Genomic DNA, 55,864 nt, shown 5'->3' with positions numbered 1-55,864 from the left:
GACCCTGCCCATGCTGCCCAGCAACAGGCGGCCATCGGCATCGCGACGGATGCTGCTGAGCACCGTGCGAGTGTCCCACGAGCCCTGGCCGTGAGGCAGCACCGCATCAGCCGCTGCGCCCACCAGCGGCTTCGATGCCACCTGGTAATAATAGCCACGGAAGTAGCGGCGCTTGAGGTCGGTCCAGTCGCCCTCGGTGTAGGCGCCCGTGGAGATCACCACCTTGGCGGCGCTGACCTCCCCCTTGGCAGTCTTCACCAGCCAGCCATCGCCCTGGCGTTGCAGCTGCTCCACCGGCGAATGTTCGTGAATGGCGCCACCCAGGCGCTTCACCGCGGCCGCCAGGCCTTGGGTGTAAGCCATGGGGTTGATGGTGCCCGCGCGGCGGTCCAGCAGCGCAGCGGCGATTTTCGTGGTGCCGCAGTATGCTTCGCAGCGCGCGCCGGTCAGCAATTCCACGTCGGCACCGCGGCGGCGCCACTGCTCGTTGCGGCTTTCCAGGTCAGCCACGCCGGTGGCGTTGTGGGCCATGTGCAGGGTGCCGGCGTTGCGCGCCTGGCAGTCGATGCCCAGGCGCTCGATCATGGCGAACACCGCAGCCGGCGCTTCACCCAGCACCTTGTTCAAGCGGCTGCCCTGCTCGCGGCCCAGGGTGGCTTCGACGTCGTCGGGGCGTATCCAGGTGCCGGCGTTGACCAGCCCCACGTTGCGGCCCGAGCCGCCATGGCCGACCTGATGCGCCTCAAGCAGCACCACCCGCTGGCCTTGCTCCAGCAAGGCGATGGCGGCGTTGAGCCCGGTAATGCCGCCGCCAATCACACAGACATCGGCCTTGGCCGAGCCCGCCAGGGCCGCGGTGGCGGCTGCTGGCGGAGTAAGGTGTTCCCAAAGACATTCCTGACGCAATTGAGTCATGACGCGAACCCGGTCAAATCAAAGGAAAGGGGCCACGGGGGCCGGACTCAATCGAACACGATGCCCTGGGCCAGCGGCAGTTCGCGCGAGTAGTTCACCGTGTTGGTCTGGCGGCGCATGTAGGCTTTCCAGGCATCGGAGCCCGATTCGCGACCACCGCCGGTTTCCTTCTCGCCGCCAAACGCCCCGCCAATTTCCGCGCCGCTGGTGCCGATGTTGACGTTGGCGATGCCGCAGTCGCTGCCCGAGGCGCTCTGGAAGCGCTCGGCTTCGCGCAGGTCGGTGGTGAAGATGCACGACGACAGGCCTTGCGGCACTTCGTTGTTGAGGCGCAGCGCCTCTTCGAAATCGTCATACGCCAGCACGTACAGGATCGGCGCGAAGGTCTCGTGGCGCACCACCTCGCTCTGGCCTGGCATTTCGGCAATGGCCGGGCTTACGTAGTAGGCGTTAGGGTATTGCTGCGCCAGTTGGCGCTCGCCGCCGAACACCTGGCCGCCTTCGTCGCGGGCCTTGGCCAGCGCGCCCTGCATAGCGTCGAACGAGGCCTTGTCGATCAGCGGGCCGACCAGGTTGTCCTTGCGCGGGTCGCCGATGCGCACCTTGGCGTAGGCGGCTTTCACCCGCGCCACCACTTCATCCTTGATGGAGGAGTGCACGATCACCCGGCGCAGGGTGGTGCAGCGCTGGCCTGCGGTGCCCACGGCAGAGAAGAGGATGCCACGCACGGCCAGGTCGAGGTCGGCGCTGGGGGCCAGGATCATGGCGTTGTTGCCGCCCAGTTCGAGAATGCTGCGGCCAAAGCGGGCGGCCACGCGCGGGCCCACTTCCCGGCCCATGCGGGTGCTGCCGGTGGCGCTGACCAGCGGCACGCGCGGGTCGTCCACCAGGGCCTCGCCGGCGTCGCGGTCGCCGATCACCAGTTGGCACAGGCCCGCAGGCGCTTCGCCGAACTGCTTCAGGGCTTTTTCGAACAGGGCCTGGCAGGCCAGCGCGGTAAGCGGGGTTTTTTCCGACGGTTTCCAGATCACCGAGTTGCCAGCCACCAGCGCCAGCGCGGTGTTCCACGACCACACCGCCACCGGGAAGTTGAAGGCGCTGATCACGCCGACCACGCCCAGCGGGTGCCAGGTTTCACGCATGTGGTGGCCAGGGCGCTCGGAAGCGATGGTCAGGCCGTACAGCTGGCGCGACAGGCCCACGGCGAAGTCGCAGATGTCGATCATCTCCTGCACTTCGCCCAGGCCTTCCTGGGTGATCTTGCCGGCTTCGATGGACACCAGCTCACCAAGCTGGGCCTTGTGCTGGCGCAGCACTTCGCCGAACAGGCGCACCAACTCACCGCGGCGCGGCGCCGGCACGTTGCGCCAGGCCAGGAAAGCCTGTTGCGCGACGTCGATCTTGGCCAGCACCTGGGTTTTGTCTTCCAGGGTCACCGAGGCGATCTGGCTGCCATCGATGGGGGTGTGAACGGGATGGTTGCCGTGGGTGTAGGCACTGGCCGCGACGCCGAGGCTCTGAAGCAGTCCATCAACCATTTTCTTCTCCTGCATGCGATGAGTTGTTGAAATCAAGCGATGGGATCAGTATTAATCCGAATAGTGATACGCAACAAACGACCTTTATTCAGCACATCATTCCTCCAGGGCATGATGTTTCTCCTGTTTGCCCGCCGAGATCGACATGTCCAAACGCCTGGTGCCCTCGATGGCCGCCCTGCAGTGCTTCGAAGCCGCCGCCCGCCACCTGAGTTTTACTCGCGCCGCCGAGGAATTGCACCTCACCCAGAGCGCGGTGAGCAAACAGGTGGCCCAGCTGGAAGAGATGCTGCGCCACCACCTGTTCCTGCGCATCCGCCGGCGCCTGCAACTGACCCCGGCCGGCAGCCTGTACCTGGCTGAGGTGAACAAGATCCTGGTGCAGGTGGACATGTCCAGCCGCTACATCCTCTCCTACGGCCAGGAAACCGAAGTGTTGACCGTGGCCACCCAGCCCAGCTTCGGCGTGGGCTGGCTGATCCCGCACCTGAAGGGCTTCGGCAAGCGCCACCCCAACATCCACCTGGACATCCGCAACGAACTGGAGCCCTTCAACCTGCTGCAGGCCAAGGCCGACGTGGTATTTTTCTTCGGCCAGGGCACCTGGCCGGGCGCCACCTGCATGGAGCTGTTCACCGAAGAAGTGGTACCGGTGTGCGCCCCGGACCTGCTGGGCGGTCGCGAGTTGGCCAGCGCCGAGGAGCTGTCGCAACAGGTGCTGCTGCAAAGCACCTCGCGGCCCGAGACCTGGCACGAATGGTTCCTGGAACAGGGCCTGCACTCGGCCAACAGCTACCACGGCCCGCGCTTCGACACCTTCTACATGTGCATCAGCGCGGCGTTGTCGGGCTGCGGCGTGGCGCTGGTGCCGCGCTACCTGGTGGAACGCGACCTGGCCGAAGGCAAACTGGTGGTGCCGTGGCAACACGCGATGCGCAGCAACGGTGCGTATTTCCTGGCGTACCAGGAACATGCGGCGGAAGTGCCGAAGGTGCGGGCGTTGGTGGATTGGGTCACTGACCAGTTGGCCTAGCCCTACGACGCAGCCTACGGCAGCTGCTACGGGGGCGCGCAGCCCACCGATAGCGATGCAGGCAAAGCGGTTCCTGTAGCAGCGGCCCCAGGCCGCGTCCGGCCTTGCACGAATTCGAGGAATGAAACACCGACTTTTTTTCGCTTGCAGCCCCTGGTCATTCCCCGCTTTCATAGGCCCAGCTCATTCACTCGGAGTTTCGCCATGCCCAGCTTCGTCAGCCCCGACCAGATCCGCGCCCGGTTCTCGCGGGCCATGTCCGCCATGTACAAGCAGGAGGTGCCGCTCTACGGGGCGCTGCTGGACCTGGTAGGCGAGGTCAACCAGGCCGTCATGGCCCAGCAGCCGGAGGTCGCCGAGGCGTTGCAATGGACCGGCGAAATCCAGCGCCTGGACATGGAGCGCCACGGCGCCATCCGCGTGGGCACCGCTGCGGAGCTGGCCACCATCGGCCGCCTGTTCGCGGTCATGGGCATGCAGCCCGTGGGCTATTACGACCTGACGCCCGCCGGTGTGCCGGTGCATTCCACCGCCTTCCGCGCAGTGCACGAGCAGGCCCTGCAGGTCAGCCCGTTCCGCGTGTTCACCTCGCTGCTGCGCCTTGAGCTGATCGACAACCTGCCCCTGCGCGAACTGGCCCAGGGCCTGCTGGCGCAACGGCAGATCTTCACCCCGCGCGCGCTGCAACTGATTGACCAATGCGAACGCGACGGCGGCCTCGATGAAACGGACGCCGAGGCCTTCGTCACTCAGGCTCTGGAAACCTTCCGCTGGCACCATAGCGCCACCGTCAGCAGCGCGCAGTACCAGCAACTACACGACCAGCACCGGCTGATCGCCGACGTGGTGGCCTTCAAGGGCCCGCACATCAACCACCTGACCCCGCGCACCCTGGACATCGACGCCGTGCAGGCGGCGATGCCTGGCAAGGGCATCACCCCCAAGGCCGTGATCGAAGGCCCGCCCACCCGCCGTCACCCTATCCTGCTGCGCCAGACCAGCTTCAAGGCCCTGCAGGAAAGCATCACCTTCACCGACCAGCACGGCACCCGTGGCAGCCACACCGCGCGCTTCGGCGAGATCGAACAGCGCGGCGCAGCGCTGACGCCCAAGGGGCGAGCGCTGTACGACCGTTTATTGAACAATTCCCGCGAGGCGCTGGCAGGCTTCCCCAGCGAAGGCAACGCCGAAGAGTACATGCGCCAGCTGGGCGAACATTTCGCCGAGTTTCCGGATGATATGCGGCAGATGCGCGAGCAGGACCTGGCCTACTTCCGCTACTTCGCCACCGAGCAAGGCCTGGCGGCACGCGACCAGGCTGGCCGCCCCACCAGCCTGCAAGGGCTGATCGACGCCGGCCACGTGCACTTCGAGCCGTTGGTGTACGAGGACTTCCTGCCCGTCAGCGCCGCCGGGATCTTCCAATCCAACCTCGGCGACGCGGCCCAGAGCAATTATGCCGGCGGCTCGACCCAGGACAGCTTCCACCAGGCCTTGGGCCGGCCAGTGCTCGACGAGCTGGAGCTGTACGCCCAGAGCCAACGCCGCTCACTACAACAGTGTGCGGCGCAGCTGGGGTTGGCGAGCCTGGCCTGAAGCTTAGCGGCCGACGCGGAAGCGGTTCACTTCCTGGCGCAAGTCGGCGGCCAGGGTTTCCAGCTCGCGGGCAGTGATGGCCAGGTTGGAGACCACTTCGCGCTGTTCGCTGTTGGCGAGGGCGATGCTCTGCAGGTTGCTGCTGAGCAAGGTGGCGGTGCTGCTCTGTTCCTGGGTGGCCGTGGTGATGGCGGCGAACTGCTCGCCCGCCGAGCGGCTCTGCTCATCAATGTGCGACAGCGCCGCGGCGACCTTGGCGTTGCGCGACAAGCCTTCTTCCATCAGTTCCTTGCCCTGCTCCATGGTGCTGATGGCATTGCCGGTCTCGTGCTGGATGCTACCGATCATGGCCGAGATTTCATCGGTGGCCTGGCGTGTGCGCGAGGCCAGGCTGCGCACCTCGTCGGCGACCACGGCAAAGCCGCGGCCCTGCTCGCCAGCGCGCGCCGCTTCAATGGCGGCGTTCAGCGCCAGCAGGTTGGTCTGCTCGGCGATCGAGGTAATCACCCCGACAATGCCGCCGATTTCCTGGGAACGCTGGCCCAGGGTGTTGATGACGGTGGCGGTGCTGTTCAGCGCGCCGGCGATCTGCTCCAGCGACGACGACGCCTCGGTCATCGAGCTGCGGCCGATGCGCGTCTGCTCGGCGTTCTGCTGGGCCATGCGCTGGGTGTTGCCCATGTTGTCGGCGATGTTCAGCGACGTGGCGCTGAACTCTTCCACCGCGCCGGCCATGCTGCTGATCTCGCCGGACTGCTGCTCCATGCCCTCGTAGGCGCCAGTGGACATGCCCGACAGCGCCTGGGCGCGGCCACTGACCTCGTGGGCGGCGTTGCGGATGTGCGTCACCATGGTGGCCAGGGCTTCGCCCATGTGGTTGAAGCTGCGCGCCAGCTGGCCGATTTCATCGTTGCTGGCCACGTTCAGGCGCGCGTCCAGGTCGCCAGCGCCCAGCGCTTCGGCCTGGCGCACCAGGTCACCCAGCGGCTTGAGCTTGCTGCGCAGCAGCCACATGGACACGCCCACCGCCAGCAGCATGGCCAACAGGCTGCCGATGGCCAGGCGAATGCCCACGCTCCAGGTCACCGCGCGGATCTCGGCCTTGGGCATGGTCGCCAGCACGCTCCAGGGGCCGCCATCAAAGCGCACGGCCACGCTGTAGAAGTCTTCGTTGGTGTCGCTCCAGAAGTCACCCTGGCCCGGGTGCTTGATGAAGTCGTCGAGAATGTCGGTGGCCTTGGCCAGGCCCTGCACGCCGGCGGGCGCCACCAGCCACTTGCTGTTTTCGTCCAGCAGCGCCAGGGAACCGGTGTGGCCGATGCGGAAGCGGCGCAGGTTGTCGAACTGGGCGTTCTGCGCGTCGGTGTAGTCGAAGCCGACGAACAGCACGGCGATGACCCGGCCGTTGCGGTCGCTGACCGGGGTGTACTGGGTCATGTAGTAGCGGTCGAACAGCAACGCGCGGCCCACGTAGTTCTGGCCGGCCAGCAGGCGTGTGTACGCCGGGTGCTGGTGGTCGAGCAGGGTGCCGATGGCGCGGCTGCCGTCCTGCTTGGTCAGCGAAGTGCTGACGCGCACGAAGTCGTCGCCCTTGCGCACGAACACGGTGGCCACGCCGGCGGTCATCTGGCGGAAGTCGTCCACTTCGCGGAAGTCGTTGTTCAGCGCCTTGCCGTTGAGTAGCAGCGCCGGGGTGGCGACGCCGGCCACGGTGATGGGCGCGTCGCTGTCCAGGGTCAGGCCGCTGGCGAAGCGCTTCTCGAACAGCCCGCTGAGGCGCTGGGTGCTGTCGCGCAGGGTGCCGTGGAACGTGCTGAGCTGGTCGGCCAGCAGGCGCGCCTCGCTGGCCAGGTGCTGCTCGCGGGTGGCGAGGTTGGCGCTGTCCAGTGAGCGCAGGGCAAAGACAGTACTGCCGGTAATGACGACAGCGAGAATGGCCGCAAGGGCGATACCGAGTTGCGAGGCAATCCGGGCACGGGGTTGAGACATGATGGCTCCTGACCGCAGGGCACACCCGAGATGCTCGGGGCCAGGCGGCGTAGTGTTCGATTCGGTTTTAAACGGACCTTTCTGGATGAGGTCCTGCACCCTGTAGATTCGGCTGCGACGGCCAATACTTGAGTGCTTGGGCAGGTTATTCGCAAACGTTAAACTGATGGCATTTTAAAGGCTTTTCGCCACCTAGCGCAGAATTTCGACCACCGGCAGTTCCATGGCCTGCACCTCGGCCTGCAGGAAATCACTCAGGCGTTTGAGACGCTCGCCACCCGGGCGGGTCTTGGGCCACACCAGGTAATAATTCAGCCCGCTGCCCACGGCGGTCGGCCACGGCAGGCTCAAGCGGCCCTGGGCGACGTCCTCCGCCACCATCAGCAGGTCGCCGATGGACACGCCGTAGCCGCGCGCCGCGGCAATCATTCCCAGCTCCAGGGTATCGAAGGCCTGGCCGCCCTTGAGCGAGATGCGCTCGGCCAGGCCCATGCGCTCCAGCCAGTCGCGCCAGTCGCGGCGGTCCGGCGTGGGGTGCAACAGCTCCACCGCCGCCAGTTGCTCCACGGTCCACGGCTGGTCGCTGATCAAGGCCGGCGAACCCACCGGGATCAGCAGTTCGGGGAACAGGTAGGTCGCCTGCCAGTCGGGCGGGAAGTTGCCGTCGCCCAGCAGCACCGCGCAGTCGAACGGCTCGTGGTTGAAGTCCACGTGGTCCACGTCCATCCAGGCGCTGGTGAGCTGCACCTCGTTGCCGGCCTGCAGGTGGCGGAAGCGGCTGAGCCGCGCCAGCAGCCAGCGCATGGTCAGGGTGGAAGGCGCCTTCATGCGCAGCACGTCGTCTTCGCTCTGCAGCGTGGCGCAGGCGCGCTCCAGGGCGGCGAAGCCCTCGCGCACGCCGGGCAGCAGCAGGCGCGCCGACTCGCTGAGCTGCAGGTTGCGGCCGTTGCGCTGGAACAGCCGGCAGGAAAAGTGCTCTTCAAGGGTACGAATGTGCCGGCTGACCGCGCTCTGGGTAATCGATAACTCATCCGCCGCACGCGTGAACGAGCTATGGCGGGCGGCGGCCTCGAAGGCACGCAGGGCATACAGAGGCGGCAGGCGACGGGACATGAGGGCAATTCCTGGAAAAATCACGGGCGCTGGCAAACGACGTTGCTCGAATGAGTAAAACTCATGCCAGGCATCGTTTTTATCCTTTTGTGCCAAAGTCGACAAGCGCCCAGAATTGCCGCTCTCCTGCTACCTGTGAAACGAGCCTGCCCATGCCTTCCGCCATCCGTATCGAACTCGGTGCCCTGCTACGCCTGGCGGGGCCGCTGATTGCCTCGCAACTGGCGCACATGCTGATGGTGCTCACCGACACCCTGATGATGGCCCGCCTCGGCCCGCAAGCCTTGGCCGGCGGTAGCCTGGGCGCGGTGAGCTACACCTTCGTGTCGATTTTCTGCATTGGCGTGATCGCCGCCGTGGGCACCCTGGCGTCCATCCGCCAGGGTGCTGGCGACGTGCCCGGGGTGACGCGCCTGGCCCAGGCCGGGCTATGGCTGGCATGGGCCATGGCCCTGGCGGGGGCGTTGGTGATGTGGAACCTGGGCCCGGTGCTGCTGATGCTGGGCCAGACCCCGGAAAACGTCGACGGCGCGCGCCAGTTCCTGTTGCTGCTGCCCTTCGCCCTGCCCGGCTACCTGAGCTTCATGGCCCTGCGCGGCTTCACCAGCGCCCTGGGCCGCGCCGGCCCGGTGATGATGATCAGCCTGGTGGCCGTGGTGGCCAACTTCGGCCTCAACTACGCACTGATAGAAGGCCTGTTCGGCCTGCCGAAGCTGGGCCTGACCGGTATCGGCCTGGTCACGGCAATCGTCGCCACCGGCATGGCTGCGGCACTGGCGCTGTACATCCGCCTGCATTCGGCCTACCAGCCCTACCCGCTGCGCCAGGGCCTGGCGCGCCCGCACCTGGCGGCGTTGCGGGAACTATGGCGGCTGGGCCTGCCAATTGGCGGCACCTATTCGGTGGAAGTCGGGCTGTTCGCCTTCGCGGCGTTGTGCATGGGCACCATGGGCAGCACGCAACTGGCGGCCCACCAGATTGCCCTGCAGATCGTCTCGGTGGCGTTCATGGTGCCGGCCGGCCTGTCCTATGCGGTGACCATGCGCGTGGGCCAGCACTATGGCGCCGGCAACCTGCACGCCGTGCGCCTGGCCGGGCGCGTAGGCATCGGTTTCGGCGCCCTGGCCATGCTCGGCTTCGCCCTGCTGTTCTGGGTGGCGCCACAGCCGCTGGTTGAGCTGTTCCTGGACCGCGACAACCCGGGCTTCACCGGGGTGATCCAGCTGGCCGTGGTGCTGTTGGGCATCGCCGCCTGGTTCGAACTGTTCGACGGCGTGCAGACCATCGCCATGGGTGCCATTCGCGGCCTGAAGGACGCCAAGGTGACCTTCCTGGTCGGCCTGGGCTGTTACTGGCTGATTGGCGCGCCCGCGGCGTGGTTGCTGGCGTTCCCGCTGGGCTGGGGGCCGCAGGGGGTATGGTGGGGTCTGGCGCTGGGGCTGGCCTGCTCGGCCACCAGCCTGACGCTGGCGTTCGAGTGGCGCGTGCGGCGGCTCAAGGCCGCCGCCGCGCTCAGCCCTGCACCGCGCGCTGGGACAGCCCAAACATCAGGTACTCCTGAAGCTCGGGCAGGGGCAGAGGCTTGCTGATCAGGTAACCCTGCACCTGGTCGCAGCCAAAGCTGCGCAGCAGGGCCAGTTGCTCGGGCGTCTCGACGCCCTCGGCCACCACTTCCAGGCTCAGGTTGTGCGCCAGGTTGATCATGGCGTGCACCAGCTTGCGGTTCTCCTCGCGCTGCTCCATGCCGCCGACGAAGCTCTTGTCCACCTTCAGCAGGGCGATGGGTAGGCTGTTGAGGTGCACGAACGACGAAAAGCCGGTGCCGAAGTCGTCCAGCGAGAAACGCACGCCCAGGCGGCCCAGCGCGTCCATGGTCTGCTTGACCAGGTCGTTGCGGCGCATCACCGCGGTTTCGGTCAGTTCGAACTCCAGCCAGCGCGCATCGATGCCACGGTCGGCGATCAGCCGGCCCAGGGTGGCCAGCAGCTGGCTGTCCTGGAACTGCCGGAACGACAGGTTCACCGCCATGTGCAGCTCCGGCAGGCCGGCTTCGCGCAGCGCCTGCATGTCGCGCAGCGCGCGGGAAATCACCCAGTAGCCCAACGGCACGATCAGCCCGCTCTGCTCGGCCAGCGGCACGAACTCGCTGGGCGGCAACAGCCCGCGCTCGGCGTGGCGCCAGCGCACCAGCGCCTCCAGGCCGACGATGGCGCCGCTTTGCAGGTCCAGGCGCGGCTGGTAGTGCAGTTCCAGTTCGTCACGGCGCAGGGCGCGGCGCAACTCGCTTTCCAGGTCGGCGAGGCTGCGGGCGTTGCGGTTGATGCGCTCGTTGAAGACATGGAAGGTGCAGCCCTGGGTGCTCTTGGCCTGCTGCATGGCGATGTGCGCGTGCCACATCAGCGGGTCGGCGCCGGCCTGGGCGCGGGCGTGGGCGATGCCCAGGCTGCAGCCAATCAGCAGGCTTTCGCCATCTACCCAATAGGGCTCGGCCAGGGCCTCGACGATGTTCTCGGCCAGCCGCTCGGCGCGCTCGGCGTCGCGGCGGGTGTCGATCAACAAGGCGAACTCATCGCTGCCCAGGCGTGCCAGCTGGTCGCCGGCGTCCAGTTGGCTGCGCAGGCGTGCCACCACCTGCAGGATCAGGCGGTCGCCGGCCTGGTGGCCAAGGGCGTCGTTGGCGTGGCGGAAGTTGTCCAGGTCCAGGTGCCCCAGGGCCAGGCCGCGGCCCTCGAATTCAGCCAGGCGCGCGTTGAGCAGGGTCTGGAAGCCCTGGCGGTTGGCGATGCCGGTCAGTGGGTCCTGCTCGGCCAGGCGCTGCAGCGTGCCTTCCAGCACCCCGCGCTCGCGCACGTGGCGCAGGCAGCGGCGTAGCGCATCGACGCTCAGTGTGTCGCGTACCAACCAGTCGCTGGCGCCCAGGGGCGGCTGCGCCGGCTCCTGTTCCAGCAGCAACACCACCGGCAGGCTGCAACGCCCCGGCACCGGTTGCAGCTGCGGGGTCGCCAGCACCACGGCGGTGCGGTCGGTCTGGAACACCTCGCCCAGCGCCTCGAACGACTGCGCCACCACCAGCATGGCGGCGGCGCCAAGCGGTGCCAGGCACTCGCGCAACGACGCCGCCCAGGCTGGGTCGTTGGCCAGAAGCAACAGGCGCACAGGTTCGACGGGCGTAGACAAGCGGGCTCCTCAGGAAAATCCACTGGCAAATACGGCAGGAAAAAGGACTGCATCGCAGGACGCGACAACCCCGGGATGGCGACGGCAGCCATCCCTGACCGCTATTTTCGACTATCTGCGGTAAAATTGTTACGTATCCTGCGGCAAAGTATCAAAAGCGGCAAATTTAGATAGAGGGATGCGTCACAGTGTCGGATGGTCGCGGCATTATTCCTCGACCCTGTTAAAATGCCCGGCCATTTTCGCTAGCGACCCTAATTTCGCATGTCCCGACTCAACCCCCGGCAGCAAGAAGCCGTGAACTACGTCGGCGGCCCTCTTCTGGTGCTCGCCGGTGCCGGCTCCGGCAAGACCAGCGTGATCACCCGCAAGATCGCCCATTTGGTGCAGAACTGCGGCATCCGCGCCCAATACATCGTCGCCATGACCTTCACCAACAAGGCCGCGCGCGAGATGAAGGAGCGCGTGGGCACCCTGCTGCGCGGCGGCGAAGGCCGCGGCCTGACCGTGTCCACCTTCCACAACCTGGGCCTGAACATCATCCGCAAGGAGCATGCGCGCCTGGGCTACAAGCCTGGTTTCTCGATCTTTGACGAAACAGACGTCAAGGCATTGATGACCGACATCATGCAAAAGGAATACTCGGGCGACGACGGCGTGGACGAGATCAAGAACATGATCGGCGCCTGGAAGAACGACTTGATCCTGCCGCCCGAGGCGCTGGAAAACGCCCGCAACCCCAAGGAACAGACCGCAGCCATCGTCTACACCCACTACCAGCGCACGCTCAAGGCGTTCAACGCGGTGGACTTCGACGACCTGATCCTGCTGCCGGTCAAGCTGTTCCAGGAACACGCCGACATCCTGGAAAAGTGGCAGAACCGCGTGCGCTACCTGCTGGTGGACGAATACCAGGACACCAACGCCAGCCAGTACCTGCTGGTGAAACTGCTGATCGGCACCCGCTGCCAGTTCACCGTGGTGGGCGATGACGACCAGTCGATCTACGCCTGGCGCGGCGCGCGCCCGGAAAACCTGATGCTGCTCAAGGACGACTACCCGTCGTTGAAAGTGGTGATGCTGGAGCAGAACTACCGCTCCACCAGCCGCATCCTGCGCTGCGCCAACGTGCTGATCGCCAACAACCCGCACGCCTTCGAGAAGCAACTGTGGAGCGAAATGGGCCACGGCGACGAGATTCGCGTGCTGCGCTGCAAGAACGAGGACGCCGAGGCCGAGCGCGTGGCCATGGAAATTCTCACCCTGCACCTGCGCACCGACCGCCCCTACAGTGACTTCGCCATCCTGTACCGCGGCAACTACCAGGCCAAGCTGATCGAGCTGAAGCTGCAGCACCACCAGGTGCCCTACCGCCTCAACGGCGGCAACAGTTTCTTCGGGCGCCAGGAAGTGAAGGACCTGATGGCCTACTTCCGCCTGATCGTGAACCCGGACGACGACAACGCCTTCCTGCGGGTAATCAACGTGCCGCGCCGCGAGATCGGCTCCACCACCCTGGAGAAGCTCGGCAACTACGCCACCGAGCGCAAGATTTCCATGTACCAGGCCACCGACGAGCTGGGCCTGACCGAGCACCTTGACGCGCGCTTCACCGACCGCCTGTCGCGCTTCAAGCGCTACATGGACAAGGTGCGCGAGAACTGCGCCGGCGAGGACCCGATCGCCGCCCTGCGCAGCATGATCATGGACATCGACTACGAAACCTGGATTCGCACCAACAGTTCCAGCGACAAGGCCGCCGACTACCGCATGAGCAACGTGTGGTTCCTGGTGGAGGCCCTGAAGAACACCCTGGAAAAAGACGAAGAAGGCGGCATGACCATCGAGGAAGCCATCGGTAAACTGGTGCTTCGCGATATGCTTGAACGTCAGCAGGAAGAGGAAGACGGTGCCGAGGGCGTGCAGATGATGACCCTGCATGCCTCCAAGGGCCTGGAATTCCCCTACGTGTTCATCATGGGCATGGAAGAGGAAATCCTTCCGCACCGCTCCAGCATCGAGGCCGACACCATCGAGGAAGAGCGCCGCCTGGCCTACGTGGGTATCACCCGCGCACGCCAGACCCTGGCGTTCACCTTCGCGGCCAAGCGCAAGCAGTACGGCGAAATCATCGATTGTGCGCCCAGCCGTTTTCTCGATGAATTGCCGCCGGATGATCTCGCCTGGGAAGGCAATGATGACACCCCCACGGAAGTCAAAGCCGTAAGAGGCAACAATGCATTGGCCGATATTCGCGCCATGCTCAAACGCTGATTCAACACCGCCTCGGCCCCGTAGCCGGGGCCAATACGTATATTGAGGAACTGCCGTGGAAGCACTGCACAAGAAAATTCGCGAAGAAGGCATCGTGCTTTCCGATCAGGTACTGAAGGTCGACGCCTTCCTGAACCACCAGATCGACCCGGTCCTGATGCAGCAGATCGGCGACGAGTTCGCCCGCCTGTTCGCGGACTCCGGCGTGACCAAGATCGTCACCATCGAAGCCTCGGGCATTGCCCCGGCGGTGATGACCGGCCTGAAACTGGGCGTGCCGGTGATTTTCGCGCGCAAGCACCAGTCGCTGACCCTGACCGAGAACCTGTTGTCGGCCACCGTCTACTCGTTCACCAAGCAGACCGAGAGCACCGTGGCCATCTCGCCGCGCCACCTCAACAGCAGCGACCGCGTGCTGGTGATCGATGACTTCCTGGCCAACGGCAAGGCGTCCCAGGCGCTGATTTCGATCATCAAGCAGGCCGGCGCCAGCGTTGCCGGCCTGGGTATCGTCATCGAGAAGTCGTTCCAGGGCGGCCGCGCCGAACTGGACGCCCAGGGTTACCACGTGGAATCCCTGGCGCGCGTCAAATCGTTGAAAGATGGCGTGGTTACGTTCATCGAGTAACGGCTGACGCAGCCTTCGGCAGCTGCTACGGGTCTTCGTAGCAGCGGCCAAAGGCCGCGTCCCGCTACCCCCGCAGGTAGCTCAGGGGCTCCGGCTGCACCGTGGCCTGCAACCCCGCCAGCAGCAAGCGCTGCAACAAGTCCTCCCGCAAGCCCTCTGGCTGCGCCAGCTGCATGCGCATCAGGTGCACGGGGAAGCTCGACGCCGGTGGCGCGTCCAGCGCCGCCTTGCCCAGGTCCAGCAGCTCGGTGAGTTTGAACTTGCTCTTGAGCCAGTTCAGCGCCCGCAGCAGGTCCCGTTCCTCAACCGTGAAATCACATCCCAATGGATATTCGGGGAACAGCTTCGCGTGCTTGTCTGCCAGGCTTTTCAGCCGTTCGGGTGTGTTGTCGGTAAAGCGTGGGTGCAGGCGGAAATCCTTGGGCAGCTTGCCGGCCACCTGCGCCTGCTCGATCAGCGAGGTCTGGAAGCGTGAGTCGGTGATGGTCAGCATGGCCTCGATCACCTGGGCATCGGTGCGGCCGCGCAGGTCGGCGATGCCGTACTCGGTCACCACGATATCGCGCAGGTGCCGGGGGATGGTGCAGTGGCCGTACTCCCAGAGAATGTTGGAGCCGACCTCGCCCCCGGCCTCGCGCCAGCTGCGCAGCACCAGGATCGAACGCGCGTCGTGCAGCGCATGGCCCTGCACCACGAAGTTGTATTGCCCGCCCACGCCGCTGAGCACGCGGCCGTCTTCCAACTGGTCGGAGACCGCCGCGCCCAGCAGGGTCGCGGTAAACGCGGTGTTGATGAAACGTGCGTCGCGCCGTTGCAGGCGCTTGAGCGCTTCCTGGCCATACAGCTCGTTGATGTAGCTGATGGCGGTCATGTTGAAACCGTTCAGGGTTTCCAGGGGCAGTTCGCGCAGGCGCTGGTAGAAACTGCGCGGGCCCAGGAAGAAACCGCCGTGGATGCTGACACCCGGCGGCTCGGCACCGTTCAGGCTGCCATTATTGGCCAACGCCTGGGTAGCGACGTCGGCGTACACCTTGCGCCGCACGATGCCGGCCTCCGCCAGCACCAGCAGGCCATTGACGAACATTTCGCTGCAGCCGTACAGGCCCTCGGCAAACGGCGCCAGCCCGCCTTCGCGCTCGATCAGCGGCTGCCAGGGGGCCAGGTCCATATCTTCCAGCAAGGCCCGATAGCCGGCGTTGTCGGCCTGGCGCGCCAGCAACGCGGCGGTCAGCGCATCGCCCATGGAGCCGATGCCGATCTGCAACGTGCCGCCGTCGCGCACCAGGGTGCTGGCGTGCAGGCCAATGAAGTGGTCCTGCAACCCTACCGGCATGTTCGGCGTGGAAAACAGCGTGGTGGCGTCGGCTTCGTCGATCATCAGGTCGAACAGGCTGCGGTCCACCTCGGCGTCGCCGGCCATGAACGGCAGCTCGGCATGCACCTGGCCGAGCATCAGGATCGTCTCGCCGGCCTCGCGCCGCTTGGCCAGCATCGGTAGCAGGTCCAGGGTGATATCCGGGTTGCAGCTCAGGCTCAGCTTCGCCGGCTGGTAAGGGGCCTGGGCCACCAGTTGCGCCACCAGGTTCAGGCCCTGGGCGTTGATGTCACGGGCGGCGTGGCTGTAGTTGCTGCTGACGTAGGATTGCTGCGCCACATGGCTGTGCAGCAGGTTGCCCGGCTGCATGAAGAACTGCTCGACACGAATGTTGGGGGGCAGCTTGTCGGCGTGCAGGTCGGCGAGATAGTCCAGCTCGGGGTAATCGCCGTAGACCCGCTCCACGAAGGGCTCGAGGAAGCGCTTCTGCAGGCCATCGCCCAGCTTGGGGCGGCCCAGGCTCAGGGCGGTGTAGATGGTCAGGCGCCGCTCGGGCAACTGGCGAATGCGCGCGTACAGCGCGTTGACGAACTTGTTGGGCTTGCCCAGCCCCAGCGGCAGGCCCATGTGAATATGCGCCGGCAGCCTTGCCAGCACCTCATCCACGGCACGATCGATCGAACAGACTTGCGTCATCGGCACCTCCGCTTGCGCTCAATTGCACCCTGATGCTCCAGAGGGCCATTCAGATGGTCAGCGGAACAGCTCCGCATGGCTACCCAGATCGACAGACAAAACGAGGTCGGGTTCGGGCAACGAATAAATCAAAAGAAAGTCGCCCCCAATATGGCATTCCCTGAACCCTTTCCACTCCCCCACAAGATCATGATCCCTATAAATCGGCGGTAACGGCTCGCCCATGAAAAGCAGTGTCATGACCCGACATACTTCGTTCATGCCACGGCGACCCGCACGGTTATAGCGCTCCCAGGACTTCCTGAACTCCGGCGTTTGCGAACACCGTTTAGGCCTTTTTGCCCGTTTTTCCTTTTTTTGGAACATCGCCATCCGTATCACCGAGCATTTCGTCTATCGAGTTGAAATGCCGATGGATCTCCCGTGCCTGCTGCATGGCGCGCGCGGTTTTTTCCGACGGCACTCTTACCTCAAAAGGCAGACCTTGACTCGCCACAACCTGACGGAGGAACAGGCGCATTGCATCACTCAAGCTTAGCCCGCAGGACTTCAGCACCTCGGTGGCGCTGATTTTCAAATCCTCTTCAATGCGGCACCGCACATCAGTGGTCTTCAGTATCGCGGCCATGTTGATCACCTCTCCGCCAAAATGTAGCTACATTGTTCCCACGCGGGACATTATCGGTTCTGCCTCACGGTGGCACAACACAAGAGATGTTTCCAAACAAAACGCACCCGTTGCCGCTGCGGCTCCGGTGTGGTGGTGGGCATGGGAAAGGCGCGTCAGAGCCCGGACATTTTCTTGATGGCGCCTTTCAGCTCGTCGTCGGTGCAGTCGGAGCACGTGCCCTTGGGCGGCATGGAGTTGATGCCGGTGATGGCCTTGGCCAGCAGGCCGTCGACGCCGCCCTGTTCCTTGGCGCGCTTGCCCCAGTCGGCGCCGTCGCCGATTTTTGGCGAACCGAGCAGGCCGGTGCCGTGGCAGGCGTTGCAGTGCTTGGCGATGACGTCGTCGGGGGATTTCGCGGCGCCGCCGGCGGCCACGGCGGTCACGGCCATGCCGGGGCACTCCTTGCCCTGCACGCAGACCTGGCCAACGGGCTCCAGGCGCTTGGCGATGTCGTCGGTGGTGGTTGCCTGGGCAGTCAGGGCCCAGAGGGCCAGTGCGGTTGCTGGTGCGGCCAGCATCTTGTTGATTTTGAAGTTCACGCCTACACCCTCATGGTGGCTAATCGCGCCCGCGGCCACGGTTTCGCAGGCAGCGTCCAGTATAGCGACAAAGCCTGCCGCCCCGGAACAACCTTATTGTTCTCATGGGTATTGCCGTGGCGCGCAGGCCACGGCTCCCTGAACATTGAGTGTAGCGCTGTAATCGACGGTCAGAAGTTCGCCGGGGTGGCGGCGCTGATCAGCCGGGCGGGCTCGTCGTAGGGGTTGCGGAAACGGTGCGGCTTGGTGCTTTCGAAGTAGTAGCTGTCGCCCGCCTCGAGAATGAAGGTCTCCGCGCCCACCACCAGCTCCAGCTTGCCCTCGAGCAGGATGCCGGTCTCTTCGCCTTCGTGGGTGAGCATCTCTTCGCCGGTGTCGGCGCCCGGCGGGTAGATCTCGTTAAGGAAGGCGATGGCCCGGCTCGGGTGCGCCTTGCCCACCAGCTTCATCGTCACGGCACCGTCGGAGATGTCGATCAGCTCATTGGCCTTGTAGACGATCTGGGTCGGGTTTTCGGGCTGCAGCTCTTCGGAGAAGAATTCCACCATGGACATGGGAATGCCCCCCAGCACTTTGCGCAGGGAGCTGATCGAGGGGCTGACGCTGTTCTTCTCGATCATCGAAATGGTGCTGTTGGTGACGCCCGCACGCTTGGCGAGTTCACGCTGGGACAGACCTTTGAGTTTGCGAATGGCTTGCAGTCGTTCACCGACGTCCAATGCTGGTGCCTCCAGGGGGTATTCACGGTCAGGGGTGTTGTTATGAACGTTATCATGGCAACAGCGTTCAGTATTTACAACACTTGTACCCCACCCGGCCTACGCCCTGGCGACTTGCGGCCCTGCGCAACCAGGCGTCAGCCCCCGGAATAGACCAGTGGCACCCGGCGCAGGTTGCAGAAGATCTGGTACGGGATGGTCTCGGCGCAGGCGGCCACTTCACTGGCCAGGATGTGCTTACCCCACAGCTCCACGGGGCTGCCCAGCTCGGCTTCGGGCACGTCGGTGAGGTCGATGCACAGCATGTCCATGGACACCCGGCCCAGCAGGCGGCTGCGTTTGCCGGCCACCAGCACCGGCGTGCCGGTGCCCGCGTGGCGTGGGTAACCGTCGGCATAACCGAGGGCGACGACGCCGATGCGCATGGGTTTGTCGGTGATGAACCTGGCGCCGTAGCCAATTGGCTCGCCGGCGGGCAGTTCGCGCACGCAGATGACCTTGGACTCCAGGGTCATCACCGGCTGCAGGCGCGCGGCTTCGGCCTGGGGCGCTTCGAACGGCGTGGCACCGTACAGCATGATGCCTGGGCGCACCCAGTCGCCGGGCACCTGGGGCAGGCCCAGCAGGGCCGGCGAGTTGCGCAGGCTGGTTTCCGCCGCCAGGCCCTGGCGCGCGGCTTCGAACACTGCCACCTGGTCAGCGCTGCTGGGGCAGTCCAGCTCATCGGCGCGGGCGAAGTGGCTCATCAGCACGATTTTCGCCACTTTGCCGCTGGCCAGCAGGCGCTGGTAGGCGCCCGCATAATCCTTGGGATGCAGGCCGACCCGGTGCATGCCCGAGTCCAGCTTCAGCCACACCACGATGGGCTTGCTCAACTGCGCCTGCTCGATGGCTTCCAGCTGCCACAGCGAATGCACCACGCACCAGAAGTTGTGCTCCACCACCAGCTGCAGCTCATCCGCCTCGAAGATGCCTTCCAGCAGCAACACCGGCGCCTGGATGCCGCCGGCGCGCAGTTCCAGGGCCTCCTCGATGCAGGCCACGGCAAAGCCGTCGGCCTCGCGCTCCAGGGCCTGGGCGCAGCGCACGGCGCCATGGCCATAGGCATCGGCCTTGATCACGGCCAGGGCCTTGGCCCCGTTGGCGAGTTCACGGGCCAGGCGGTAGTTGTGACGCAGGGCGTCGAGGTCGATCAGGGCACGGGCAGGACGCATGACGGCTGTCTTCTTCTGGGCAGGCTGTGGGCGTAAAAAACCCGGCGATGGTGGCAGCCACTACCGGGCACAAGGTGTTTCTCAGGGCAGCGCGGCGACCACCGACAGCTCGACGAGGATTTCCGGCTCGCACAGCTTGGCCTCGACCGTAGCGCGGGCCGGTGCCACGCCCTTGGGCAGCCACTGGTCCCAGACACTGTTCATGCCGGCGAAGTGGGCGTCGATGTCCTTCAGGTAGATGGTCACCGACAGCAGGCGCGACTTGTCGGTGCCGGCCAGGTCCAGCAGGCGCTCGATGTTGTTGAGGGTTTCACGGGTCTGCTGCTCAATCCCGGCCTCCATGCTATCGCCCACCTGCCCGGCAAGGTAAACGGTGCCGTTGTGGGTGACGATCTGACTCATGCGCTCATTGGTGAGCTGGCGCTGGATTGACATGCTTTGCAGTCTCCTGGTGTTTGCCGTAACGGGAAATATCGAGGCCTTCGGAGCTGATTTGCGGCTTCTTGCGCGCCATCAGGTCAGCCAGGAAGCGACCGGAGCCGCAGGCCATGGTCCAACCGAGCGTGCCGTGGCCGGTGTTGAGGAACAGGTTGCGCAACGGCGTGGCACCGACGATGGGCGTGCCATCGGGGGTGGTGGGGCGCAGGCCGGTCCAGAAGCTTGCCTGGTTCAGGTCACCGCCGTGAGGATAAAGATCGTTGACGATCATCTCCAGCGTTTCACGCCGACGCGGGTTCAGCGACAGGTCGAAACCGGCGATCTCGGCCATGCCGCCCACGCGGATGCGGTTGTCGAAACGGGTGATGGCAACCTTGAAGCTCTCGTCCAGGATGGTCGAGGTGGGTGCCATGGCCGGGTTGGTGATGGGCACGGTCAGCGAGTAGCCCTTGAGCGGGTACACCGGCGCGCGAATGCCCAGCGGCTTGAGCAGCTGTGGCGAGTAGCTGCCCAGCGCCAGCACGTAGCGGTCGGCGGTTTCCAGCTTGCCGTCGATGACCACGCCGTTGACCCGGTCGCCGGCGAAGTCCAGGCGTTCGATGTTCTGCCCGAAGCGGAACTCCACGCCCAGGTCCACGGCCATCTGCGCCAGCCTGGTGGTGAACATTTGGCAGTCGCCAGTCTGGTCGTTGGGCAGGCGCAGGGCACCGGCGAGGATGTTGGTGACGCCGGCCAGGGCCGGCTCGACGCGGGCGATGCCGTCGCGGTCGAGCAGCTCGTAGGGCACGCCGGATTGTTCCAGCACGGCGATGTCCTTGGCGGCGTTGTCCAGCTGCGCCTGGGTGCGGAACAGCTGGGTGGTGCCCAGGGTGCGGCCTTCGTAGGCGATGCCGGTTTCGGCGCGCAGTTCATCGAGGCAGTCGCGGCTGTACTCGGACAGGCGCACCATGCGTTCCTTGTTCACCGCGTAGCGGCTGGCGGTGCAGTTGCGCAGCATCTGCGCCATCCACAGGTACTGGTCGATGTCGGCGGTGGCCTTGATGGCCAGGGGCGCGTGGCGCTCCAGCAGCCACTTGATGGCCTTGAGCGGCACGCCCGGGGCGGCCCACGGCGAGGCGTAGCCCGGCGAGACCTGGCCGGCGTTGGCGAAGCTGGTTTCCATGGCAACGGCGTTCTGACGGTCTACCACCGTCACTTCAAAGCCCTGCCGCGCCAGATAATAGGCACTGGCGGTACCTATCACACCGCTACCAAGTACCAGAACTCGCATGCTCAATCCCTCAACGCGGATAACCGCTGACATTTGTTGTTTATTGCGAAGATGCGCGCAGTTTAAAAAACATCAGCCAGTGCTATTCACTATATAACGGCCTATTATTGGCGAGAATTCTCGGCAAAAACCGCTTTTACGGAGGGGCATCGCCTATGCGCACCCAGCATCAGAGCAAACGTGAGCTGGACAAGATCGACCGTAATATCCTGCGCATCCTGCAGGCCGACGGGCGTATTTCGTTCACTGAACTGGGGGAAAAGGTGGGGCTGTCGACCACGCCCTGCACCGAGCGCGTGAGGCGCCTGGAGCGCGAAGGCATCATCATGGGCTACAACGCCCGCCTCAACCCGCAGCACCTCAAGGGCAGCCTGCTGGTGTTCGTGGAGATCAGCCTGGACTACAAGTCGGGCGATACTTTCGAGGAATTCCGCCGCGCGGTGCTCAAGCTGCCCCACGTGCTGGAATGCCACCTGGTGTCGGGCGATTTCGACTACCTGGTGAAGGCGCGCATCTCGGAGATGGCCTCGTACCGCAAGCTGCTGGGCGACATCCTGCTGAAGCTGCCGCACGTGCGCGAGTCCAAGAGCTACATCGTGATGGAAGAGGTGAAGGAAAGCCTGAACCTGCCGATCCCGGATTGAAGTTGACGTTATCCGTTACACCAGCACCTGGCGCGTGCTGGCGATGAAGGTGTGCACGGCCTTTTCCGCCAACGGGTGAATCAGCTCTGCCGGGCGCCGGCCATTGGGGCACGGCAGGCTTGCGGTGGTGCCGAACAGCCGGCAGATCAGCGGCCGCTCCTCATACACCGTGCAGCCGTTGGGCCCCAGGTGCACACAGTTCAGCTCGGCCAGCGCCGCCTCCTGCTCGGCCGCGGTCTTGCGCGGCAGGCGGGCCATCTCCTCGGACGAGGTGGTGACCGGGCCGCAGCAATCGTGGCAACCCGGCACGCACTCGAAGGAAGGGATCTGCTCACGCAGGAAGAGAATCTTGTGGCGGTTGCAGCTCATGGGGCGGTACCTATCGACGCGAGCCGCCATTTTGCCTGCCCGGCGGCGCCCGACGAAAGCCCCGCCGGTCCTTCACTCCTTCCAGAACGGCTTCAGCCCCTCGACCCGCGCCTCACTGGCGGACACGCCGATGTCACGCAACTGGTCGGCATCCAGCTCCAGCAAGGCCCGGCGGGTGGTCAGGCGGTGCCACATCAGGTTCCAGAACCCCAGGCCTTCAGGGGCCGAGCGCACGCGCCGCCCTTGGGCATCACATGCCTGGAGTTCCTGGCTGCGCAGCAGCAGACGCACATCGCTCAAGCCGTTCATGACCTTGCTCCTTGGTGTTGGTGTGGGTACGGGTTCATGATCCGCCCAATACAGCCGACCTTACAGATCCAAAAAACAGGTATATTCGCCATACAGATCAGCTCGAACGCGGTCTGTATCGCTGCAATTCAGCGCCATCTGTATGGTCCGCACACGCCGCCGGGAGTACGCCATGACCCTCTACGTGAATCTTGCCGAACTGCTGGGCTCGCGCATCGAGCAGGGTTTCTATCGCCCCGGCGACCGCCTGCCCTCGGTGCGCGCGCTGAGCGCCGAGCACGGCGTCAGCCTGAGCACGGTGCAGCAGGCCTACCGGGTGCTGGAGGACAACGGCCTGGCGGCACCGCGCCCCAAGTCCGGCTACTTCGTGCCCAGCGCCCGCGAACTGCCAGCGCTGCCGGTGGTGGGCCGCCCGGCGCAACGGCCGGTGGACATCTCCCAGTGGGACCAGGTCAGCGAACTGATTCGCAGCGTGCCGCGCAAGGACGTGGTGCAGCTGGGCCGCGGTATGCCCGACGTCGACACGCCCACGCTCAAGCCTTTGCTGCGCAGCCTGGCGCAGCTGTCCCGGCGCCAGGACATGCCGGGGCTGTACTACGACACCGTCAACGGCACCGAGGCCCTGCGCACCCAGGTGGCGCGGCTGCTGCTGGACTCCGGCTGCCAGCTGCAGGCCAGCGACCTGGTGATCACCACCGGGTGCCACGAAGCGTTGTCGGCCAGCGTGCGCGCCGTGTGCCAGCCGGGAGACATCGTCGCCGTCGACTCGCCCAGCTTCTTCGGCGCCATGCAGACCCTCAAGGGCCTGGGCATGAAAGCCCTGGAGATTCCCACCGACCCCATCACCGGCATCAGCCTGGAAGCCCTGGAGCTGGCCCTGGAGCAGTGGCCGGTGAAGCTCATCCAGCTGACCCCCAACTGCAACAACCCGCTGGGCTACGTGATGCCCGAGGCGCGCAAGCGGGCGTTGCTGACCCTGGCCCAGCGCTACGACGTGGCCATCATCGAGGACGACGTCTACGGCGACCTGGCCTACACCTACCCGCGGCCGCGCACCATCAAGTCGTTCGACGAGGACGGCCGCGTACTGCTGTGCAGCTCGTTCTCCAAGAGCCTGGCGCCCGGCCTGCGCATCGGCTGGGTGGCGCCGGGGCGCTACCTGGAGCGGGTGCTGCACATGAAGTACATCAGCACCGGCTGCACCGCCACCCAGCCGCAACTGGCCATCGCCGACTTCCTCAAGGAGGGCTGCTTCGAACCGCACCTGCGGCGCATGCGCAGCCAGTACCAGCGCTCGCGCGACTTGATGATCGACTGGGTGAGCCGGTATTTTCCCGCGGGCACCCGCGCCAGCCGCCCCCAAGGCGGCTTCATGCTGTGGGTGGAGCTGCCGGAAAGTTTTGATACGCAGCGGCTGAACCGCGCTTTACTGGAGCAGAACGTGCAGATTGCCGTGGGCAGTATTTTCTCGGCCTCGGGCAAATACCGGAACTGCCTGCGAATGAACTTCGCCGCGCGCGCCACCCGGGAAATCGAAGACGCGGTGCGCAAGGTCGGGGAGACGGCCAAGCGGCTGATCGCCGAGATTGACCACGCCACTGAATGACTTTTCCCCGGCTGCTGGAGTCATAGCCACGCCTGCCCTGCCTTGAAGGATGCCCGAGTTGCGAAACCACTGGCTCTTGCCACTGCTGATGACCGCCCTGCTGGCCGGCTGCGCCACCAGTGGCAGCCACCGTCAACCCAGCCAGGCCTTGCCCGCCGACCAGTCGGCGTTCGGCCGCTCGGTGCAGGCGCAGGTGGCGGACCACCAGGGGTTATCCGGCTTCCGCCTGCTGCCCAACGGCCCGGAAGCGTTCCGCGCCCGCGCCGAGCTGATCCGCAACGCGCAGAAGAGCCTGGACCTGCAGTACTACATCGTCCATGACGGCCTGAGCACCCGCGCGCTGGTGCACGAACTGCTCAAGGCCGCTGACCGTGGCGTGCGCATCCGCATCCTGCTGGACGACACCACCAGCGACGGCCTGGACGACATCATCGCCACCCTGGCCGAGCACCCCAATATCCAGATCCGCCTGTTCAACCCGCTGCACCTGGGCCGCGCCACCGGCGCCACGCGGGCCATGGGCCGGCTGTTCAACCTGTCGCAGCAGCACCGGCGCATGCACAACAAGCTGTGGATCGCCGACGACAGCATGGCGATTGTCGGCGGTCGCAACCTGGGCGACGAATATTTCGACGCCGAGGCCAACCTCAATTTCACCGACATCGACCTGCTCAGCGTCGGCCCCGCCGCCGCCCACCTGGGCGAAAGTTTCGACCAGTACTGGAACAGCGCCCTGAGCCGGCCCATCGGCGAATTCCTGTATTTCAAGCCCTCGCCCAAGGACCTGGTGAAGACCCGCGGGCGCCTGGAAGCCTGGCTCGCAGACGCCCGCGAGCAGCGCCCGGCGCTGTACCAGCGGATGATGAGCTACCGCTTCGAACCGCAGATGGCCACCTGGCGCAACGAGCTGATCTGGGCCGACAGCCAGGTGCTGTGGGACGCCCCCAGCAAGGTGCTGGCGGTGGATGAGCCCGACCCGCACCTGCTGTTGACTACGCAACTGGCGCCGCAGCTGGCCAACGTGCACCAGGAGCTGATGCTGATCTCGGCGTATTTCGTGCCCCGTGAGCCGGGCCTGTTGTACCTGACCGGCCGCGCCGACGCCGGGGTGTCGGTCAGCCTGCTGACCAACTCCCTGGAGGCCACCGACGTGCCCGCCGTGCACGGCGGCTACGCGCCCTACCGCAAGGCGCTGCTGGAGCACGGCGTGAAGCTGTACGAACTGCGCCGCCAGCCGGGCGAGCAGCCCAAGCGCAAGCTGCTGGGCTTCCACGGCAGCTCCGACTCCAGCCTGCACAGCAAGGCCATGATCTTCGACCGCCAGCGGGTGTTCATCGGGTCGTTCAATTTCGATGCACGCTCGGTGCTGTGGAACACCGAGGTAGGCGTGCTGGTGCACAGCCCGGAACTGGCCGAGCGCACCCGCGAGCTGGCGCTGCAGGGCATGGCGCCGGCGCTCAGCTACCAGGCGGTGCTGCAGGACGGCAAGGTGGTGTGGGTGACGGAAGACAACCACCACCTGCACACCCTGACCACCGAGCCGGGTGACCTGTGGCGGCGCTTCAATGCCTGGATGAGCAAGGCCATCGGCCTGGAGAAGATGCTCTGACCCCTCCACACCCGTAGCCGCTGCCGCCAGGCTGCGCTGGCCAGCATGAACCCTGAAGATCTCCAGCGAGGCACACGGCCAGCGCAGCCTGCGGCAGCGGCTACGGGATTGGGCACCTGGGCGTCGTCAAGCAGGCAGCTCCAGCGCATGGGGTTTGCGCGCCAGCAGTACCAGGCCAAACGCGCCGGCGGCCATCAACAGCGGCAACGCATGCCCGCTCACCCACTGGCTGCCGGCCCCGGCCAGCACTGGCCCGATCAGGCAGCCAATGCCCCACAGCTGCGCCACGTGGGCGTTGGCGCGCACCAGCGCGTCATCCCGGTAGCGCTCGCCAATCAACACCAGCGACAAGGTGAACAGGCCCCCGGCGCTGGCGCCGAAAATCACCCACAGCGGCCAGATGGCAATCGTCTCGATCAACAGCGGAATCGCCAGGCTGGACAGCATCAAGGCCACCGCGCAGCCGAAGAACAGCGTGCGCCGCGACATGCGGTCGGCCAGCGCGCCAATCGGCAGCTGCAACAGCGCGTCGCCCACCACCACGGTGCTGACCATGAACAGCGCGATCTGGGCGGTGAAGCCCTGCTGCAGGCAATACACCGGCAACAGCGTGAGAATCATCGCCTCGAAGGCGGCAAACAGCGAAATGGCCCAGGCAATCACCGGCAGGCGCCGGCAGAAGCCGCCCAGGTCGCGCAGGGTCACGTTGCAGGCCTCGGCGCTGGGCGCGCCGCTGCGGCCCAACAGCAGCAAGGGCGACACCACCAGCAAGGCCACGCCCACCCAGAAACCGTAGTCCTGGTCGGTACCCACGGCGCCCAGCAGCAACGGCCCGCATAGCTGGCTCAGGGCATAGCTGCTGCCATACAGCGCCACCAGCCGGCCGCGCCACTGCTCCACGACGATCTGGTTGATCCAGCTTTCGCCGAGGATGAAGACGATGGTCAGCACCATGCCGATCAGCAGGCGCAGCGCCAGCCACACCGGGTAGCTGGGCAGCAGCGCCAGCAGGCCGACGGACAACGCCCCGCCCCACAGGCACAGGCGCATCAGCTGCGCCGTGCCAAAGCGCGCCGCCAGCCGGCTGGCCAGGCCGGCGCCGGCCAGCACGCCAATGGCCGGCATCGACGCCATGACGCCAATGGCGAAGCTGCCGTAGCCCCAGCCTTCCAGGCGCAGCGACACCAGCGGCATGCTCACGCCCAACGCCAGGCCTACGCTCAACACGGCGCTCAGCACGGCGAAATAGGTTCCCCAACGCATTTCCACGCTCCTGTGGATAACTGCCAAGACGACACAGCCGGGCCTCCCCTGCGGAAGGCCCGGCTGTGTGTGGGTGTATGCAAACCCGGTAGGAGCCGACCTTGGTCGCGATGGCACCACGGTGTGATGCCATCGCGACCAAGGTCGGCTCCTACGGGCGGATCAAAGCCTTACAGCTTGATCCAGGTCGCCTTCAGCTCGGTGTACTTGTCGAACGCGTGCAGCGACTTGTCGCGGCCGTTGCCCGACTGCTTGAAGCCACCGAACGGCGCGGTCATGTCGCCACCGTCGTACTGGTTCACCCACACGCTGCCGGCGCGCAGCGCCTTGGCGGTCAGGTGGCCCTTGGAGATGTCCGAGGTCCACACCGCGGCGGCCAGGCCGTACGGGGTGTCGTTGGCGATGTTGATGGCTTCCTCGACGCTGTCGAAGGCAATCACCGACAGCACTGGCCCGAAGATCTCTTCCTGGGCGATGCGCATGGCGTTGTCCACGCCGTCGAAGATGGTCGGCTCGACGTAGGTGCCGCCGGTTTCTTCGAGGATGCGCTTGCCGCCCACCAGCAGCTTGGCGCCGTCGCTGTGGCCAGCCTCGATGTAGGACAGCACGGTGTTCATCTGCTGGGTGTCCACCAACGCACCGACGGTGGTTTCAGGGTCCAGCGGGTTGCCCGGCTTCCACGCCTTCAGGGCTTCAAGCACCAGCGGCAGGAATTGATCCTTGATGGAACGCTCCACCAGCAGGCGCGAGCCGGCTGTGCAGACTTCGCCCTGGTTGAAGGCGATGGCGCTGGCAGCCGACTCGGCAGCAGCCTTCAGGTCCGGGGCATCGGCGAACACGATGTTCGGGCTCTTGCCGCCGGCTTCCAGCCAGACGCGCTTCATGTTCGACTCGCCAGCGTAGATCATCAGCTGCTTGGCGATCTTGGTGGAGCCAGTGAACACCAAGGTGTCCACGTCCATGTGCAGCGCCAGGGCCTTGCCCACAGTGTGGCCATAGCCTGGCAGCACGTTGAACACGCCCTTCGGAATGCCGGCCTCGATGGCCAGTTCGGCGATGCGGATGGCGGTCAGCGGCGACTTTTCCGACGGCTTGAGGATCACCGAGTTACCGGTGGACAGCGCCGGGCCCAGTTTCCAGCAGGCCATCATCAGCGGGAAGTTCCACGGCACGATGGCGGCCACGACGCCCACTGGCTCGCGGGTCACCAGGCCCAGCTGGTCATGCGGGGTGGCGGCGACTTCGTCGTAGATCTTGTCGATGGCCTCGCCGCTCCAGGACAGCGCGTTGGCGGCGCCGGCCACGTCGATGTTCAGCGAGTCGCTGATCGGCTTGCCCATGTCCAGGGTTTCCAGCAGCGCCAGCTCCTGCGCGTGCTGCTTCAGCAGGCCGGCGAAGCGAATCATGGTGGCCTTGCGCTTGGCCGGGGCCAGGCGCGACCAGACGCCGCTGTTGAAGGTGCTACGGGCGTTTTCCACGGCGCGCTGGGCGTCCGCCAGGTCACAGCTGGCAACCTGCGCCAGGAGGCGACCGTCGACCGGGCTCAGGCACTCGAACGTGGCGCCGGAAGCGGCCGCGGTGTATTCACCGTTGATGAATGCACGGCCTTCAATCTTCACATCCCGGGCACGTTGTTCCCAGTCCGCACGAGTCAAAGTGGTCATACGTATCCCCTCCTCTTATTGATTTACAGCGCCCGCGAAGCATAATCGCGCACGCTTGCGAATAGTGCCGGTCCGGAATCGCGACTCACGGCATCCGTTACCCTAAACCACCCGGACCCGAATTTTCAATATATTTGACAACAAACAGTAAAAAGCCGTGTCATGTTTGTTTTATTGGACAACTGAGGAGGATTCGCCCATGAGCATCGCCACCATCGTCGACTTTGCCCTGGCCACCACGCCAGCCGATCACTACCGCCCCGCCGCGGAAAAGATTCTCAAGGGCGACCCTGCGCAAAAGGTCCACCACCACTACTCAAGCCCCTGCGAGCAATTTGGCGCGGGCGTGTGGGAAGGCGAAGTGGGCCAGTGGACCGTCAACTATACCGAGCATGAGTACTGCGAGATCGTGCAAGGTGTGTCCGTGCTGCGCGACCTGGACGGCAACGCCAAGACCCTGCGGGTGGGCGACCGCTTCGTGATCCCGGCAGGCTTCCGTGGCACCTGGGAAGTGCTGGAGCCGTGCCGCAAGATCTACGTGATGTTCGAGCAAAAAGCCTGAGCAAAAAAAAGGCCCGCATCGTGAGATGCGGGCCTTTTTTTTCGGGCGAAAATCAATTACTTGATTTTGCCTTCTTTGTACATCACGTGCTTGCGAACAACCGGATCATATTTCTTGATCTCGATTTTGTCCGGGGTAGTACGCTTGTTCTTGTCGGTAGTGTAGAAATGACCAGTACCGGCACTCGAAATCAAACGAATCAATTCACGCATGATTTTGCTCCCTTAGACCTTGGCGCCAGCAGCGCGGATTTCGGCCAGCACGACATCAATGCCGCGCTTGTCGATGATACGCATGCCTTTGGCGGATACGCGCAGACGCACGAAACGCTTCTCGGACTCGACCCAGAAGCGGTGATGCTGCAGGTTCGGCAGGAAACGACGACGGGTTTTGTTGTTTGCGTGGGAAATGTTATTCCCAGTCACCGGACCCTTACCGGTAACTTGACATACTCTCGACATGCCTCAGCCCTCTAAAACCACATGCCCAACCCGGCATGGGTTGGCCGCTTATCTCTCAGTCTTGGCGCCAGGCGCCGCGTTTCTTCAGGGGTCTTACCAGCCTCGCCTGTCGGCGAAGGATCCGGGCCCCTAGAAAAGAGCGCTGCTTTATACCAGAAAGACCTGCGTGCAACAACTCCGACCGCACTTTCAATTCCGCACCAAAGCCCTCGCCGCAGCGCAAAGGCCGCCGTTACAGGGCGCGCTGGCCCTGAACCGCTCGTCGCGCCGGCAACGAAAATTTGGATGGTCAACGGCGCCAGAGATCACTAGGGTAGGACCTTTCTCCAGACTGCACTGGCAGATGGGTCATCAATCAGCCAAGGATCCCACCATGCGCCTAGCGACTTTGCCGCTGCTGCTCGCTCCCCTTTTCAGCCCGCTGCTGGCCCATGCGGCCCCGCTGACCGTGTGCACCGAAGCCAGCCCCGAGGGCTTCGACGTGGTGCAATACAACTCCCTGACCACCACCAACGCCTCGGCCGACGTGCTGATGAACCGCCTGGTGGACTACGATACCGCCCAGGGCAAGGTTGTCCCAAGCCTGGCCGACAGCTGGACCCTTTCCACCGACGGCCTGACCTACGAGTTCAAGCTTCACCCCGGGGTGAAGTTCCACAAGACCGAGTACTTCAGCCCCACCCGTGACCTCAGCGCCGAAGACGTGGTGTTCAGCTTCCAGCGCATGCTCGACGCCGGCAACCCGTGGCACAAGGTGGCCCAGAGCGGCTTCCCCCACGCCCAGTCGATGCAGTTGCCTGACCTGATCAAGAAGGTCGACGCGGTGGACCCGCTGACCGTGCGCTTCACCCTCAACCACCCCGACTCGACCTTCCTGGCCACCCTGACCATGGGCTTCGCGTCCATCTACTCGTCGGAGTACGCCGACCAACTGCTGCGCGCCAACGCCCAGGACAAGCTCAACAGCCAACCCATCGGCACCGGCCCCTTCGTCTTTGGCCGCTTCCAGAAGGACGCCGTGGTGCGCTACCGCGCCAACCCCAGCTACTTCCGTGGCAAGCCGGCGGTCGACCCGCTGATCTTCGCTATCACCGGCGACCCCACCGTGCGCCTGCAGAAACTCAAGCGCAACGAGTGCCAGATCGCCCTGTCGCCCAAGCCGCTGGACATCGCCGCGGCCGCCAGCGACAGCGCCCTGCAGGTGATCAAGACCCCGGCCTTCATGACCGCGTTCGTGGCCATCAACAGCCAGCACCCGCCGCTGGACAAGCCCCAGGTGCGCCAGGCCATCAACCTGGCTTTCGACAAGGCCAACTACCTGAAGGCAGTGTTTGAAGGCACCGCCACCGCCGCCAACGGCCCCTACCCGCCCAACACCTGGAGCTACGCCAAGGACCTGCCCGGCTACAGCTATGACCCGGCCAAGGCCCGCGACCTGCTGGCCAAGGCTGGCCTTGCGGATGGCTTCAGCACCACCATCTGGACCCGCCCTTCCGGCAGCCTGCTCAACCCCAACCCCAGCCTGGGCGCACAGATGCTCCAGGCTGACCTGGGCAAGGTCGGCATCAAGGCCGACATCCGCGTGATCGAGTGGGGCGAGTTGATCCGCCGCGCCAAGGCCGGCGAGCACGACCTGCTGTTCATGGGCTGGGCGGGCGACAACGGCGACCCGGATAACTTCCTGACCCCGCAGTTTTCCTGCGCCGCCGTGCAGTCGGGCACCAACTTCGCCCGCTACTGCGAGCCGTCGCTGGACAAGCTGATCACCGCCGGCAAGACCACCGGCGACCAGGGCGTGCGCAGCCGCCTGTACCTGCAGGCGCAGCAGCAGATCCAGGAGCAGGCGCTGTGGGTGCCACTGGCCCACCCCACCGCCGCCGTGCTGGCGCGCAGCAGCGTGAAGGGCTACGAGGTCAGCCCGTTTGGCCGCCAGGACTTTGCCAAGGTTACGGTAAGCCCTTGATGCGCCTGGAGTAATTGCACCAAATCAGGGCCGCATCGCGGCCCTGCACGTTTCAGGGGCGAAACGAACCGCCAGGTTGTTCTGCAAACGCCGTCGATTGGCTGGGAAACGACGTGGCAGGCAATTTGCTATCACCAGGTCATCCTTTGTAGTCAATGTAAGGAATGGCCATGACCCTGCGTAGCGACTCCATGCAGCTTTCCCCCGCCGAGCGCCGCTGGCTGCCCTGGTTCGGCAAGACCGGCAAGCTGGCCATGCGCTGGGCCTGCCACTGGAACAGCGGCGCTGGCCACACCCTGGAAAAAACCTTCGAAGCCATCGCCGACACCCGCGTGAAGCTGCTGCACAGCTGGGCACACGAGCAATGGCAGCACCTGGGCGAGCTGGCCGCGGTGCTGGCGCGCGAGCCCGGCGGGGTGGACGCCGGGTTGCTGGCCGACAAACTGCGCCAGGCGCCATCGTTCTCCGAGCTGTTCGTGATCGACGCGAGCGGCGCGCTGCTGGCCAGCACCTTCGCCGGCCCGGCAAACCGCCAGGTGAACCCGGCCGCCCTCAAGGCAGGCTTGAAAGCGCCGTTCCTGCATGGCCCCTATGTTGACCCGCTGACCCTGCAAGCTGGCCCCTCCACCTCGCGCTTCCACGACGAGGTGACGCTGATGTTCTACCAGCCGCTCAGCCAGCACGGCAACGTCGTCGGTTGCCTGTGCGGACGGGTACCCAACGACGTGCTGGGCGACCTGATCCAGCGCGAAGCCGGGCACATCTACCCCGAGTCCGGCGACAACTACCTGTTCATGGTGCGCCCGCAGTTCGACCCCGCCGTGGCGCCCGGCACCGCGCTGTCGCGGTCACGCTTCGAGGACGGCACCTTCACCGGTGGCGATAACCTCAAGGACGGCGTGCGCACCGCCTTCGGCACCGTGCGCGTGCAGCGCCACACCGAGCTGGAACTGCGCTTCACCGACCCCGCCACCGGCCAGCTGCACCCCGGCATCCGCGAAACCATGCGCGCCGGCAGCAACCTGTTCGTCAGCTACCCCGGCTATTCCGACTACCGCCACATCCCCGTGATCGGCAAGGGCGTGACCTTCCAGCTGCCCGGCTCGCCAGACCGCTGGGGCATGATGTGCGAGGCCGACCTGGAAGAGGTCTACCGCCGCCGCTCGCTGACCCATGGCCTGATGAAACCGTACCTGGCGACCATGGCCGCGCTGTTTGCCTGCAACTTCGCCGTGCAGCACTACAGCGGCCTGGCACAGACCTTCATCGACCTGCTCCAGGCCGGCAGCATCCTGCTGGCCGCCTGGCTGTTCAGCGCCCTGGGGCCCAAGCGCCTGGCCGCGCGCCTGGAAGGCATGACCGACGTCATCCGCACCATTGCCGAAGGCGAGGGCAACCTGCGCCAGCGCCTGGACACCAGCACCCTGGCCAACGACGAGACCGGCGACATGGGCCGCTGGATCAACAGCTTCATCGACAACCTGGACGCCGTGGTGGGCCAGGTCATCGTCGCGTCCCATTCGGTGGGCCAGACCAACGAGATGATGCTGGGCAAGAGCCGCATGGCCGGGCAGACCTCCAACGACGTGGCCCAGGCCATCCACCGCATGATGATCATCGTCGAAGGCCAGCTGGGCGAGATTCAGCAGGCGTCGCTGACCGCCGAGCAGATGAAGCGCGCCATGGACGAGGTGGTGCTGCGCGCCCAGGCGCAGTTCGCCTCGGTGCAGGCCGGCACCCAGTCCATCCGCGACGTGGTGCAACGCTCCGCCGCCAGCGTGCAGGAGCTGGACAAGCGCATGAGCGAGATCGGCACCTTCACCGGGCTGATCACCGACATCACCAACCAGACCAACCTGCTGGCCCTGAACGCCGCCATCGAAGCCGCCCGCGCCGGTGAAAACGGCCGTGGCTTCGCCGTGGTCGCCGACGAAGTCCGCACCCTGGCCAGCCGCACCGCCCAGGCGGCCGGGCAGATCCGCAACATGGTCGAGGGCCTACAGAACGAAACCCGCAGCGCCGTGGCGTTCATGGAAGGCGGCGTGCAGAACGTCGACGACAGCCTGCGCCTGGCCGAAAACGCCTCCTCGGAGAACGTGCACCTGCACGAAGCCGTGGACAACCTGTTCGGCATCATCCAGCAGCTCAACGAAAAGAGCCTGGACTGCGGCCAGACCATCAAGCAGGTGGACCAGGCCAGCGGCGACATGCGCCAGACCGTGGTGGTGCTGCAGCACAGCGCCGAGCGGGTGAAGCTCAATGCCAGCAAGCTTCAGCAGCTGGTGGGGCAGTTCGAGGTGACGGCGGGGGCGGCGTGACGTTTGGTTGAAATATTCGGCAAAACGTTGACATTGGTGACAGCCGGCCCTAACGTCGACAACTGTAGACAACGTATACGCGCTATTTCTGGAGTGCTACCATGGCCTCACCTGTGCTGTCCTTCCGCGTGGAACCCGACCTGATCGACCAACTCGACCAGTTGGCCGCGGCAACCGACCGTGACCGCCAGTACCATCTGAAACGCGCCCTGGCTCGCTATGTAGAAGCCGAATCCTGGCATTTTCGCGCCGTAGCCGAAGGGATCGCGGACGCGGAAGCAGGCAACCTGACCGAATTGGATGCCGTGAAGGCTAAGTGGGAAGCGCGTGCCAAGAATCGCATTGACCAGCAAGGCGGAAAGTGACCTGGAGGGCGTTTTCGAGCATTACGCTCGCTTGATTGGCAACGAAAGAGCCGAAGCCGTCGTTTTCAGCGTGCTCGAGGCGCTTGCCGCGCTTGAAGCCTTCCCCCAGCTCGGCCGGGCTTCCGACATTCCCGATTGCAGGGAACTGATCTTCTCGAAATACCCTTACCGCGCGGTGTATAGCGTCAAGGGCAATGCCCTGCTGGTCTATCGGATCCTGCACCAGCACGCCGAACGCCTGGAAGACTGATAAGCGTAGGCGAACCCCCCGTAGCAGCGGCCATAGGCCGCGTCCCCGGACGCCGCGATAAGCCCTGGCGCGGCCACCGGCTCAAAGCCAACCATACTCCACCATCGACAGCGGCTCCCCCTCGCCAATGATGATGTGGTCCAGCACCCGCACCTCCACCAGGCCCAGGGCTTCCTTGAGGCGCTGGGTCAGCACGCGGTCGGCCTGGCTGGGGGCCGGGTTACCCGAAGGATGGTTGTGGCACAGGATCAGCGCCGCGGCGTTATAGGCCAACGCACGCTTGACCACCTGCCGGGGGTACACCGTGGCGCCGTCGATGGAACCGCGAAACAGCACCTCGAAAGCCAGCACCCGGTGCTTGGTGTCCAGGAACAGGCAGCCAAACACCTCGTGGGGCTCGTGCCGCAGCATGGCCTTGAGGTAGTCGCGCACGGCACGCGGGCTTTCCAGGGCCGAATCGCGGGTCAGGCGCTCGGCCAGGTGGCGGCGGGCCATTTCCAGCACCGCCTGCAACTGGGCGAACTTGGCCGGCCCCAACCCCAAATGGCTGCTGAAGGTCTTCTGCTCGGCCTCCAGCAGCGCGCGCAGGCTGCCAAAACCCTCCAGCAGCGTACGCGCAAGGTCCACCGCGCTTTTGCCGGCCACCCCCGTGCGCAGGAATATCGCCAGCAACTCGGCGTCCGAAAGGGCCGCTGCCCCGTGCTTCAACAGCTTTTCCCGGGGCCGTTCCGCCGCCGGCCAATCACGAATACTCATGGCATCTCCTTGCCTGTGTGTGCGCTGCTCCCTGCTTGGCGCTGTGCTATCTTAGCCCATCTTTTTTGCACGGTGAGCCGGCCCGGGGAGGTGCCATCACCGAGCGTAATCACTGGATCTGAAGGCAGGCCTATGCAGCGGCTGTATCGAAAACGCATCGTTCTGGGCGTCGGCGGCGGCATTGCCGCCTACAAGAGCGCCGAGCTGGTTCGCAGGCTTCTGGACCAGGGCGCCGAAGTGCGCGTGGTCATGACCCGCGGCGGCGCCGAATTCATTACCCCGCTGACCATGCAGGCCCTGTCGGGCCACCCCGTGCACCTGGACCTGCTGGACCCGGCGGCCGAAGCCGCCATGGGCCACATCGAACTGGCCAAGTGGGCCGACCTGGTGCTGATCGCACCCGCTACCGCCGACCTGATCGCGCGCCTGGCCCAGGGCCTGGCCAACGACCTGCTGACCACCCTGGTGCTGGCCACCGACGCCACCGTGGCGCTGGCCCCGGCCATGAACCAGGCCATGTGGCGCGACCCGGCCACCCAGGCCAACCTGCAACTGCTGCAAAGCCGCGACATGAAAGTGTTCGGCCCTGCGGCCGGCAGCCAGGCCTGCGGCGACATCGGCCTGGGCCGCATGCTGGAGGCCACTGAGCTGGCCCAGTGCGCCGCCGACTGCTTCCAGCGCCAGGTGCTGACCGGCAAGCATGTGGTGATCACCGCCGGCCCCACCCAGGAAAACATCGACCCGGTGCGCTACATCACCAACCACAGCTCCGGCAAGATGGGCTTCGCCCTGGCCGAGGCCGCGGTGGAAGCCGGCGCCCGGGTGACGCTGATCAGCGGCCCGGTGCACCTGCCCACGCCGGACCGGGTCAACCGCATCGACGTGGTCAGCGCCCGCGACATGCTGGCCGCCTGCGAGGCCGCGATCCCCTGCGACGTATTCATTGCCTCGGCGGCGGTGGCTGACTATCGCCCCGAGGTGGTTGCCGCACAGAAATTGAAGAAAGACCCTACAAACGGCGACGGCCTTCTCCTGCAAATGGTGCGCAACCCGGACATCCTGGCCACTATCGCCACGCGCCCGGATCGCCCCTTTAGCGTCGGCTTTGCCGCCGAGACCGAGCACCTGCTCGACTACGCTGCACGCAAACTCAAAGACAAGAACCTCGACCTGATTGTCGCCAATGACGTGGCCAACCCCAGCATCGGCTTCAACAGCGAGGAAAACGCGGTCAGCCTGATTGACCGCGGGCTCAACACCACGGTGTTCAGCCAGACCAGCAAGGGCAAGATTGCCCGCCAGATCGTTTCCTTCATCGCCCAACGGCTCGACCAGGTTTAACCATGCACGCTTTGCAAGCCAAGATTCTCGACCCACGCATCGGCAGCGAATTCCCCCTGCCGCAGTACGCCACCCCCGGCTCCGCCGGCCTGGACCTGCGCGCCATGCTCAAGGAAGACACTGTCCTTGAGCCGGGCCAGACCCTGCTGATTCCTACCGGCCTGTCCATCTACATCGGCGACCCGGGCCTTGCGGCCATGATCCTGCCGCGCTCGGGCCTGGGCCACAAGCACGGTATCGTGCTGGGCAACCTGGTGGGCCTGATCGACTCCGACTACCAGGGCGAGCTGATGGTGTCGTGCTGGAACCGTGGCCAGACCGCCTTCAACATCGCCATCGGCGAGCGCATCGCCCAGCTGGTGCTGGTGCCGGTGGTTCAAGCTCACTTCGAACTGGTCGATACATTCGACGAAACCCAGCGCGGTGCTGGGGGGTTCGGCCACTCCGGCAGCCATTGACTACGCTGGAGTAACAGCGAAATCGCGGCCGGCTAGCCGAGCGTCAAAGGGAGATGCGCAGTGAACGATTTCACAGCTGGCGGCCAGGTCCGCGCCACTGACACCAGTGCGCCCCAGATCCGCAGCGCCCTGTGGGTGGCGGTGATGGGGCTGGCCGTGGCGACCGTGCTGGTAGGTCTTGGCCTGCCCAGCCCGTCGCCAGCCGCGCTGTACCGCTCGATGGCGCAGGTCGCCGCCAGCAACCAGGGCCTGGAACTGCAGAAGCAGGCGGCCATCCTGGTGGCGCAGACCGACAGTGCCACCCACCAGCAGGAAGTGCTGCACGCCACCCAGGCCACCGCGCAGCCCGGCGCCCTATTGGCCGCGCTGGACTACCTGCCCGGCCTGGTGGACGCCTACGCCGTCGCCCGCGGCCAGGCAGCGCTGGACAACAACCGCCCCTCGCCAGTCAATTTCGTCAGCCTGGACCTGATTCGCCAGGTCGAGGCCGGCGCGCGGCCGCTGCTGCAGGCGCAGAAAGTCGGCGAGCGCTGGCTGGTATACAGCCTGGCGCCCGTCCATGACGCCAGCGGCACCAACGTGCTGGGCACCCTGCTGCTGAGTTTCGACCTCGGTGCCCTGACCACGGCATTCGCGGCCCTGCCCGCCGATTTCGGCGAAGTGGAGCTGCAGCAACGCTTTGACCAGGGCGCGGCGCAGAGCCTGTTCAAGACCGGCACCGCGGTGCTGGACGACCATTACCCGGTCACCGCCGGCAACTGGACCCTGGTCTTCACCCCCGGCACTCTGTTCAAGCCCGCGCTGCAGTGGCGCAGCCTGGTGTTCTGGCCCCTGGCCCTGCTGCTCGCCATCGGCGGCGCGTGGCTGGCCCTGGGCATGCTGGCCCGGCGCTTGCGCGAGCAACTGGCGAGCGATGCCCGGCAATTGACCCAGCTGATCCAAGAACTCTCGGGCGGAAAAGCCGTCAAAGCCTTCAGCCTGAGCCTGCCAGAGCTCAACGTGGTGGCGGCAAGCCTCGCCCGGCTGTCGCTGCAGGGTAATCGCCACGCCTCGCCAGCTGCGCCCGCGATGCCGCTGATGCCGCTGCCCACGGACACCGGCCTGCTCGAACCAGCGCTTCCCACGCACGACCAGGCCCCCAAGAACATGGAGCCCCGCAACCCAATGAATGGCCAAGCGCACGTCGCCCCCCGGCTTCCCGAGAGCATTTTCCGCGCCTACGACATCCGCGGTGTGTTCGGCGACACCCTGACCGCCGAGGCCGCCTACTGGATCGGCCGCGCCATCGGCTCGCAGAGCCTGGCCCAGGGCGAGCCCAACGTGGCCGTGGGCCGCGATGGCCGGCTGTCTGGCCCGGTGCTGGTGCAACAGCTGATCCAGGGCATCGCCGACTGCGGCTGCCACGTCACCGACGTCGGCCTGGTGCCGACCCCGGCGCTGTATTTCGCCGCCAACGTGCTGGCTGGCAAGTCCGGCGTGATGCTGACCGGCAGCCACAACCCGCGCGACTACAACGGCTTCAAGATCGTCATCGCCGGCGACACCCTCGCCAACGAGCAAATCCTGGCCCTGCACCAGCGCCTGAAGGACAACGACCTGGCCAGTGGCCAGGGCACGGTCGAGCAGGTCGAGATTCTCGACCGCTATGTACAGCGCATTCGCGACGACATCGTCCTGGCACGTCGGCTGAAGGTGGTGGTGGACTGCGGCAACGGCGCCGCCGGCGTCATCGCCCCGCAGCTGATCGAAGCGCTGGGCTGCGAGGTCATCCCACTGTTCTGCGAAGTGGACGGCAACTTCCCCAACCATCACCCCGACCCGGGCAAGCTCGAGAACCTCGAGGACCTGATTGCCAAGGTGCGCGAGACCGGCGCCGACCTGGGCCTGGCCTTCGACGGCGACGGCGACCGCGTGGGCGTGGTGACCAACACCGGCACCGTGGTGTACCCCGACCGCCTGCTGATGCTGTTTGCAAGGGACGTGGTGGCCCGCAACCCGGGCGCCGACGTGATCTTCGACGTCAAGTGCAGCCGCCGCCTCAGCCCGCTGATCAGCAGCTACGGCGGCCGCCCCGTCATGTGGAAGACCGGCCACTCGCTGATCAAGAAGCACATGAAGCTCACCGGCGCGCTGCTGGCGGGCGAGATGAGTGGGCACATCTTCTTCAAGGAGCGCTGGTACGGCTTCGACGACGGCATCTATAGCGCCGCGCGGCTGCTGGAGATCCTCAGCCAGGGCAAAGACAGCGCCGAAGCGCTGTTCGCGGCGTTCCCGAACGATATTTCTACCCCCGAACTCAATATACATGTGACCGACGAGGGTAAATTCAGCATCATTGATGCTCTGCAACGCGACGCACACTGGGGCGACGCCAACCTGACCACCATCGACGGTGTGCGGGTGGACTATCCCAAGGGCTGGGGGCTGGTACGCGCCTCCAACACTACACCTGTGCTGGTGCTGCGTTTCGAGGCCGACGACCAGGCGGAACTCGAGCGCATCCAGGACGTTTTCCGCGCAGAGCTGCAAAAAATCGCCCCTGATCTCCAATTACCGTTCTGATTGTTTCACTGGAGCCCTGCATGACCCTCGAACGTGATGCCGCCACCAACGTCGCCAAGGTACTGTCCGAAGCGCTGCCCTACATCCGCCGCTTCGTCGGCAAGACGCTGGTGATCAAGTACGGCGGCAACGCCATGGAGAGCGAAGAGCTCAAGACCGGCTTTGCCCGCGACATCGTGCTGATGAAGGCCGTGGGCATCAACCCGGTGGTCGTCCACGGTGGTGGCCCGCAGATCGGTGACCTGCTCAACCGCCTGTCGATCAAGAGCGAGTTCATCGACGGCATGCGCGTCACCGACGCCCAGACCATGGACGTGGTGGAAATGGTCCTCGGCGGCCAGGTGAACAAGGACATCGTCAACCTGATCAACCGCCACGGCGGCAGCGCCATCGGCCTGACCGGCAAGGACGCGGAGCTGATCCGCGCGAAAAAACTGCAGGTCACCCGCCAGACCCCGGAAATGACCAAGCCGGAAATCATCGACATCGGCCACGTGGGCGAAGTGGTCGGCGTGAACACCGACCTGCTGAACATGCTGGTGAAGGGCGACTTCATTCCGGTGATCGCGCCGATCGGCGTGGGCCCGGACGGCGAGTCCTACAACATCAACGCTGACCTGGTGGCCGGCAAGGTCGCCGAGGCGCTGAAGGCCGAGAAGCTGATGCTGCTGACCAACATCGCCGGCCTGATGGACAAGCAGGGCAACGTGCTGACCGGCCTGAACACCGAACAGGTGAACGCGCTGATCGCCGACGGCACCATCTACGGCGGCATGCTGCCCAAGATCCGTTGCGCGCTGGAAGCGGTGCAGGGCGGCGTGACCAGCTCGCACATCATCGATGGCCGCGTGCCCAACGCCACCCTGCTGGAAATCTTCACCGATATCGGCATGGGCACCATGATCAGCAACCGCAAGCGTCATTGATTGCCACCTGACGCGGCCGCCAGGCCGCGTCAGGCTCCGCTCAATTCCCCAACAGCTTCGCCAACCGCGCCCGGTCCCGGGCAAACTGCTGGTCGATCTGCTGCCGCGTGGCCTGGTAGTTGACGATCCGCGCGCTGACATCCGCACGCTGGCCCTCGATGGCCTTCATCTGCTCCAGCAGCTCCTGCGGCACCGGCTGGCCGTTGCGCTCCAGCTCCGCCGCCTGCGCCTGCAAACTGTTGCGCTGCCCTTGCATGGTCACCAGGTTGCCATTCGCGATCGCCACCATGCCATCGATCTCGGCAAGGCGCTGCGCCCTGGCACGGTCGAGTTCACTGAGGCTGGGGTAGAGATGCAGCAGTTGGTTGTCTGCCGCCGCCTGGGCGCTGGCCGCCTGCTGCTGGCGCAATTCGTCGGCGCTGGGGGCGGGCGGCACGGTCTGCACCACGCGGCCCTGGGCGTTGAGCACTTCATAGCCCTTGCCGACGTATTCGGGCGGCACGCCCTGGCGGTCCAGCACGGTTACCCCGTGGCTGTCCACGTAGCGGTAGAACACCAGCGGCGGGCCGTCGGCAGACCACGCGGGCGAGGCCGCCAGCGCCGCCAGCAGGCAGCACGTGGCGAAACCTCGCACGGCAGTCACCCAGTCAGATACCGAACTGGGCGCGGTAGGCCTGCACGGCCGGCAGGTGTTGCTTGAGCTCGGCGTCGTCGGCCAGGAACTCCAGCACCTGGTCCAGGGACACGATGCTGACCACTGGAATGCCGAAGTCACGTTCCACTTCCTGGATCGCCGACAGCTCGCCGTTGCCGCGCTCCTGGCGGTTCAAGGCGATCAGCACGCCGGCAGCCTTGGCATTCTGGGCAGTGATGATCTGCATCACTTCGCGAATGGCGGTGCCTGCAGTGATCACGTCGTCGATGATCAGGATGTCGCCTTCCAGCGGCGAGCCCACCAGGCTGCCACCTTCGCCGTGATCCTTGGCTTCCTTGCGGTTGAAGCACCACGGAATATCGATGCCATGGTGCTCGGCCAGCTGCACTGCGGTGGCCGCTGCCAGGGGAATACCCTTGTAGGCTGGGCCAAACAGCACGTCGAAGGCGATACCGCTTTCAACCACGGCGGCCGCGTAGTATTTACCCAGCTGGGCCAGGGCAGTACCGCTGTTGAACAGGCCGGCATTGAAGAAATAAGGACTGGTGCGCCCGGATTTCAGGGTGAACTCACCGAAACGCAGTACCCCGCGATCGATGGCAAAACGAATGAAGTCGCGTTGATAGGCGTGCATAAAAAGTCCCGAATACCACGGCTTTAGCTAATTGAGTTGAGCTCGGGTATCATACACGCACGAGATTTTTGGGGCCATTTATGCGGATCATCAGTGTGAACGTTAATGGTATTCATGCCGCAGTCGAGCGTGGTTTGCTCAGTTGGCTGCAGGCACAGAATGCCGACGTCATCTGCCTGCAGGATACTCGTGCCTCCGCCTTTGAACTGGACGATCCAGCCTTCCAACTGGATGGCTACTTCCTTTATGCCTGCGATGCCGAAGTGCCCACCCAAGGTGGCGTGGCACTTTACTCGCGGTTGCAACCCAAGGCGGTAATCAGCGGCCTCGGCTTCGAGACAGCCGACCGCTACGGGCGCTACCTGCAAGCAGACTTCGACAAATTGAGCATCGCCACCCTGCTGTTGCCTTCGGGCCAGAATGGCGATGAAGACTTGAACCAGAAGTTCAAGTTGATGGACGACTTCGGCAAGTACCTGGACAAGCAGCGCCGCAAGCGCCGCGAGTACATCTACTGCGGCTCGCTGTATGTGGCGCAGCAGAAGCTGGACATCAAGAACTGGCGCGACAGCCAGCAGTCGCCCGGCTTCCTGGCGCCGGAACGTGCCTGGATGGACGAGATCGTTGGCAACATGGGCTACGTGGATGCCCTGCGCGAAGTCAGCCGCGAAGGCGACCAGTACAGCTGGTGGCCCGATAACGAACAGGCCGAGATGCTCAACCTGGGCTGGCGCTTCGACTACCAGCTGCTGACCCCAGGCCTGCGGCGCTTCGTGCGCAGCGCTCGCCTGCCACGCCAGCCGCGCTTCTCCCAGCATGCCCCGTTCATCGTGGACTATGACTGGACCTTGACCATCTGAATGGTCGAGGCGCAAAAAAGCCGACCCTTGGGTCGGCTTTTTTGTGTGCGGCTTTTGTGGGAGCTGGCTTGCCAGCGAGCTTTTGACCTCGAAAAGCTCGCTGGCAAGCCAGCTCCCACAGGCTATTTAATCAGCCAACGCGGCTTGCTGCAGCTCGAACAGCTCGACCATGCCTTTCTGCGCCAACGCCAGCATGGCGTTCAGCTCGGCAGGCTGGAACGGCGCGCCTTCGGCGGTGCCCTGCACTTCGATGAAACCGCCTGCGCTGGTCATCACCACGTTCAGGTCGGTCTCGGCAGCCGAGTCTTCCAGGTAGTCCAGGTCCAGCACCGGCTCGCCCTGGTACATGCCCACCGACACGGCGGAGATCATGTGCTTGAGCGGGTCGCCGCCTTTTAGGCCGCCACGTTTCTTGATCACTTTCAGCGCGTCGACCAGGGCCACCATGGCACCGGTGATGGACGCGGTGCGGGTGCCGCCGTCGGCCTGGATCACGTCGCAGTCGACGTACAGGGTGACGTCGCCCAGCTTGGACATGTCCAGGGCTGCGCGCAGCGAACGGCCGATCAGGCGCTGGATTTCCAGGGTGCGGCCGCCCTGCTTGCCCTTGCTCGCTTCGCGCTGGTTACGCTCGCCGGTGGCACGCGGCAGCATGCCGTACTCGGCGGTCAGCCAACCCTGGCCCTGACCCTTCAGGAAGCGCGGCACGCCATTCTCGACGCTGACCGTGCAGATAACCTTGGTGTCACCGAACTCGACCAGTACAGACCCTTCGGCGTGCTTGGTGTAGTTGCGGGTGATGCGGATCGAGCGGAGCTGATCGGCAGCGCGACCACTTGGACGTTTCATCTGGGATACCTGTACTGAGGAACGAAAACTGCCGAGCATTATAAGACCTGTGGTCATTTAATGCCCGACTTGAGTTGCAACACCATGGCGCGCGTGCCAGGGGAAACATTTTTCAGCCAGACGGTCGACATGCTGTAACAGCAATGGTTTGGGCGCCGACGCACCGGTGCGCTACAATCCTGCGCCTTTGCAGCCGTACGGCTTTCATTCCCTTTCTGCGAGGTACTCCCATGGTGCACAGCATGACCGCCTTCGCCCGCGTCGAACGGGCGGGCACCCAGGGGACCCTCAGCTGGGAATTGCGCTCGGTCAACCACCGCTACCTGGAACCGCACCTGCGCCTGCCCGAAGCCTTCCGCGACCTGGAAATCGCCGTGCGCGAAGCACTGCGCCAGGGCATTTCGCGCGGCAAGGTGGAATGCACCCTGCGTTTTTGCGAGGTGAACAGCGGCAAGCCGCTGCAGGTCGACCGTGAGCGCGCCGCGCAACTGGTGGCCGCCGCCGAGACCGTCGCCAGCCTGATCAAGCAGCCCGCCGCGCTCAACCCGCTGGAAGTGCTGGGCTGGCCCGGCGTGCTGGTGGCCGACGCCGCCGACCCGCAGGCGCTGAACCAGGAAGCCATCGAGCTGTTCAACGAAGCGCTCAAGGAACTCAAGGCCGGTCGCGACCGCGAAGGGGCCGAACTGGCCCGGCTGATCAACGACCGCCTCGACGCCATGGCCACCGAGGTCAAGACCCTGCGCAGCCAGGTGCCACACATGCTGGCCGTGCAGCGCCAGAAGATCCTCGATCGCTTCGCCGACATGCAGGTCGAGCTCGACCCCCAGCGCCTGGAGCAGGAAATGGTGCTGCTGGCGCAGAAGAGCGATGTCGCCGAGGAGCTGGACCGCCTCAGCACCCACGTCACCGAGGTGCGGCGCGTGCTCAAGGCTGGCGGCGCGGCAGGCCGGCGCCTGGACTTCCTGATGCAGGAACTCAACCGCGAAGCAAACACACTGGGCTCCAAGGCCTTCGACCCGCGCAGCACCCAGGCTGCGGTCAACCTCAAGGTGTTGATCGAGCAGATGCGTGAACAAGTGCAGAATATTGAGTAAGGCAACCGCAGAATGAACCACAGCACCGGCACCCTGTACATCGTTTCCGCCCCTTCGGGCGCGGGCAAGACCAGCCTGGTCAATGCGCTGATCAACGCGCAGCCGAACATTCGTGTCTCGGTCTCGCACACCACCCGCGCCATGCGCCCGGGCGAGGTGAACGGCGTGAACTACCACTTCGTCGATCGTGCCGAGTTCGTGCGCATGATCGAGCACGGCGACTTCCTGGAGCAGGCCGAAGTGTTCGGCAACCTCTACGGCACCTCGCAGAGCACCCTGCAGCAGACCCTGGACGAAGGCCACGACCTGATCCTGGAAATCGACTGGCAGGGCGCCCAGCAGGTGCGCAAGCTGATGCCGGCGGCGCGTTCCATCTTCATCCTGCCGCCAACCCAGCAGGCCCTGCGCCAGCGCCTGACCAATCGTGGCCAGGACAGTGACGAGATCATCGACGGGCGCATGCGCGAAGCCGTCAGCGAGATGAGCCACTACGTCGAATACGACTACCTGGTGATCAACGACGATTTCGCCACCGCGCTGGACGACCTGAAGGCGATTTTCCGCGCCAATACCCTGGAGCAAGCCCAGCAACAGGGTCGTTTTACCGATCTATTGAGCCAATTACTGGCTTGAATGAAGCTTTCCGCGCTGCGATAGGTTACCGTTGAGGTGTCTACGCAGCGCCCTGGCGAGCTGTTTGAAAATCAGCGCTTCCCTAAACGCTGGTGATTTTTTAAACTATCGAGTCCGCTCGCCCATCCGGGCTGCGCGCATACTGCATTTGCTACGAGGAAGACCATGGCCCGCGTAACCGTTGAAGACTGTCTAGAACACGTGGAAAACCGCTTTGAGCTGGTCATGCTCTCTACCAAGCGTGCCCGTCAACTGGCCACCGGCGGCAAAGAGCCCCTGGTCCAGTGGGAAAACGACAAGCCTACCGTTGTGGCCCTGCGCGAAATCGCCGAAGGCCTGATGAGCTACGAGTTCATCGCCAACGCCGAAATCGTCGAGGACGAACCGCTGTTCGCAGCGTTCGAGGACGAGTCCAACGAGGCCGTCTAAGCCTATGCCTGGTCGACGTAGCACGGCGCGGGAACACAGCCTACGGCAGGAGTCATCATGCCGAGCATAGACGCCCTCGCCGATCGCTTATCGACCTACCTCGGTGCCGACCAGGTCAACCTGGTCCGCCGGGCGTACTTCTACGCCGAACAAGCCCACGACGGCCAACGCCGCCGCAGCGGCGAGCCTTACGTCACGCATCCGCTGGCGGTGGCAAACATTCTTGCCGACATGCACATGGACCATCAGAGCCTGATGGCGGCCATGCTGCATGACGTGATCGAAGACACCGGCATCGCCAAGGAAGCCCTCAGCTCGCAGTTTGGCGAGACCGTGGCGGAACTGGTGGATGGGGTCAGCAAGCTGACCCAGATGAACTTCGAGACCAAAGCCGAGGCCCAGGCCGAGAACTTCCAGAAGATGGCCATGGCCATGGCACGCGACATTCGCGTGATCCTGGTCAAGCTGGCCGACCGACTGCACAACATGCGCACCCTGGAAGTACTGTCTGGCGAAAAACGCCGGCGCATCGCCAAGGAAACCCTGGAAATCTACGCCCCCATCGCCAACCGGCTGGGCATGCACAACGTGCGCGTGGAATTCGAGGACCTGGGCTTCAAGGCCATGTACCCCATGCGCTCCGCGCGCATCTACCAGGCGGTGAAGCGCGCCCGCGGCAACCGCAAGGAAATCGTCCAGAAGATCGAGCAGTCCCTGAGCCATTGCCTGGCCGTGGACGGTATCGAGGGCGACGTCAGCGGCCGCCAGAAGCACATCTATGGCATCTACAAGAAGATGCGCGGCAAGCGCCGCGCCTTCAACGAGATCATGGACGTGTACGCCTTCCGCATCGTGGTGGACAAGGTCGACACTTGCTACCGCGTGCTCGGCGCCGTGCATAATTTGTACAAACCGCTGCCTGGGCGCTTCAAGGATTACATCGCGATCCCCAAGGCCAACGGCTACCAGTCGCTGCACACCACGCTGTTCGGCATGCACGGCGTACCGATCGAGATCCAGATCCGTACCCGTGAAATGGAAGAGATGGCCAACAACGGCATCGCCGCCCATTGGCTGTACAAGTCCAGCGACGACGAACAGCCCAAGGGCACCCATGCCCGTGCCCGCCAGTGGGTCAAGGGCGTGCTGGAAATGCAGCAACGTGCCGGCAACTCCCTGGAATTCATCGAAAGCGTGAAGATCGACCTGTTCCCGGACGAGGTCTACGTGTTCACGCCCAAGGGCCGCATCATGGAGCTGCCCAAAGGCTCCACGGCTGTCGACTTCGCCTACGCGGTGCACACCGACGTGGGCAACAGCTGCATCGCCTGCCGCATCAACCGCCGCCTGGCGCCACTGTCCGAACCGCTGCAAAGCGGCTCCACGGTGGAAATCGTCAGCGCGCCGGGCGCACGGCCGAACCCGGCCTGGCTCAATTTCGTGGTCACCGGCAAGGCGCGCACGCACATTCGCCACGCGCTGAAGCTGCAGCGCCGCTCCGAGTCCATCAGCCTGGGCGAACGCCTGCTGAACAAGGTGCTCAACGGCTTCGACAGTGCCCTGGAAAACATTCCCGCTGAACGCGTACACGCCATGCTGGCCGAATACCGCCTGGAGCAGATCGAAGACCTGCTCGAGGACATCGGTTTGGGCAACCGCATGGCCTACGTGGTGGCGCGCCGCCTGCTGGCCAGCGAAGGCGAGCAGTTGCCCAGCCCGGAAGGCCCGCTGGCCATCCGCGGCACCGAAGGCCTGGTGCTCAGCTACGCCAAGTGCTGCACGCCAATCCCGGGCGACCCTATCGTCGGCCACCTGTCGGCGGGCAAGGGCATGGTCGTGCACCTGGAAAACTGCCGCAACATCAGTGAAATCCGCCACAACCCGGAAAAGTGCATCCAGCTTTCCTGGGCCAAGGACGTCACGGGCGAATTCAATGTCGAGCTGCGCGTGGAGCTCGAGCACCAGCGCGGCCTGATTGCCCTGCTGGCCAGCAGCGTCAACGCCGCCGATGGCAATATCGAGAAGATCAGCATGGACGAGCGCGATGGTCGCATCAGCGTGGTCCAGTTGGTCGTCAGCGTGCACGACCGCGTGCACCTGGCTCGCGTGATCAAGAAACTGCGGGCGCTGACCGGCGTCATCCGTATCACGCGGATGCGTGCGTAACGCGGCCTTCCCCCTGCCAAGGAGTCATCAATGACCAAGACCGTTATCACCAGCGACAAGGCCCCGGCCGCCATCGGCACCTACTCCCAGGCCATCAAGGCGGGCAACACCGTCTACATGTCCGGGCAGATCCCGCTGGACCCGAAAACCATGGAACTGGTGGAAGGTTTCGAAGCCCAGACCGTACAGGTCTTCGAAAACCTGAAGGCCGTGGCCGAAGCAGCCGGCGGTTCGTTCAAGGACATCGTCAAGCTGAACATCTTCCTGACCGACCTGAGCCACTTCGCCAAGGTCAACGAGGTAATGGGCCGCTACTTCGAGCAGCCATATCCAGCCCGCGCCGCCATCGGCGTGGCCGCACTGCCACGCGGTGCACAGGTTGAAATGGACGCCATCCTGGTCGTCGAGTAAACCGAGTACGGCGAAGCGCCAGGCGCTTCGCCTTTCCCCTCCCCGGAAGGATTCCCTACATGCGCCACGCGCTTGTCCTGCCGTTGCTGGCCGCGCTACTGAGCGGCTGCGCCAGTCACAGCAATGTCGACCCCAGCGGGGTCTGGATCAACCAGAAAGCCATCGATACCGCCGCCAAGGGCCAAGGCCTGCGCGACGCCCTGGGCGCCAACGGCCCGGTGCTGGAATGGCAGCTCAACAGCAAGGCTGGCCAGGTCAGCTTCAGCAACGGCTTCGAACGCGCCCAGGGCAACCTGCAGCCGTTGGGCAAAGGCAAATGGGCGGCCGATTTCCAGGGCCACCAGCAGCTGCAACTGACTACCGATGACGACGAGCTGATCCTGGCGGCCAGCCAGTCGGGCCCCAAGCAGGTGTTCGTCAAGCCCAAGACCAGCGTCGACCCTGGCGCCCCACTGGGCAGCAGCTTCGAGCAGGCGCTGTATGCCGCCTACCTGGGTGGCGAATGGAAGATCGTCGAAGGCGCCGGCGAAGGCGGCGTGGTGCATTTCATGGCCAACGGCCAACTGGCCGGCTTCCCCAACGCCGACCGCTATGCCCTGTGCCTGGCGGGCGACTGCGCGACCATGACCGGCGATGCCGACAGCATGTGGATCGAGTTGAACAAGCAAGGCGCGCCGTACATCTTCAAGCGTGACGGCAAGCAGCTGGAAATCTTCGAGGTGGTCAACCAGGCCCAGGCCGACGAGATGCCCAGCTTCAAGGCCGGCGCCCGCCGCTGGCTGCTAAAGAAGCAATAACCCCTCCTCCCGTAGCAGCTGCCGAAGGCTGCGTCCCGCGGAGAACATGGCTAACCGCGGTGCCCATGACGCGGCCTGGTGGCCGCTGCTACGGGAGGGTGGAGAGGATGGCTTCGTACCCCTCGCGGTAGCTGGGGTACTGCGGCACCCACCCCAACGCCCGGGCCCGGGCATTGCTGCAGCGCTTGTTGCCGTTGCGGCGCACGCTGGCCTCCTCCGCCCAACCCTGCACGCCCAGGCGCGCCCGCAACCACTCCACCACCTCGGCCAACGGCGCCGGCTTGTCGTCCACGCCCAGGTAGCAACTGGCTACCGGTTCGCCCTGCACATCCTGCTGCAACAGAAACGCCAACAGCCCGGCGGCATCGTCGCTGTGGATGCGGTTGCCGAACAGCGCAGGCTCGTGGGCTACCCGATAGCCTTGGCGTACCTGCTCCAGCAGCCGCTCGCGGCCGGGGCCGTAAATGCCGGTCAGGCGCACGATAGTGGCCGGCCAGCCGCTGACCCGGGCCACCTGCTCGGCTTGCAGCATCAAGCGACCGGAATACCCTGTGGGCTCGGTGGGTGAATATTCGTCGATCCACTCTCCACCCGATTGCGCATACACGCTGCTGCTGGACACGAACACCAGCCGCTGGGGCGCCTGGCGGTTGTCCTTGAGCCAAGCCACCACCCGGGTCAGCCCGTCGACGTAAGCCGCCTGATACCCGGCCTCGTCATGCTGGCTGGCCGCCACGCAGTACACCACGTAGTCGATGGGCCCCTGGGGCCAGCCCGCGGGGCATTGCTCCAAAGCCAGGTCGCCGGCCACCGGCAGCACGCCCTGGGGCAGCCTGGCCACCTGCCGGCGCATCCCGTGGACCTGCCAATTGAGCGCGAGCAACTGCCTGGCCAGGCGGCCGCCGACATCGCCACATCCAATGATCAAAACGCTTGGCACGGGCATTTCCTTACTCCTGAATCAACGCTGCACACTGCTCTGGATACCACAATAGCGACAAATTGCAGGAAAAAAATCCAGCGTATCGCTTTTGTTAACAAGAATTACTTGCAATAATAACGGCCCATTTTGTTCTCGGCCCGCTCTCGAGGCCTGGAAGGACATCCACTCCTTACTCCTCTAAGGTCCGGCCAGCATGACTCCTAATCGCCCTAGCGTTTCGCCCTCTCGTACACGCCCTTGGCGCGGTATTGCCGCCCTGATGATCGGCCTGGCCCTGACCCCGGCGGCCTTCGCCGACGAACCGGCTGCCCAGGCCCACCAGGCCGCGCCGGCCGCCGCCGTTGCCGCGCCAGCGCCTGCCGCTGCGGACACCACTGCCCTGCCAGCCGCCACTGACGCACAGCCTGCCGACGACGCCGCAGCCGAGCCTGTCGTTGAAACCGGCTTCGGCCTGGGCCACGACCTGTCGCCGTGGGGCATGTTCCAGAACGCTGACATCATCGTGAAGATCGTGATGATCGGCCTGGCCATCGCCTCCATCATCACCTGGACCATCTGGATCGCCAAAGGCTTCGAGCTGCTGGGCGCCAAGCGCCGCCTGCGTGGCGAGATCGCCCAGCTGAAGAAGGCCACTACCCTGGCCGCCGCCAGCGAAACCGCCAGCAAGTCCGGCACCCTAGCCCACCTGCTCGTGCACGACGCCCTGGAAGAGATGCACCTGTCGGCCAACGCCCGCGAGAAGGAAGGCATCAAGGAGCGCGTGAGCTTCCGCCTGGAGCGCCTGGTTGCCGCCTGCGGCCGCAACATGAGCAACGGCACCGGCGTGCTGGCCACCATCGGTTCCACCGCGCCGTTCGTCGGCCTGTTCGGCACCGTGTGGGGCATCATGAACAGCTTCATCGGCATCGCCAAGACCCAGACCACCAACCTGGCCGTGGTTGCCCCCGGCATCGCCGAAGCCCTGCTGGCCACCGCCCTGGGCCTGGTTGCCGCTATTCCAGCGGTAGTGATCTACAACGTCTTCGCCCGCTCCATCGCCGGCTACAAGGCCCAGGTTTCCGACGCATCCGCCCAGGTACTGCTGCTGGTCAGCCGTGACCTGGACCACCAGCCAGGCGAGCGCAGCGCTTCGCCACACATGGTGAAGGTGGGTTAATCCATGGGTCTGCACCTGAACGAAGGTGGCGACGACCTCGCCGAGAACCACGAAATCAACGTCACGCCCTTCATTGACGTGATGCTGGTGCTGCTGATCATCTTCATGGTCGCAGCGCCCCTGGCCACCGTTGACATCAAGGTAGACCTGCCCGCCTCCACGGCGAAGCCGGCGCCGCGACCGGAAAAGCCATTGTTCCTCAGCGTCAAGGCCGACCAGAGCCTGTACCTGGGCGACGACAAGATCGACCGGGCCCAGCTGGGCCCGGTGCTCGACGCCAAGACCAAGGGCAAGAAGGACACCACGATCTTCTTCCAGGCTGACAAGAGCGTCGACTACGGCGACCTGATGGACGTGATGAACGCCCTGCGCGGCGCCGGCTACCTGAAGGTTGGCCTGGTAGGCCTTGAGACGGTAGGGAAGAAATGATCACGACGCGCCATAAGCTGACGCGTTACGGCGGTAGCCTGGCGGTGGTGCTGGGGGTGCATGCCCTGGCCATCGCCCTGGCGCTGAACTGGCACGCCGCGCCACCACCGGAGTTGCCGCCCATGGCAATGATGGTGGAAATGGCGCCAGTGCCGGAAGTGGCGCCGCCACCACCGCCCAAGGTGATCACGCCGCCCACGCCGCCAACCCCGGTAGAGGAACTGCCACTGCCCAAGCTGGCCGAGGCGCCCAAGCCGACGATCGCGATTCCCAAGCAGGAAAAGCCAAAACCCAAGCCCAAGCCACAGCCGCCCAAGCCTGAGAAGAAGCCGGAACCGCCGCAGGAAACGCCACCTTCGGAGAAGGTCGTCGACACCGCCCCGGCGAAGGACTCTGCGCCCAAGGCCCCCGTGGCCCAGCCGCAGATGCCGTCCAACAGCAACGCGCTGCCCAACTGGCAGGGTGACCTGTTGCGCCACCTGGCCAAGTACAAGAAGTACCCCGAGGACGCTCGCCGCCGTGGCATGCAGGGCGTGAACCGCCTGCGCTTCGTGGTGGACGCCGAGGGCAAGGTGCTGTCGTACGAGCTGGCCGGTGGTTCGGGCAGCGCAGCGCTGGACCGCGCAACCCTGGACATGATCCGCCGGGCACAGCCGTTGCCGCCGCCGCCCAAGGAGCTGCTGAACAACGGCAGCCTGGAAGTGGTAGCGCCGTTCGTCTACTCGCTGGACAAAAGATGAATATCTGTTTCTGACATACAGATGCAACCTTGATAACGTGCGTCTATCGATTGCAGCCGCTATGCTGGGCCCGCAACTTCATGGACGCACGTTATGACTCTCACAGAATTGCGCTACATCGTCACCCTCGCCCAGGAGCAGCACTTTGGCCACGCCGCCGAGCGTTGCCATGTCAGCCAGCCGACCTTGTCGGTGGGGGTCAAGAAACTCGAAGATGAACTGGGTGTGCTTATTTTCGAGCGCAGCAAGAGCGCCGTGCGCCTGACCCCGGTTGGCGAGGGCATCGTCGCCCAGGCCCAGAAGGTCCTTGAACAGGCCCAGGGCATCCGCGAGCTGGCCCAGGCCGGCAAGAACCAACTGACCGCGCCCCTGAAGGTCGGTGCCATCTACACCGTCGGCCCATACCTGTTCCCGCACCTCATCCCGCAACTGCACCGGGTCGCCCCACAGATGCCGTTGTACATCGAGGAAAACTTCACCCACATCCTGCGCGACAAGCTGCGCAATGGCGAACTGGACGCAGTGATCATCGCCCTGCCGTTCAACGAGGCCGATGTGCTGACGCTGCCGCTGTACGACGAGCCGTTCTACGTGCTGATGCCCGCTGGCCACCCGTGGACGCAGAAAGAGACCATCGACTCGTCGCTGCTCAACGACAAGAGCCTGCTGTTGCTGGGCGAAGGCCACTGCTTCCGCGACCAGGTGCTCGAAGCCTGCCCGACCCTGGTGAAGGGCACCGAAGGCGCCAAGCACACCACGGTGGAATCCAGCTCGCTGGAAACCATCCGCCACATGGTCGCGTCCGGCCTGGGCGTGTCGATCCTGCCGTTGTCGGCGGTGCACAGCCACCACTACGCCCCCGGCGTGATCGACGTGCGCCCGCTCACCCCGCCGTCGCCGTTCCGTACCGTGGCCATCGCCTGGCGCGCCAGCTTCCCGCGGCCCAAGGCCATCGAGATCCTCGCTGACTCCATCCGCCTGTGCTCCGTGGCCAAGCCGACGCCGTTGAGCAAAGTCGCCACATGACCGAGCTGTCCAAGGTAGCGGTCACCGCCCTCAAGGGCATTGGCGAGGCCATGGCCGAAAAGCTCACCAAGGTGGGCCTGGAAAATCTTCAGGACGTGCTGTTCCACCTGCCCCTGCGCTACCAGGACCGCACCCGCGTAGTCCCCATCGGGGCCCTGCGCCCGGGCCAGGACGCAGTGATCGAAGGCGTGGTCAGCGGCGCCGACGTGGCCATGGGCAAGCGCCGCAGCCTGCTGGTGCGCCTGGGTGACGGCACCGGTTCGCTGAGCCTGCGCTTCTACCATTTCAGCAACGCGCAGAAAGAAGCCCTGAAGCGCGGCACCCACCTGCGCTGCTACGGCGAAGCCAGGCCTGGCGCCTCGGGGCTGGAGATCTACCACCCCGAATACCGCGCCCTTACCGGCGACGAGCCGGCGCCGGTGGAACAGACGCTGACGCCCATCTACCCCACCACCGAAGGCCTGACCCAGGCCCGGCTGCGGCAGCTGTCGCAACAGGCCCTGGCCATGCTCGGCCCGCGCAGCCTGCCCGACTGGCTGCCCGCCGAGCTTGCCCGCGAGCACCAACTGGCGCCGCTGGACGAGGCCATCCGCTACCTGCACCACCCGCCGCCCGATGCCGACCTGGAAGAGCTGGCCGTAGGGCACCATTGGGCCCAGCACCGCCTGGCCTTCGAGGAACTGCTGACCCACCAGCTGTCCCAGGCACGCCTGCGTGACAGCCTGCGGGCCCTGCGCGCGCCCGCGCTGCCCGTGGCCAAGCGCCTGCCCAAGCAGTACCTGGCCAACCTGGGCTTCGCCCCTACCGGCGCGCAGCAACGGGTGGGCAAGGAGATCGCCTACGACCTCAGCCAGCGCGAGCCCATGCTGCGCCTGGTGCAGGGTGACGTGGGCGCGGGCAAGACCGTGGTCGCGGCGCTGGCCGCCTTGCAGGCGCTGGAAGCCGGTTACCAGGTGGCGCTGATGGCGCCCACGGAAATCCTTGCCGAACAGCATTTCATCACCTTCAAGCGCTGGCTCGAACCGCTGGGCATCGAAGTGGCCTGGCTAGCCGGCAAGCTCAAGGGCAAGGCGCGGGTCGCCGCCCTGGAACAGATCGCTACTGGCGCGCCCATGGTGGTCGGCACCCACGCGCTGTTCCAGGACGAGGTGAAGTTTGCCAACCTGGCGCTGGTGATCATCGACGAACAGCACCGCTTCGGCGTGCAGCAGCGCCTGGCCCTGCGCCAGAAAGGCGTGGGCGGGCGCATGTGCCCGCACCAGCTGATCATGACCGCCACGCCCATCCCGCGCACCCTGGCCATGAGCGCCTATGCCGACCTGGACACCTCGGTGCTCGACGAACTGCCACCCGGCCGCACCCCGGTGAACACCGTGCTGGTGGCCGACAGCCGGCGCCTGGAGGTGGTCGAGCGGGTGCGCGCTGCCTGCGCCGAAGGCCGCCAGGCCTATTGGGTGTGCACCCTGATCGAAGAGTCCGAGGAGCTGACCTGCCAGGCGGCCGAAACCACTTTCGAAGAACTGACCAGCGCCCTGGGCGAATTGCGCGTGGGGCTGATCCACGGGCGCATGAAACCGGCGGAAAAAGCCGAGATCATGGCGCAGTTCAAGGCCGGCGAGCTGCAATTGCTGGTGGCTACCACGGTGATCGAGGTCGGCGTGGACGTGCCTAACTCCAGCCTGATGATCATCGAGAACCCCGAGCGTCTGGGCCTGGCGCAATTGCACCAGCTGCGCGGCCGGGTAGGCCGTGGCAGCGCAGTCAGTCACTGCGTGCTGCTGTATCACCCGCCCCTGTCGCAGATCGGCCGCGAGCGCCTGGGTATCATGCGCGAAACAAACGATGGCTTCGTCATCGCCGAGAAAGACCTGCAGCTGCGCGGGCCCGGCGAGATGCTCGGTACCCGCCAGACCGGTTTGCTACAGTTCAAGGTGGCGGACCTGATGCGTGATGCCGACCTGCTGCCAGCCGTACGGGACGCGGCCCAGACCTTGCTTGCGCAATGGCCTGCGCACGTCGACCCGCTACTGGAGCGTTGGCTGAGGCACGGCCAGCAATACGGACAGGTTTAGGAACGCGTCCACCGCGGCTATTTCGCCGCGGTTGCGACGTAACGCTCAAAAAAGACTTGGCACGATGGATCCAGCAGCGCCTGCAAGCTGGGTATACTGTCGGCCATGTAGGAATATGGATACAGACCATGACTGAAGTTGCCCTGGACACCGCAACCCCCCACACCCCGTCTGTCATTCACGATATGCTGGGAAAGCTGGTCATCAGCTATCGCGAGGTGCTCGACCACCCGCAGCTGGACCCTGCGCGCAAGGTCCAGGCAGTGCTGCTCAACGATGCCGTTGGCGCGCTCATGGTGCTGTTCCCGCAGAATCAGCTGCTGGACCTGAACCGTCTGGCCGAGTTGACCGGGCGCCGGCTCACCGCCGTGCCGCTTGATCGCCTGGACAAGATGCTGGCCAAGCACGACCTCAAGCAGC

At 65.1% G+C, this 55,864-nt stretch carries 54 protein-coding genes (2 of these 54 running past the window's edge); 30 read left to right on the top strand and 24 right to left on the bottom strand.

The genetic code is table 11. The annotated features are described in order from the left end of the window. On the bottom strand, positions 1-915 hold the 5' portion of the coding sequence (locus RAM80_RS18195; RefSeq protein WP_416421853.1) for an NAD(P)/FAD-dependent oxidoreductase. It extends 372 nt beyond the left edge of the window; 915 of the gene's 1,287 nt are visible here — the first part of the coding sequence; its start codon is at positions 913-915; its stop codon lies off the left edge, out of view. A gap of 47 nt (positions 916-962) precedes the next feature. After that, entirely contained in the window at positions 963-2,453 is a 1,491-nt protein-coding gene (locus RAM80_RS18190; protein WP_416421852.1) for an aldehyde dehydrogenase family protein, read from the bottom strand. A 145-nt stretch (positions 2,454-2,598) separates the two neighbouring features. On the opposite strand from RAM80_RS18190, the gene gcvA reads away from it, so the two are divergent. Further along, positions 2,599-3,486 (top strand): transcriptional regulator GcvA, encoded by an 888-nt coding sequence (gene gcvA / locus RAM80_RS18185; protein WP_416421851.1) that lies wholly within the window; start codon positions 2,599-2,601, stop codon positions 3,484-3,486. Between the two features lie 204 nt (positions 3,487-3,690). Continuing rightward, the gene (locus RAM80_RS18180) at positions 3,691-5,082 is read left to right on the top strand and encodes a VOC family protein (RefSeq protein ID WP_416421850.1); all 1,392 of its coding nucleotides are present in this window, start codon (positions 3,691-3,693) and stop codon (positions 5,080-5,082) included. Positions 5,083-5,085: 3 nt separating this feature from the next. On the opposite strand, the gene RAM80_RS18175 is transcribed toward RAM80_RS18180, so the two are convergent. Further along, positions 5,086-7,071 carry a methyl-accepting chemotaxis protein gene (locus tag RAM80_RS18175; protein WP_416421849.1) on the bottom strand — a complete coding sequence of 662 codons (1,986 nt, stop codon included), beginning with the start codon at positions 7,069-7,071 and terminating at the stop codon, positions 5,086-5,088. A gap of 192 nt (positions 7,072-7,263) precedes the next feature. Next, positions 7,264-8,184 (bottom strand): LysR substrate-binding domain-containing protein, encoded by a 921-nt coding sequence (locus RAM80_RS18170; protein ID WP_416421848.1) that lies wholly within the window; start codon positions 8,182-8,184, stop codon positions 7,264-7,266. 152 nt (positions 8,185-8,336) lie between these two features. Between RAM80_RS18170 and RAM80_RS18165 the strand changes: the two genes are divergently transcribed. Then, on the top strand, positions 8,337-9,773 hold the full coding sequence (locus RAM80_RS18165) for a NorM family multidrug efflux MATE transporter (RefSeq protein ID WP_416421847.1): 1,437 nt from the start codon (positions 8,337-8,339) through the stop codon (positions 9,771-9,773). On the opposite strand, the gene RAM80_RS18160 is transcribed toward RAM80_RS18165, so the two are convergent. Continuing rightward, positions 9,697-11,361: a putative bifunctional diguanylate cyclase/phosphodiesterase gene (locus RAM80_RS18160; RefSeq protein WP_416421846.1), complete on the bottom strand. Its 1,665-nt coding sequence runs from the start codon at positions 11,359-11,361 to the stop codon at positions 9,697-9,699. The genes RAM80_RS18165 and RAM80_RS18160 overlap by 77 nt on opposite strands. Before the next feature lie 264 nt (positions 11,362-11,625). Here RAM80_RS18160 and rep point away from each other — a divergent pair, with 264 nt between their 5' ends. Next, a complete protein-coding gene (gene rep, locus RAM80_RS18155) occupies positions 11,626-13,635 on the top strand; it encodes a DNA helicase Rep (protein WP_416421845.1) in 2,010 nt (669 codons plus the stop codon). Between the two features lie 55 nt (positions 13,636-13,690). After that, a complete protein-coding gene (locus RAM80_RS18150; protein ID WP_416421844.1) occupies positions 13,691-14,263 on the top strand; it encodes a xanthine phosphoribosyltransferase in 573 nt (190 codons plus the stop codon). A 64-nt stretch (positions 14,264-14,327) separates the two neighbouring features. Here the strand turns inward: RAM80_RS18150 and RAM80_RS18145 are convergent, their stop codons facing one another. The 8 genes from RAM80_RS18145 to dadA all read right to left on the bottom strand — a co-directional run bounded on the left by RAM80_RS18145 (position 14,328) and on the right by dadA (position 21,124). Continuing rightward, positions 14,328-16,274, bottom strand: a complete 1,947-nt coding sequence (locus RAM80_RS18145) for an acetyl-CoA hydrolase/transferase C-terminal domain-containing protein (RefSeq protein WP_416421843.1) — start codon at positions 16,272-16,274, stop codon at positions 14,328-14,330. Positions 16,275-16,331: 57 nt separating this feature from the next. Then, positions 16,332-16,640, bottom strand: a complete 309-nt coding sequence (locus RAM80_RS18140; protein ID WP_416427515.1) for a type II toxin-antitoxin system YafQ family toxin — start codon at positions 16,638-16,640, stop codon at positions 16,332-16,334. Then, positions 16,603-16,902: a type II toxin-antitoxin system RelB/DinJ family antitoxin gene (locus RAM80_RS18135; RefSeq protein WP_416421842.1), complete on the bottom strand. Its 300-nt coding sequence runs from the start codon at positions 16,900-16,902 to the stop codon at positions 16,603-16,605. Before RAM80_RS18135 ends, RAM80_RS18140 begins: the two co-directional genes overlap by 38 nt. 155 nt (positions 16,903-17,057) lie before the next feature. Then, entirely contained in the window at positions 17,058-17,462 is a 405-nt protein-coding gene (locus RAM80_RS18130) for a c-type cytochrome (protein ID WP_416427514.1), read from the bottom strand. 191 nt (positions 17,463-17,653) lie between these two features. Next, entirely contained in the window at positions 17,654-18,202 is a 549-nt protein-coding gene (locus RAM80_RS18125) for a cupin domain-containing protein (RefSeq protein WP_027980762.1), read from the bottom strand. Positions 18,203-18,339: 137 nt separating this feature from the next. After that, positions 18,340-19,416, bottom strand: coding sequence for an alanine racemase (gene alr, locus RAM80_RS18120; RefSeq protein WP_416421841.1), 1,077 nt, complete (start codon positions 19,414-19,416; stop codon positions 18,340-18,342). Between the two features lie 81 nt (positions 19,417-19,497). Beyond that, positions 19,498-19,851 (bottom strand): RidA family protein, encoded by a 354-nt coding sequence (locus tag RAM80_RS18115; RefSeq protein ID WP_416421840.1) that lies wholly within the window; start codon positions 19,849-19,851, stop codon positions 19,498-19,500. Further along, positions 19,823-21,124 carry a D-amino acid dehydrogenase gene (gene dadA, locus RAM80_RS18110; protein ID WP_416421839.1) on the bottom strand — a complete coding sequence of 434 codons (1,302 nt, stop codon included), beginning with the start codon at positions 21,122-21,124 and terminating at the stop codon, positions 19,823-19,825. Before dadA ends, RAM80_RS18115 begins: the two co-directional genes overlap by 29 nt. Before the next feature lie 155 nt (positions 21,125-21,279). Between dadA and dadR the strand changes: the two genes are divergently transcribed. Further along, positions 21,280-21,768, top strand: a complete 489-nt coding sequence (gene dadR, locus RAM80_RS18105; RefSeq protein WP_008366790.1) for a transcriptional regulator DadR — start codon at positions 21,280-21,282, stop codon at positions 21,766-21,768. A gap of 15 nt (positions 21,769-21,783) precedes the next feature. Here dadR and RAM80_RS18100 read toward each other — a convergent pair whose 3' ends face one another. Beyond that, entirely contained in the window at positions 21,784-22,137 is a 354-nt protein-coding gene (locus RAM80_RS18100) for a YkgJ family cysteine cluster protein (RefSeq protein ID WP_416421838.1), read from the bottom strand. A gap of 72 nt (positions 22,138-22,209) precedes the next feature. Then, positions 22,210-22,446 (bottom strand): DUF1127 domain-containing protein, encoded by a 237-nt coding sequence (locus tag RAM80_RS18095; RefSeq protein WP_416421837.1) that lies wholly within the window; start codon positions 22,444-22,446, stop codon positions 22,210-22,212. A gap of 172 nt (positions 22,447-22,618) precedes the next feature. On the opposite strand from RAM80_RS18095, the gene RAM80_RS18090 reads away from it, so the two are divergent. Next, positions 22,619-24,052, top strand: coding sequence for a PLP-dependent aminotransferase family protein (locus RAM80_RS18090; RefSeq protein ID WP_416421836.1), 1,434 nt, complete (start codon positions 22,619-22,621; stop codon positions 24,050-24,052). Between the two features lie 49 nt (positions 24,053-24,101). Beyond that, positions 24,102-25,661, top strand: a complete 1,560-nt coding sequence (locus RAM80_RS18085; protein ID WP_416421835.1) for a phospholipase D family protein — start codon at positions 24,102-24,104, stop codon at positions 25,659-25,661. 126 nt (positions 25,662-25,787) lie between these two features. Here the strand turns inward: RAM80_RS18085 and RAM80_RS18080 are convergent, their stop codons facing one another. Next, a complete protein-coding gene (locus RAM80_RS18080) occupies positions 25,788-26,924 on the bottom strand; it encodes an MFS transporter (RefSeq protein ID WP_416421834.1) in 1,137 nt (378 codons plus the stop codon). A gap of 170 nt (positions 26,925-27,094) precedes the next feature. Continuing rightward, positions 27,095-28,588 (bottom strand): aldehyde dehydrogenase, encoded by a 1,494-nt coding sequence (locus RAM80_RS18075; protein ID WP_416421833.1) that lies wholly within the window; start codon positions 28,586-28,588, stop codon positions 27,095-27,097. 199 nt (positions 28,589-28,787) lie between these two features. Here RAM80_RS18075 and RAM80_RS18070 point away from each other — a divergent pair, with 199 nt between their 5' ends. Next, entirely contained in the window at positions 28,788-29,150 is a 363-nt protein-coding gene (locus RAM80_RS18070; RefSeq protein ID WP_416421832.1) for a cupin domain-containing protein, read from the top strand. 56 nt (positions 29,151-29,206) lie between these two features. On the opposite strand, the gene rpmG is transcribed toward RAM80_RS18070, so the two are convergent. Together rpmG and rpmB are read right to left on the bottom strand one after the other, a co-directional pair. After that, positions 29,207-29,362, bottom strand: a complete 156-nt coding sequence (rpmG, locus tag RAM80_RS18065; protein ID WP_016772554.1) for a 50S ribosomal protein L33 — start codon at positions 29,360-29,362, stop codon at positions 29,207-29,209. A gap of 12 nt (positions 29,363-29,374) precedes the next feature. After that, entirely contained in the window at positions 29,375-29,611 is a 237-nt protein-coding gene (gene rpmB / locus RAM80_RS18060; protein WP_008366806.1) for a 50S ribosomal protein L28, read from the bottom strand. 373 nt (positions 29,612-29,984) lie between these two features. On the opposite strand from rpmB, the gene RAM80_RS18055 reads away from it, so the two are divergent. From RAM80_RS18055 to RAM80_RS18040, 4 genes are all read left to right on the top strand, one after another. After that, positions 29,985-31,574 (top strand): ABC transporter substrate-binding protein, encoded by a 1,590-nt coding sequence (locus RAM80_RS18055; RefSeq protein WP_416421831.1) that lies wholly within the window; start codon positions 29,985-29,987, stop codon positions 31,572-31,574. 170 nt (positions 31,575-31,744) lie between these two features. Continuing rightward, positions 31,745-33,892, top strand: a complete 2,148-nt coding sequence (locus RAM80_RS18050; protein ID WP_416421830.1) for a methyl-accepting chemotaxis protein — start codon at positions 31,745-31,747, stop codon at positions 33,890-33,892. Positions 33,893-33,993: 101 nt separating this feature from the next. Continuing rightward, complete coding sequence (locus tag RAM80_RS18045) at positions 33,994-34,257, top strand: CopG family ribbon-helix-helix protein (RefSeq protein ID WP_416421829.1); 264 nt, start codon at positions 33,994-33,996, stop codon at positions 34,255-34,257. Further along, positions 34,235-34,507: a type II toxin-antitoxin system RelE/ParE family toxin gene (locus RAM80_RS18040; protein WP_416421828.1), complete on the top strand. Its 273-nt coding sequence runs from the start codon at positions 34,235-34,237 to the stop codon at positions 34,505-34,507. Before RAM80_RS18045 ends, RAM80_RS18040 begins: the two co-directional genes overlap by 23 nt. Before the next feature lie 81 nt (positions 34,508-34,588). Here the strand turns inward: RAM80_RS18040 and radC are convergent, their stop codons facing one another. Further along, on the bottom strand, positions 34,589-35,263 hold the full coding sequence (gene radC, locus RAM80_RS18035; protein WP_416421827.1) for a RadC family protein: 675 nt from the start codon (positions 35,261-35,263) through the stop codon (positions 34,589-34,591). Positions 35,264-35,395: 132 nt separating this feature from the next. Between radC and coaBC the strand changes: the two genes are divergently transcribed. The 4 genes from coaBC (at position 35,396) to argB (ending at position 40,550) form a co-directional block, all read left to right on the top strand. Then, positions 35,396-36,604, top strand: a complete 1,209-nt coding sequence (gene coaBC, locus RAM80_RS18030) for a bifunctional phosphopantothenoylcysteine decarboxylase/phosphopantothenate--cysteine ligase CoaBC (RefSeq protein WP_416421826.1) — start codon at positions 35,396-35,398, stop codon at positions 36,602-36,604. Positions 36,605-36,606: 2 nt separating this feature from the next. Further along, positions 36,607-37,062 carry a dUTP diphosphatase gene (gene dut, locus RAM80_RS18025; RefSeq protein ID WP_416421825.1) on the top strand — a complete coding sequence of 152 codons (456 nt, stop codon included), beginning with the start codon at positions 36,607-36,609 and terminating at the stop codon, positions 37,060-37,062. A 1,164-nt stretch (positions 37,063-38,226) separates the two neighbouring features. Further along, on the top strand, positions 38,227-39,624 hold the full coding sequence (locus RAM80_RS18020; RefSeq protein WP_416427513.1) for a phosphomannomutase/phosphoglucomutase: 1,398 nt from the start codon (positions 38,227-38,229) through the stop codon (positions 39,622-39,624). Between the two features lie 20 nt (positions 39,625-39,644). Further along, on the top strand, positions 39,645-40,550 hold the full coding sequence (gene argB / locus RAM80_RS18015; protein WP_008366823.1) for an acetylglutamate kinase: 906 nt from the start codon (positions 39,645-39,647) through the stop codon (positions 40,548-40,550). A gap of 40 nt (positions 40,551-40,590) precedes the next feature. Here argB and RAM80_RS18010 read toward each other — a convergent pair whose 3' ends face one another. Beyond that, the gene (locus RAM80_RS18010; RefSeq protein ID WP_416421824.1) at positions 40,591-41,193 is read right to left on the bottom strand and encodes a DUF4124 domain-containing protein; all 603 of its coding nucleotides are present in this window, start codon (positions 41,191-41,193) and stop codon (positions 40,591-40,593) included. A gap of 4 nt (positions 41,194-41,197) precedes the next feature. After that, positions 41,198-41,839, bottom strand: coding sequence for an orotate phosphoribosyltransferase (pyrE, locus tag RAM80_RS18005; protein WP_416421823.1), 642 nt, complete (start codon positions 41,837-41,839; stop codon positions 41,198-41,200). A gap of 80 nt (positions 41,840-41,919) precedes the next feature. On the opposite strand from pyrE, the gene RAM80_RS18000 reads away from it, so the two are divergent. After that, positions 41,920-42,699, top strand: coding sequence for an exodeoxyribonuclease III (locus RAM80_RS18000; RefSeq protein WP_008366828.1), 780 nt, complete (start codon positions 41,920-41,922; stop codon positions 42,697-42,699). A 126-nt stretch (positions 42,700-42,825) separates the two neighbouring features. On the opposite strand, the gene rph is transcribed toward RAM80_RS18000, so the two are convergent. Next, complete coding sequence (gene rph, locus RAM80_RS17995) at positions 42,826-43,548, bottom strand: ribonuclease PH (protein WP_416421822.1); 723 nt, start codon at positions 43,546-43,548, stop codon at positions 42,826-42,828. Between the two features lie 230 nt (positions 43,549-43,778). Between rph and RAM80_RS17990 the strand changes: the two genes are divergently transcribed. From RAM80_RS17990 to RAM80_RS17965, 6 genes are all read left to right on the top strand, one after another. Continuing rightward, the gene (locus RAM80_RS17990) at positions 43,779-44,642 is read left to right on the top strand and encodes a YicC/YloC family endoribonuclease (protein WP_416421821.1); all 864 of its coding nucleotides are present in this window, start codon (positions 43,779-43,781) and stop codon (positions 44,640-44,642) included. Between the two features lie 12 nt (positions 44,643-44,654). Next, positions 44,655-45,275, top strand: a complete 621-nt coding sequence (gmk, locus tag RAM80_RS17985; protein WP_416421820.1) for a guanylate kinase — start codon at positions 44,655-44,657, stop codon at positions 45,273-45,275. 165 nt (positions 45,276-45,440) lie between these two features. Further along, on the top strand, positions 45,441-45,704 hold the full coding sequence (gene rpoZ / locus RAM80_RS17980; RefSeq protein ID WP_003177259.1) for a DNA-directed RNA polymerase subunit omega: 264 nt from the start codon (positions 45,441-45,443) through the stop codon (positions 45,702-45,704). A 57-nt stretch (positions 45,705-45,761) separates the two neighbouring features. Beyond that, positions 45,762-47,870 carry a bifunctional GTP diphosphokinase/guanosine-3',5'-bis pyrophosphate 3'-pyrophosphohydrolase gene (spoT, locus tag RAM80_RS17975; RefSeq protein ID WP_416421819.1) on the top strand — a complete coding sequence of 703 codons (2,109 nt, stop codon included), beginning with the start codon at positions 45,762-45,764 and terminating at the stop codon, positions 47,868-47,870. A 30-nt stretch (positions 47,871-47,900) separates the two neighbouring features. Continuing rightward, a complete protein-coding gene (locus RAM80_RS17970) occupies positions 47,901-48,281 on the top strand; it encodes a RidA family protein (protein ID WP_008366837.1) in 381 nt (126 codons plus the stop codon). Between the two features lie 59 nt (positions 48,282-48,340). Continuing rightward, positions 48,341-49,078, top strand: coding sequence for a hypothetical protein (locus tag RAM80_RS17965; RefSeq protein ID WP_416421818.1), 738 nt, complete (start codon positions 48,341-48,343; stop codon positions 49,076-49,078). Positions 49,079-49,166: 88 nt separating this feature from the next. Here RAM80_RS17965 and RAM80_RS17960 read toward each other — a convergent pair whose 3' ends face one another. Continuing rightward, positions 49,167-50,024 carry an SDR family oxidoreductase gene (locus RAM80_RS17960; protein WP_416421817.1) on the bottom strand — a complete coding sequence of 286 codons (858 nt, stop codon included), beginning with the start codon at positions 50,022-50,024 and terminating at the stop codon, positions 49,167-49,169. 190 nt (positions 50,025-50,214) lie between these two features. Between RAM80_RS17960 and exbB the strand changes: the two genes are divergently transcribed. The 6 genes from exbB to RAM80_RS17930 form a co-directional block, all read left to right on the top strand. Then, entirely contained in the window at positions 50,215-51,177 is a 963-nt protein-coding gene (gene exbB, locus RAM80_RS17955) for a tonB-system energizer ExbB (protein WP_416421816.1), read from the top strand. A 3-nt stretch (positions 51,178-51,180) separates the two neighbouring features. Next, entirely contained in the window at positions 51,181-51,606 is a 426-nt protein-coding gene (gene exbD, locus RAM80_RS17950) for a TonB system transport protein ExbD (protein ID WP_416421815.1), read from the top strand. Continuing rightward, positions 51,603-52,346 carry an energy transducer TonB gene (locus tag RAM80_RS17945; RefSeq protein ID WP_416421814.1) on the top strand — a complete coding sequence of 248 codons (744 nt, stop codon included), beginning with the start codon at positions 51,603-51,605 and terminating at the stop codon, positions 52,344-52,346. Before exbD ends, RAM80_RS17945 begins: the two co-directional genes overlap by 4 nt. A gap of 93 nt (positions 52,347-52,439) precedes the next feature. Beyond that, entirely contained in the window at positions 52,440-53,372 is a 933-nt protein-coding gene (locus RAM80_RS17940; RefSeq protein ID WP_416421813.1) for a LysR substrate-binding domain-containing protein, read from the top strand. After that, positions 53,369-55,444 carry an ATP-dependent DNA helicase RecG gene (recG, locus tag RAM80_RS17935; RefSeq protein ID WP_416421812.1) on the top strand — a complete coding sequence of 692 codons (2,076 nt, stop codon included), beginning with the start codon at positions 53,369-53,371 and terminating at the stop codon, positions 55,442-55,444. The genes RAM80_RS17940 and recG overlap by 4 nt, the downstream gene beginning before the upstream one ends. Positions 55,445-55,572: 128 nt before the next feature. Next, positions 55,573-55,864: the beginning of an aminoacyl-tRNA deacylase and HDOD domain-containing protein gene (locus RAM80_RS17930; RefSeq protein WP_416421811.1), read on the top strand. 1,109 nt of this gene lie beyond the right edge of the window; 292 of the gene's 1,401 nt are visible here — the first part of the coding sequence; its start codon is at positions 55,573-55,575; the stop codon falls past the right edge of the window.

The sequence above is a fragment of the Pseudomonas sp. App30 genome, assembly GCF_047947025.1.
Classification (GTDB): domain Bacteria; phylum Pseudomonadota; class Gammaproteobacteria; order Pseudomonadales; family Pseudomonadaceae; genus Aquipseudomonas.
This window is presented reverse-complemented; position numbering and strand designations above follow the sequence as displayed.

What these genes read in the sequence shown, in the direction of transcription:
- RAM80_RS18190 (WP_416421852.1), bottom strand. Translation starts at nt 2,453, where the DNA reads ATGGTTGATGGACTGCTTCAGAGCCTCGGCGTCGCGGCCAGTGCCTAC.
- gcvA (WP_416421851.1), top strand. Translation starts at nt 2,599, where the DNA reads ATGTCCAAACGCCTGGTGCCCTCGATGGCCGCCCTGCAGTGCTTCGAA.
- RAM80_RS18180 (WP_416421850.1), top strand. Translation starts at nt 3,691, where the DNA reads ATGCCCAGCTTCGTCAGCCCCGACCAGATCCGCGCCCGGTTCTCGCGG.
- RAM80_RS18175 (WP_416421849.1), bottom strand. Translation starts at nt 7,071, where the DNA reads ATGTCTCAACCCCGTGCCCGGATTGCCTCGCAACTCGGTATCGCCCTT.
- RAM80_RS18170 (WP_416421848.1), bottom strand. Translation starts at nt 8,184, where the DNA reads ATGTCCCGTCGCCTGCCGCCTCTGTATGCCCTGCGTGCCTTCGAGGCC.
- RAM80_RS18165 (WP_416421847.1), top strand. Translation starts at nt 8,337, where the DNA reads ATGCCTTCCGCCATCCGTATCGAACTCGGTGCCCTGCTACGCCTGGCG.
- rep (WP_416421845.1), top strand. Translation starts at nt 11,626, where the DNA reads ATGTCCCGACTCAACCCCCGGCAGCAAGAAGCCGTGAACTACGTCGGC.
- RAM80_RS18145 (WP_416421843.1), bottom strand. Translation starts at nt 16,274, where the DNA reads ATGACGCAAGTCTGTTCGATCGATCGTGCCGTGGATGAGGTGCTGGCA.
- RAM80_RS18140 (WP_416427515.1), bottom strand. Translation starts at nt 16,640, where the DNA reads ATGTTCCAAAAAAAGGAAAAACGGGCAAAAAGGCCTAAACGGTGTTCG.
- RAM80_RS18135 (WP_416421842.1), bottom strand. Translation starts at nt 16,902, where the DNA reads ATGGCCGCGATACTGAAGACCACTGATGTGCGGTGCCGCATTGAAGAG.
- RAM80_RS18130 (WP_416427514.1), bottom strand. Translation starts at nt 17,462, where the DNA reads ATGCTGGCCGCACCAGCAACCGCACTGGCCCTCTGGGCCCTGACTGCC.
- alr (WP_416421841.1), bottom strand. Translation starts at nt 19,416, where the DNA reads ATGCGTCCTGCCCGTGCCCTGATCGACCTCGACGCCCTGCGTCACAAC.
- RAM80_RS18115 (WP_416421840.1), bottom strand. Translation starts at nt 19,851, where the DNA reads ATGTCAATCCAGCGCCAGCTCACCAATGAGCGCATGAGTCAGATCGTC.
- dadA (WP_416421839.1), bottom strand. Translation starts at nt 21,124, where the DNA reads ATGCGAGTTCTGGTACTTGGTAGCGGTGTGATAGGTACCGCCAGTGCC.
- dadR (WP_008366790.1), top strand. Translation starts at nt 21,280, where the DNA reads ATGCGCACCCAGCATCAGAGCAAACGTGAGCTGGACAAGATCGACCGT.
- RAM80_RS18100 (WP_416421838.1), bottom strand. Translation starts at nt 22,137, where the DNA reads ATGAGCTGCAACCGCCACAAGATTCTCTTCCTGCGTGAGCAGATCCCT.
- RAM80_RS18095 (WP_416421837.1), bottom strand. Translation starts at nt 22,446, where the DNA reads ATGAACGGCTTGAGCGATGTGCGTCTGCTGCTGCGCAGCCAGGAACTC.
- RAM80_RS18090 (WP_416421836.1), top strand. Translation starts at nt 22,619, where the DNA reads ATGACCCTCTACGTGAATCTTGCCGAACTGCTGGGCTCGCGCATCGAG.
- RAM80_RS18085 (WP_416421835.1), top strand. Translation starts at nt 24,102, where the DNA reads ATGCCCGAGTTGCGAAACCACTGGCTCTTGCCACTGCTGATGACCGCC.
- RAM80_RS18080 (WP_416421834.1), bottom strand. Translation starts at nt 26,924, where the DNA reads ATGCGTTGGGGAACCTATTTCGCCGTGCTGAGCGCCGTGTTGAGCGTA.
- RAM80_RS18075 (WP_416421833.1), bottom strand. Translation starts at nt 28,588, where the DNA reads ATGACCACTTTGACTCGTGCGGACTGGGAACAACGTGCCCGGGATGTG.
- RAM80_RS18070 (WP_416421832.1), top strand. Translation starts at nt 28,788, where the DNA reads ATGAGCATCGCCACCATCGTCGACTTTGCCCTGGCCACCACGCCAGCC.
- rpmG (WP_016772554.1), bottom strand. Translation starts at nt 29,362, where the DNA reads ATGCGTGAATTGATTCGTTTGATTTCGAGTGCCGGTACTGGTCATTTC.
- rpmB (WP_008366806.1), bottom strand. Translation starts at nt 29,611, where the DNA reads ATGTCGAGAGTATGTCAAGTTACCGGTAAGGGTCCGGTGACTGGGAAT.
- RAM80_RS18055 (WP_416421831.1), top strand. Translation starts at nt 29,985, where the DNA reads ATGCGCCTAGCGACTTTGCCGCTGCTGCTCGCTCCCCTTTTCAGCCCG.
- RAM80_RS18050 (WP_416421830.1), top strand. Translation starts at nt 31,745, where the DNA reads ATGACCCTGCGTAGCGACTCCATGCAGCTTTCCCCCGCCGAGCGCCGC.
- RAM80_RS18045 (WP_416421829.1), top strand. Translation starts at nt 33,994, where the DNA reads ATGGCCTCACCTGTGCTGTCCTTCCGCGTGGAACCCGACCTGATCGAC.
- radC (WP_416421827.1), bottom strand. Translation starts at nt 35,263, where the DNA reads ATGAGTATTCGTGATTGGCCGGCGGCGGAACGGCCCCGGGAAAAGCTG.
- coaBC (WP_416421826.1), top strand. Translation starts at nt 35,396, where the DNA reads ATGCAGCGGCTGTATCGAAAACGCATCGTTCTGGGCGTCGGCGGCGGC.
- dut (WP_416421825.1), top strand. Translation starts at nt 36,607, where the DNA reads ATGCACGCTTTGCAAGCCAAGATTCTCGACCCACGCATCGGCAGCGAA.
- RAM80_RS18020 (WP_416427513.1), top strand. Translation starts at nt 38,227, where the DNA reads ATGAATGGCCAAGCGCACGTCGCCCCCCGGCTTCCCGAGAGCATTTTC.
- argB (WP_008366823.1), top strand. Translation starts at nt 39,645, where the DNA reads ATGACCCTCGAACGTGATGCCGCCACCAACGTCGCCAAGGTACTGTCC.
- pyrE (WP_416421823.1), bottom strand. Translation starts at nt 41,839, where the DNA reads ATGCACGCCTATCAACGCGACTTCATTCGTTTTGCCATCGATCGCGGG.
- RAM80_RS18000 (WP_008366828.1), top strand. Translation starts at nt 41,920, where the DNA reads ATGCGGATCATCAGTGTGAACGTTAATGGTATTCATGCCGCAGTCGAG.
- rph (WP_416421822.1), bottom strand. Translation starts at nt 43,548, where the DNA reads ATGAAACGTCCAAGTGGTCGCGCTGCCGATCAGCTCCGCTCGATCCGC.
- RAM80_RS17990 (WP_416421821.1), top strand. Translation starts at nt 43,779, where the DNA reads ATGGTGCACAGCATGACCGCCTTCGCCCGCGTCGAACGGGCGGGCACC.
- gmk (WP_416421820.1), top strand. Translation starts at nt 44,655, where the DNA reads ATGAACCACAGCACCGGCACCCTGTACATCGTTTCCGCCCCTTCGGGC.
- rpoZ (WP_003177259.1), top strand. Translation starts at nt 45,441, where the DNA reads ATGGCCCGCGTAACCGTTGAAGACTGTCTAGAACACGTGGAAAACCGC.
- spoT (WP_416421819.1), top strand. Translation starts at nt 45,762, where the DNA reads ATGCCGAGCATAGACGCCCTCGCCGATCGCTTATCGACCTACCTCGGT.
- RAM80_RS17970 (WP_008366837.1), top strand. Translation starts at nt 47,901, where the DNA reads ATGACCAAGACCGTTATCACCAGCGACAAGGCCCCGGCCGCCATCGGC.
- RAM80_RS17965 (WP_416421818.1), top strand. Translation starts at nt 48,341, where the DNA reads ATGCGCCACGCGCTTGTCCTGCCGTTGCTGGCCGCGCTACTGAGCGGC.
- RAM80_RS17960 (WP_416421817.1), bottom strand. Translation starts at nt 50,024, where the DNA reads ATGCCCGTGCCAAGCGTTTTGATCATTGGATGTGGCGATGTCGGCGGC.
- exbB (WP_416421816.1), top strand. Translation starts at nt 50,215, where the DNA reads ATGACTCCTAATCGCCCTAGCGTTTCGCCCTCTCGTACACGCCCTTGG.
- exbD (WP_416421815.1), top strand. Translation starts at nt 51,181, where the DNA reads ATGGGTCTGCACCTGAACGAAGGTGGCGACGACCTCGCCGAGAACCAC.
- RAM80_RS17945 (WP_416421814.1), top strand. Translation starts at nt 51,603, where the DNA reads ATGATCACGACGCGCCATAAGCTGACGCGTTACGGCGGTAGCCTGGCG.
- RAM80_RS17940 (WP_416421813.1), top strand. Translation starts at nt 52,440, where the DNA reads ATGACTCTCACAGAATTGCGCTACATCGTCACCCTCGCCCAGGAGCAG.
- recG (WP_416421812.1), top strand. Translation starts at nt 53,369, where the DNA reads ATGACCGAGCTGTCCAAGGTAGCGGTCACCGCCCTCAAGGGCATTGGC.